Annotated in this window: 65 protein-coding genes and 2 riboswitches (1 of these 67 only partly in view); of the genes, 6 read left to right on the top strand and 59 right to left on the bottom strand. The window is 46.3% G+C overall.

Going from position 1 to position 55,826, the window contains the following annotated elements; all coding sequences use genetic code 11:
• The 6 genes from spoIVA to SB847_RS06620 all read right to left on the bottom strand — a co-directional run.
• Positions 1-576, bottom strand: partial view of a stage IV sporulation protein A gene (gene spoIVA, locus SB847_RS06595; RefSeq protein WP_007409454.1) — the start only. 903 nt of this gene lie to the left of the window's left edge; only the first 576 of its 1,479 coding nucleotides appear in the window; the start codon lies at positions 574-576; its stop codon lies beyond the left edge, outside the window.
• Between the two features lie 185 nt (positions 577-761).
• Positions 762-1,496 carry a hypothetical protein gene (locus tag SB847_RS06600; RefSeq protein ID WP_007612249.1) on the bottom strand — a complete coding sequence of 245 codons (735 nt, stop codon included), beginning with the start codon at positions 1,494-1,496 and terminating at the stop codon, positions 762-764.
• 19 nt (positions 1,497-1,515) lie between these two features.
• On the bottom strand, positions 1,516-1,719 hold the full coding sequence (locus tag SB847_RS06605) for a DUF2768 domain-containing protein (RefSeq protein ID WP_003153435.1): 204 nt from the start codon (positions 1,717-1,719) through the stop codon (positions 1,516-1,518).
• 319 nt (positions 1,720-2,038) lie between these two features.
• Positions 2,039-3,076, bottom strand: coding sequence for an NAD(P)H-dependent glycerol-3-phosphate dehydrogenase (locus SB847_RS06610; RefSeq protein ID WP_003153434.1), 1,038 nt, complete (start codon positions 3,074-3,076; stop codon positions 2,039-2,041).
• 17 nt (positions 3,077-3,093) lie between these two features.
• Positions 3,094-4,404 carry a ribosome biogenesis GTPase Der gene (gene der, locus SB847_RS06615; RefSeq protein ID WP_003153433.1) on the bottom strand — a complete coding sequence of 437 codons (1,311 nt, stop codon included), beginning with the start codon at positions 4,402-4,404 and terminating at the stop codon, positions 3,094-3,096.
• Between the two features lie 192 nt (positions 4,405-4,596).
• Positions 4,597-5,199, bottom strand: a complete 603-nt coding sequence (locus tag SB847_RS06620; RefSeq protein ID WP_410561635.1) for a YphA family membrane protein — start codon at positions 5,197-5,199, stop codon at positions 4,597-4,599.
• A gap of 76 nt (positions 5,200-5,275) precedes the next feature.
• Here SB847_RS06620 and SB847_RS06625 point away from each other — a divergent pair, with 76 nt between their 5' ends.
• Entirely contained in the window at positions 5,276-5,407 is a 132-nt protein-coding gene (locus SB847_RS06625; RefSeq protein WP_003153429.1) for a YpzI family protein, read from the top strand.
• 34 nt (positions 5,408-5,441) lie between these two features.
• Here the strand turns inward: SB847_RS06625 and fni are convergent, their stop codons facing one another.
• From fni to SB847_RS06710, 17 genes are all read right to left on the bottom strand, one after another.
• Complete coding sequence (fni, locus tag SB847_RS06630; protein ID WP_410561633.1) at positions 5,442-6,491, bottom strand: type 2 isopentenyl-diphosphate Delta-isomerase; 1,050 nt, start codon at positions 6,489-6,491, stop codon at positions 5,442-5,444.
• 14 nt (positions 6,492-6,505) lie between these two features.
• Entirely contained in the window at positions 6,506-7,654 is a 1,149-nt protein-coding gene (gene rpsA / locus SB847_RS06635; RefSeq protein ID WP_007612259.1) for a 30S ribosomal protein S1, read from the bottom strand.
• 227 nt (positions 7,655-7,881) lie between these two features.
• Entirely contained in the window at positions 7,882-8,556 is a 675-nt protein-coding gene (gene cmk / locus SB847_RS06640; RefSeq protein WP_038458993.1) for a (d)CMP kinase, read from the bottom strand.
• Between the two features lie 78 nt (positions 8,557-8,634).
• Positions 8,635-8,811, bottom strand: coding sequence for a YpfB family protein (locus SB847_RS06645; protein ID WP_003153420.1), 177 nt, complete (start codon positions 8,809-8,811; stop codon positions 8,635-8,637).
• Positions 8,812-8,857: 46 nt separating this feature from the next.
• On the bottom strand, positions 8,858-9,514 hold the full coding sequence (locus tag SB847_RS06650; protein ID WP_410561630.1) for a flagellar brake protein: 657 nt from the start codon (positions 9,512-9,514) through the stop codon (positions 8,858-8,860).
• Positions 9,515-9,601: 87 nt separating this feature from the next.
• Complete coding sequence (gene ypeB, locus SB847_RS06655; RefSeq protein WP_285979295.1) at positions 9,602-10,951, bottom strand: germination protein YpeB; 1,350 nt, start codon at positions 10,949-10,951, stop codon at positions 9,602-9,604.
• Between the two features lie 24 nt (positions 10,952-10,975).
• Complete coding sequence (sleB, locus tag SB847_RS06660; RefSeq protein WP_285979294.1) at positions 10,976-11,848, bottom strand: spore cortex-lytic enzyme; 873 nt, start codon at positions 11,846-11,848, stop codon at positions 10,976-10,978.
• A 130-nt stretch (positions 11,849-11,978) separates the two neighbouring features.
• Positions 11,979-12,635 carry a glutamic-type intramembrane protease PrsW gene (gene prsW, locus SB847_RS06665; RefSeq protein ID WP_003153415.1) on the bottom strand — a complete coding sequence of 219 codons (657 nt, stop codon included), beginning with the start codon at positions 12,633-12,635 and terminating at the stop codon, positions 11,979-11,981.
• Positions 12,636-12,731: 96 nt separating this feature from the next.
• Complete coding sequence (locus SB847_RS06670; protein WP_014418270.1) at positions 12,732-13,715, bottom strand: YpdA family putative bacillithiol disulfide reductase; 984 nt, start codon at positions 13,713-13,715, stop codon at positions 12,732-12,734.
• A 105-nt stretch (positions 13,716-13,820) separates the two neighbouring features.
• Positions 13,821-15,095, bottom strand: coding sequence for an NAD-specific glutamate dehydrogenase (gene gudB / locus SB847_RS06675; RefSeq protein WP_003153413.1), 1,275 nt, complete (start codon positions 15,093-15,095; stop codon positions 13,821-13,823).
• A gap of 160 nt (positions 15,096-15,255) precedes the next feature.
• Positions 15,256-15,840 carry a genetic competence negative regulator gene (locus SB847_RS06680; protein ID WP_003153412.1) on the bottom strand — a complete coding sequence of 195 codons (585 nt, stop codon included), beginning with the start codon at positions 15,838-15,840 and terminating at the stop codon, positions 15,256-15,258.
• A gap of 151 nt (positions 15,841-15,991) precedes the next feature.
• Positions 15,992-16,780: a metallophosphoesterase gene (locus tag SB847_RS06685; protein WP_082998687.1), complete on the bottom strand. Its 789-nt coding sequence runs from the start codon at positions 16,778-16,780 to the stop codon at positions 15,992-15,994.
• 86 nt (positions 16,781-16,866) lie between these two features.
• Positions 16,867-17,325, bottom strand: coding sequence for a YpbF family protein (locus SB847_RS06690; RefSeq protein WP_007409443.1), 459 nt, complete (start codon positions 17,323-17,325; stop codon positions 16,867-16,869).
• A gap of 68 nt (positions 17,326-17,393) precedes the next feature.
• On the bottom strand, positions 17,394-18,164 hold the full coding sequence (locus SB847_RS06695; RefSeq protein WP_265971413.1) for a LysM peptidoglycan-binding domain-containing protein: 771 nt from the start codon (positions 18,162-18,164) through the stop codon (positions 17,394-17,396).
• Positions 18,142-18,729, bottom strand: coding sequence for a CPBP family intramembrane glutamic endopeptidase (locus tag SB847_RS06700; RefSeq protein ID WP_410577481.1), 588 nt, complete (start codon positions 18,727-18,729; stop codon positions 18,142-18,144). Before SB847_RS06700 ends, SB847_RS06695 begins: the two co-directional genes overlap by 23 nt.
• Positions 18,730-18,743: 14 nt before the next feature.
• Positions 18,744-20,234: a RecQ family ATP-dependent DNA helicase gene (locus SB847_RS06705; protein WP_410577483.1), complete on the bottom strand. Its 1,491-nt coding sequence runs from the start codon at positions 20,232-20,234 to the stop codon at positions 18,744-18,746.
• The gene (locus SB847_RS06710; RefSeq protein ID WP_410577485.1) at positions 20,227-21,285 is read right to left on the bottom strand and encodes a YpbB family protein; all 1,059 of its coding nucleotides are present in this window, start codon (positions 21,283-21,285) and stop codon (positions 20,227-20,229) included. Before SB847_RS06710 ends, SB847_RS06705 begins: the two co-directional genes overlap by 8 nt.
• Before the next feature lie 268 nt (positions 21,286-21,553).
• On the opposite strand from SB847_RS06710, the gene SB847_RS06715 reads away from it, so the two are divergent.
• Entirely contained in the window at positions 21,554-21,802 is a 249-nt protein-coding gene (locus SB847_RS06715; protein ID WP_003153403.1) for a ferredoxin, read from the top strand.
• Between the two features lie 136 nt (positions 21,803-21,938).
• Here SB847_RS06715 and fmnP read toward each other — a convergent pair whose 3' ends face one another.
• A complete protein-coding gene (gene fmnP / locus SB847_RS06720; RefSeq protein ID WP_003153402.1) occupies positions 21,939-22,511 on the bottom strand; it encodes a riboflavin transporter FmnP in 573 nt (190 codons plus the stop codon).
• Between the two features lie 147 nt (positions 22,512-22,658).
• Positions 22,659-22,793, bottom strand: a riboswitch (FMN riboswitch).
• A 206-nt stretch (positions 22,794-22,999) separates the two neighbouring features.
• Between fmnP and serA the strand changes: the two genes are divergently transcribed.
• A complete protein-coding gene (gene serA / locus SB847_RS06725; protein WP_007409437.1) occupies positions 23,000-24,577 on the top strand; it encodes a phosphoglycerate dehydrogenase in 1,578 nt (525 codons plus the stop codon).
• Positions 24,578-24,622: 45 nt separating this feature from the next.
• Here the strand turns inward: serA and SB847_RS06730 are convergent, their stop codons facing one another.
• The 14 genes from SB847_RS06730 to SB847_RS06795 form a co-directional block, all read right to left on the bottom strand.
• Complete coding sequence (locus tag SB847_RS06730) at positions 24,623-25,726, bottom strand: sugar dehydratase (protein WP_486304276.1); 1,104 nt, start codon at positions 25,724-25,726, stop codon at positions 24,623-24,625.
• Positions 25,662-26,246, bottom strand: coding sequence for an RNA polymerase sigma factor SigX (sigX, locus tag SB847_RS06735; RefSeq protein ID WP_003153399.1), 585 nt, complete (start codon positions 26,244-26,246; stop codon positions 25,662-25,664). Before sigX ends, SB847_RS06730 begins: the two co-directional genes overlap by 65 nt.
• Before the next feature lie 190 nt (positions 26,247-26,436).
• Positions 26,437-28,218, bottom strand: coding sequence for an ATP-binding protein (locus tag SB847_RS06740; protein ID WP_007409435.1), 1,782 nt, complete (start codon positions 28,216-28,218; stop codon positions 26,437-26,439).
• A complete protein-coding gene (resD, locus tag SB847_RS06745) occupies positions 28,215-28,937 on the bottom strand; it encodes a DNA-binding response regulator ResD (protein WP_003153397.1) in 723 nt (240 codons plus the stop codon). Before resD ends, SB847_RS06740 begins: the two co-directional genes overlap by 4 nt.
• An 81-nt stretch (positions 28,938-29,018) precedes the next feature.
• On the bottom strand, positions 29,019-30,194 hold the full coding sequence (gene ccsB / locus SB847_RS06750; protein WP_007409434.1) for a c-type cytochrome biogenesis protein CcsB: 1,176 nt from the start codon (positions 30,192-30,194) through the stop codon (positions 29,019-29,021).
• 18 nt (positions 30,195-30,212) lie between these two features.
• A complete protein-coding gene (gene resB / locus SB847_RS06755) occupies positions 30,213-31,841 on the bottom strand; it encodes a cytochrome c biogenesis protein ResB (RefSeq protein WP_227051044.1) in 1,629 nt (542 codons plus the stop codon).
• A complete protein-coding gene (resA, locus tag SB847_RS06760; RefSeq protein WP_003153391.1) occupies positions 31,838-32,377 on the bottom strand; it encodes a thiol-disulfide oxidoreductase ResA in 540 nt (179 codons plus the stop codon). Before resA ends, resB begins: the two co-directional genes overlap by 4 nt.
• Positions 32,378-32,461: 84 nt before the next feature.
• Complete coding sequence (rluB, locus tag SB847_RS06765; RefSeq protein ID WP_007612296.1) at positions 32,462-33,196, bottom strand: 23S rRNA pseudouridine(2605) synthase RluB; 735 nt, start codon at positions 33,194-33,196, stop codon at positions 32,462-32,464.
• Positions 33,197-33,289: 93 nt separating this feature from the next.
• Entirely contained in the window at positions 33,290-33,826 is a 537-nt protein-coding gene (gene spmB / locus SB847_RS06770) for a spore maturation protein SpmB (protein ID WP_003153387.1), read from the bottom strand.
• Positions 33,827-33,830: 4 nt separating this feature from the next.
• A complete protein-coding gene (locus tag SB847_RS06775) occupies positions 33,831-34,421 on the bottom strand; it encodes a nucleoside recognition domain-containing protein (RefSeq protein WP_003153385.1) in 591 nt (196 codons plus the stop codon).
• Positions 34,409-35,560 carry a D-alanyl-D-alanine carboxypeptidase family protein gene (locus SB847_RS06780; RefSeq protein WP_044802131.1) on the bottom strand — a complete coding sequence of 384 codons (1,152 nt, stop codon included), beginning with the start codon at positions 35,558-35,560 and terminating at the stop codon, positions 34,409-34,411. Before SB847_RS06780 ends, SB847_RS06775 begins: the two co-directional genes overlap by 13 nt.
• Before the next feature lie 113 nt (positions 35,561-35,673).
• Entirely contained in the window at positions 35,674-36,159 is a 486-nt protein-coding gene (locus tag SB847_RS06785) for a DUF3907 family protein (RefSeq protein WP_003153380.1), read from the bottom strand.
• An 89-nt stretch (positions 36,160-36,248) separates the two neighbouring features.
• Positions 36,249-36,842: an SMC-Scp complex subunit ScpB gene (gene scpB / locus SB847_RS06790; RefSeq protein ID WP_007409428.1), complete on the bottom strand. Its 594-nt coding sequence runs from the start codon at positions 36,840-36,842 to the stop codon at positions 36,249-36,251.
• Positions 36,832-37,587, bottom strand: a complete 756-nt coding sequence (locus tag SB847_RS06795; protein WP_007409427.1) for a segregation/condensation protein A — start codon at positions 37,585-37,587, stop codon at positions 36,832-36,834. Before SB847_RS06795 ends, scpB begins: the two co-directional genes overlap by 11 nt.
• 207 nt (positions 37,588-37,794) lie before the next feature.
• Between SB847_RS06795 and SB847_RS06800 the strand changes: the two genes are divergently transcribed.
• A complete protein-coding gene (locus SB847_RS06800; RefSeq protein ID WP_003153376.1) occupies positions 37,795-37,884 on the top strand; it encodes a YjcZ family sporulation protein in 90 nt (29 codons plus the stop codon).
• An 87-nt stretch (positions 37,885-37,971) separates the two neighbouring features.
• A complete protein-coding gene (locus SB847_RS06805) occupies positions 37,972-38,493 on the top strand; it encodes a DUF309 domain-containing protein (RefSeq protein WP_410561616.1) in 522 nt (173 codons plus the stop codon).
• A gap of 65 nt (positions 38,494-38,558) precedes the next feature.
• Here the strand turns inward: SB847_RS06805 and ribT are convergent, their stop codons facing one another.
• The 9 genes from ribT to SB847_RS06850 form a co-directional block, all read right to left on the bottom strand.
• Positions 38,559-38,933, bottom strand: a complete 375-nt coding sequence (gene ribT, locus SB847_RS06810; protein ID WP_003153373.1) for a GNAT family N-acetyltransferase RibT — start codon at positions 38,931-38,933, stop codon at positions 38,559-38,561.
• A 116-nt stretch (positions 38,934-39,049) separates the two neighbouring features.
• Entirely contained in the window at positions 39,050-39,514 is a 465-nt protein-coding gene (gene ribH, locus SB847_RS06815) for a 6,7-dimethyl-8-ribityllumazine synthase (protein ID WP_003153372.1), read from the bottom strand.
• Positions 39,515-39,546: 32 nt separating this feature from the next.
• Positions 39,547-40,743: a bifunctional 3,4-dihydroxy-2-butanone-4-phosphate synthase/GTP cyclohydrolase II gene (locus SB847_RS06820; protein ID WP_007612309.1), complete on the bottom strand. Its 1,197-nt coding sequence runs from the start codon at positions 40,741-40,743 to the stop codon at positions 39,547-39,549.
• A 14-nt stretch (positions 40,744-40,757) separates the two neighbouring features.
• Positions 40,758-41,405, bottom strand: coding sequence for a riboflavin synthase (ribE, locus tag SB847_RS06825; RefSeq protein WP_007409425.1), 648 nt, complete (start codon positions 41,403-41,405; stop codon positions 40,758-40,760).
• Complete coding sequence (gene ribD, locus SB847_RS06830) at positions 41,386-42,501, bottom strand: bifunctional diaminohydroxyphosphoribosylaminopyrimidine deaminase/5-amino-6-(5-phosphoribosylamino)uracil reductase RibD (protein WP_032873227.1); 1,116 nt, start codon at positions 42,499-42,501, stop codon at positions 41,386-41,388. Before ribD ends, ribE begins: the two co-directional genes overlap by 20 nt.
• Before the next feature lie 131 nt (positions 42,502-42,632).
• Positions 42,633-42,779, bottom strand: a riboswitch (FMN riboswitch).
• A 119-nt stretch (positions 42,780-42,898) separates the two neighbouring features.
• Positions 42,899-43,243, bottom strand: coding sequence for a hypothetical protein (locus tag SB847_RS06835; protein WP_007409423.1), 345 nt, complete (start codon positions 43,241-43,243; stop codon positions 42,899-42,901).
• A gap of 246 nt (positions 43,244-43,489) precedes the next feature.
• Positions 43,490-44,065 (bottom strand): signal peptidase I, encoded by a 576-nt coding sequence (gene lepB / locus SB847_RS06840; RefSeq protein WP_007612320.1) that lies wholly within the window; start codon positions 44,063-44,065, stop codon positions 43,490-43,492.
• An 80-nt stretch (positions 44,066-44,145) separates the two neighbouring features.
• The gene (locus SB847_RS06845; RefSeq protein ID WP_015240128.1) at positions 44,146-44,637 is read right to left on the bottom strand and encodes a CcdC protein domain-containing protein; all 492 of its coding nucleotides are present in this window, start codon (positions 44,635-44,637) and stop codon (positions 44,146-44,148) included.
• A 149-nt stretch (positions 44,638-44,786) separates the two neighbouring features.
• Complete coding sequence (locus tag SB847_RS06850) at positions 44,787-45,218, bottom strand: peptidylprolyl isomerase (RefSeq protein ID WP_003153363.1); 432 nt, start codon at positions 45,216-45,218, stop codon at positions 44,787-44,789.
• Positions 45,219-45,502: 284 nt separating this feature from the next.
• Between SB847_RS06850 and SB847_RS06855 the strand changes: the two genes are divergently transcribed.
• Positions 45,503-46,402, top strand: coding sequence for a DUF1002 domain-containing protein (locus SB847_RS06855; RefSeq protein ID WP_410561612.1), 900 nt, complete (start codon positions 45,503-45,505; stop codon positions 46,400-46,402).
• A 44-nt stretch (positions 46,403-46,446) separates the two neighbouring features.
• On the opposite strand, the gene lysA is transcribed toward SB847_RS06855, so the two are convergent.
• From lysA to SB847_RS06915, 12 genes are all read right to left on the bottom strand, one after another.
• Positions 46,447-47,766: a diaminopimelate decarboxylase gene (gene lysA / locus SB847_RS06860; RefSeq protein ID WP_012117893.1), complete on the bottom strand. Its 1,320-nt coding sequence runs from the start codon at positions 47,764-47,766 to the stop codon at positions 46,447-46,449.
• A 124-nt stretch (positions 47,767-47,890) separates the two neighbouring features.
• The gene (locus SB847_RS06865) at positions 47,891-49,372 is read right to left on the bottom strand and encodes a spore germination protein (protein WP_007612331.1); all 1,482 of its coding nucleotides are present in this window, start codon (positions 49,370-49,372) and stop codon (positions 47,891-47,893) included.
• Positions 49,326-49,934 carry a stage V sporulation protein SpoVABEA gene (gene spoVAEA, locus SB847_RS06870; protein WP_025284950.1) on the bottom strand — a complete coding sequence of 203 codons (609 nt, stop codon included), beginning with the start codon at positions 49,932-49,934 and terminating at the stop codon, positions 49,326-49,328. Before spoVAEA ends, SB847_RS06865 begins: the two co-directional genes overlap by 47 nt.
• Positions 49,935-49,937: 3 nt before the next feature.
• The gene (gene spoVAE / locus SB847_RS06875) at positions 49,938-50,288 is read right to left on the bottom strand and encodes a stage V sporulation protein AE (protein ID WP_007409415.1); all 351 of its coding nucleotides are present in this window, start codon (positions 50,286-50,288) and stop codon (positions 49,938-49,940) included.
• Positions 50,289-51,305, bottom strand: a complete 1,017-nt coding sequence (gene spoVAD / locus SB847_RS06880; RefSeq protein WP_410577487.1) for a stage V sporulation protein AD — start codon at positions 51,303-51,305, stop codon at positions 50,289-50,291.
• An 11-nt stretch (positions 51,306-51,316) separates the two neighbouring features.
• A complete protein-coding gene (gene spoVAC, locus SB847_RS06885; protein WP_007612334.1) occupies positions 51,317-51,769 on the bottom strand; it encodes a stage V sporulation protein AC in 453 nt (150 codons plus the stop codon).
• 12 nt (positions 51,770-51,781) lie between these two features.
• The gene (locus SB847_RS06890; protein WP_029326122.1) at positions 51,782-52,207 is read right to left on the bottom strand and encodes a stage V sporulation protein AB; all 426 of its coding nucleotides are present in this window, start codon (positions 52,205-52,207) and stop codon (positions 51,782-51,784) included.
• Entirely contained in the window at positions 52,197-52,817 is a 621-nt protein-coding gene (locus SB847_RS06895) for a stage V sporulation protein AA (protein ID WP_410561608.1), read from the bottom strand. Before SB847_RS06895 ends, SB847_RS06890 begins: the two co-directional genes overlap by 11 nt.
• A gap of 126 nt (positions 52,818-52,943) precedes the next feature.
• Positions 52,944-53,711, bottom strand: a complete 768-nt coding sequence (gene sigF / locus SB847_RS06900) for an RNA polymerase sporulation sigma factor SigF (protein WP_003153348.1) — start codon at positions 53,709-53,711, stop codon at positions 52,944-52,946.
• An 11-nt stretch (positions 53,712-53,722) separates the two neighbouring features.
• Positions 53,723-54,163 (bottom strand): anti-sigma F factor, encoded by a 441-nt coding sequence (spoIIAB, locus tag SB847_RS06905; protein WP_003153347.1) that lies wholly within the window; start codon positions 54,161-54,163, stop codon positions 53,723-53,725.
• Positions 54,160-54,513: an anti-sigma F factor antagonist gene (gene spoIIAA, locus SB847_RS06910; protein WP_007409411.1), complete on the bottom strand. Its 354-nt coding sequence runs from the start codon at positions 54,511-54,513 to the stop codon at positions 54,160-54,162. Before spoIIAA ends, spoIIAB begins: the two co-directional genes overlap by 4 nt.
• A 95-nt stretch (positions 54,514-54,608) precedes the next feature.
• Positions 54,609-55,778, bottom strand: coding sequence for a D-alanyl-D-alanine carboxypeptidase family protein (locus tag SB847_RS06915; RefSeq protein ID WP_029973633.1), 1,170 nt, complete (start codon positions 55,776-55,778; stop codon positions 54,609-54,611).
• Positions 55,779-55,826: the final 48 nt, after the last annotated feature.

Consider the following 55,826-nt stretch of genomic DNA (forward strand, 5'->3'; position numbering starts at 1 on the left):
CGGTTTTACCGAGTTGATGACCATAATAAACGGTTTACCGACTTCCTTCAGCTCGTCGATGACTCTTTCTTCCGCTTCCACGTAATCGCCCCGCGCAATATCGCCGATTGAGCCGTCTGTCGTAATGACGACCCCGATTGTGGAGTGTTCCTGGATGACTTTTCTCGTACCGATTTCCGCTGCCTCATGAAAGGGAATCGGTTCTTCGTACCAAGGTGTATTGATCATTCTCGGTCCGTTTTCATCCTCATATCCCTTCGCCCCGGGAACCGTATATCCCACACAATCCACAAGACGGATGTTGACATCAAGTCCTTCCGCGACATGAACGGACATGGCTTGATTCGGGACAAATTTTGGTTCTGTGGTCATTATCGTTTTTCCTGCTGCGCTTTGCGGAAGCTCATCCTGCGCCCGCGCTCGATCGGCCTCATTGCTGATATTCGGGAGCACCACGAGCTCCATAAATTTTTTAATGAATGTAGATTTCCCTGTACGGACAGCGCCAACGACTCCTAAGTATATATCGCCCCCTGTTCGTTCAGCGATATCCTTGAAAATATCGACCTTTTCCAAGTGATCCCCTCCCGGACTTCCTATCCTTATCATTTTTCATTCACCATTCTCCAATCAAATACAGGACACTATATGTGTATGACGTTGTCCTATTTCAATATGACATCTTTAGAAAATTTTCAGGCAGTCTTTTCTATCAAAATCAAAAAAACCTTTCTCCCTATTTGTATGCGCGGGAAAAAGGTTCATTCCTGTTTCGTTTGACTTTCTAAAAAAACGGGTTCCTGTTTTTCATTTACGGTGTATGTGACTGAAAAGGCCGGGACGAAAGGAGTCTCTTTCCATAAAATATCTTGAATTTCCGCGCCCGGTTTGATTTTCTTTTTGTTTTCCTTCAGGCAGCGGGCGAGATCGACGCGATAGTCGGCATAGATTTCTCCGTCAGCGCCGATTAAAAGCGGCAGAGACGTGCCTGAAACCGGACTTTTGACTGAAGGAGAGTCTTTCATGCCGAGCTTTTTTTTATTTAAAGTGAACAGCCCTTTTGAAACGGCGTCCTCATAGGGAGGATATGTATGCTTTTCCTGATACATTTTGACACGCAACTTCATGTCACGGATTGCTTCCGCCATTTGGAGATCGACCAGCTTGACGGTCGGCTTATGTTCCACATCGACAAGCACGTATTGGTACATTCCCCCGCTTTCATAAGCTGAGGCCGGCGGCTCCTCTATGTATCTGGGCGCGAGCCGCTTAAAATCTATCGGATATTTTTGATAGAGCGGTGTTTTCATATCTTTTGTCTGAATCGGCAGAAGTCCGCCGTTCGCCTTTTTAAATTCATCCACTGCCGCTTGCACCTGCTGAAGCTGATGTTTGTAAGATACTTTATTTTCAGTTTTTTTTGCTTCAGGGTACAGACAGCCGGACAGCAGAAGCACCGCCATTGCCGTTATGACGGCCATTTTTAACTTATGCATTCCGCGCCCCCTTTCGGCTTTATTCATTGACAGGCCCGCTGAAAACGACCATTAACACGATCAATCCCGAGATGACCATGCAGGCATAAGCGAGTGAAGAAACCGCTGCTTTTATCAGTTTGTTTTTCACTTTGTACCTGCTGACATAAATAGAGGCCACTGCAACAAACATTAATCCCATAGCACCAAGCGCAAACCACATTTTCATCAATGCCACACTCACGTTCGTGCCCCCCCGTCCCATCATTGTAAGCGTTATATTTCATTTTAATATACAAATGTTGAAAAGATCAACAGGTTTTCCATCTATTGAAAAAACAAAAAAACTGAAGCAAAGAGGGGGACTTTGCTTCAGTCAAGTTGACTATATTCACCTGTACGTCTGAGATACACTCTCTTGGACTTCGATGCTATAGTATGCGTAGATGCGTACGTCTGCATCCTCTTCTGCCTAAATCAGCAAATGTTTTAAGCGATTTCAGCCGGAGAGTTCTGCGTTTTGGACTTTCGTCACTTCAGAATATGCTGACGGCATGGTATTGTCACTTCACCCGGTTTTCGAATGTGTTGACCAAGTCTTCCATCTCATGGGTTTTCACTCTGGCCATTAAGGATTCTACGGCTGTTTCTACCTTCTGCCCGTTAAATAATACTTGGTGAAGCGCCTCTGTGATCGGCATTTTCACTTGGTATTTTTGAGACAGCTGATACGCAGCTTTCGTCGTCCGCACGCCTTCAACAACCATCCCCATCTTATCCAGGACAGCTTCCAGCTTATATCCTTTGCCGAGCAGGTTGCCGGCGCGCCAGTTTCGGGAATGAACGCTTGTACACGTCACGATTAAATCGCCTACGCCGGTCAGGCCGGAAAAGGTGAGCGGATTTCCGCCCATCTTTGTGCCGAGTCTGGCGATTTCAGCAAGACCTCGGGTGATTAAGGCCGCTTTTGCATTATCTCCGTATCCCAATCCGTCTGTAATCCCCGCTGCAAGAGCGATGATATTCTTTAACGCTCCCCCTATTTCAACACCGATCATATCCGGATTGGTATAGACGCGGAAATGCTGGTTCATGAATAAATCCTGAACCGCTTCTGCAGCCTTGATATTTTTTGAAGATGATGTAACAGTCGTCGGGTGTCTTAATCCGACTTCCTCAGCGTGGCTCGGCCCTGAAAGCACGACGATGTCTTTTCTGTACTCCTCAGGCAGCTCCTCTTCCATTAATTCTGAAATGCGGAGAAGCGAATCCGGCTCAATTCCCTTGCTGACATGAACAAAAATCGATTGTTTCGGGATGTACGGCAGAGCCTTTTTCAGCACTTCCCGAATGGCTTTTGTCGGAACTGCCACAATGATGAAGTCAGCTCCTTTTAAAGCCTCGCTTAAATCAGCTGTACCGATGATAGAACTTGATAGCTCCACCCCCGGCAGGTAATCTTTGTTTTCATGCAGTTCGTTGATTTGATCGATCAATTCGGCACGGTGTCCCCACATCATGACTTGATGTCCGTTATCAGCCAGCACTAAAGAAAGTGCAGTGCCCCAGCTTCCCGCTCCAAGCATTGCCACTTTTTTCATCTCTGTATCACACCTTTTTATTTTCTTGCTCTTGCAAATATTTTAATTGGCGTACCTTCAAATCCGAAAGCATCCCGGATTCGGTTTTCTAAAAAGCGTTCATAAGAAAAATGCATCAGTTCCGGATCGTTGACAAAAACAACGAAGCTCGGCGGCTTAACAGCGACTTGAGTCGCATAGTAAATTTTCAGACGGGAGCCGTTGTGCGTCGGAGTCGGATTCATGGCGACCGCATCCATGATGACATCATTTAAGACATTTGTCTGCACGCGGAGAGAGTGGTTTTCACTCGCTTTAATAATCGCAGGCATGAGTGTATGAATCCGCTTTGTCGTCAGTGCCGACATAAACAGCACCGGCGCGTAATCGAGAAATTGGAAATGCTCCCGAATATTCTGTTCAAATTCTTTCATCGTGCGCTCGTCTTTATCAACGGCATCCCATTTGTTTACGATAATGACGACGGCTTTCCCGGCTTCATGGGCGTATCCGGCGATCCGCTTGTCCTGCTCAAGGATGCCTTCTTCTGCATTCAGCACAACGCCGACGACGTCTGAGCGGTCAATGGCTTTTAACGCCCGAAGCACACTGTATTTTTCTGTTGTTTCATATACTTTACCCTTTTTTCTCATTCCCGCCGTGTCAACGATTACAAATTCCTGCTGATTGTAGGTGAACGCCGTATCCACAGCGTCTCTAGTCGTTCCGGCTACGTTGCTCACGATAACCCGCTCTTCGCCGAGCATCGCATTGACAAGGGATGATTTTCCGACATTCGGGCGGCCGATCAGGCAGAATTGAACGACATCATCACTGTACTTCGTCTCCGGAATGTTTTTAAAATGCTCGGCACAAGCATCGAGCAAATCTCCCAATCCTAAACCGTGTGTGCCCGAAATCGGATACGGTTCTCCAAAGCCGAGCGCATAAAAGTCATAGATGTTCGCTCTCATTTCGGTATTATCTAATTTATTAACGGCTAATACGACCGGTTTTTTCGTCCGGTACAGTATTTTTGCCACTTCTTCATCCGCAGACGTCACACCTTCGCGGCCGTTCACCATAAAGATGATCACATCAGCCTCGTCCATGGCGATTTCAGCCTGCTGGCGGATCTGTGTCAGAAACGGTTCGTCTCCGATATCAATTCCGCCCGTATCAATCAGGTTAAAATCATAATTCAGCCATTCCGCCGAACTGTATATCCGGTCCCGCGTCACTCCGGGGGTATCTTCTACTATTGAAATTCTTTCACCCGCAATCCGGTTAAAGATTGTGGATTTTCCCACATTCGGTCTTCCGACAATGGCTACGACAGGTTTACCCATAGTACCCTTCCTTTCAATCCAGCCGCTTACATTTTCACAAAAAATTGTTCAACCGGTTATTAAAAATCATCTTCGCTATGAAAAGAACCCTTCAAACAGAAGGGCTTAACTCATTTATTATATCAGTTTTCACTGAGATCACAATGTATTCTTCAAAATGTTTCGCATTCATGTAACAGTCTCCGTCTGTTTTCAAGACATTTTTGTCGCTCCTTTGCCCTGCTTTTTGCTTTTTTGGCTGATGTGCGCCACAAGCTGTTCATATGTAGTCAGCCCGACGAGCAGAATCACTCCCGCCGAACAGCCTGAAAGCCATTTATAATCCCCGACGGCTGCCGCACCCGCAATATTGCGGATGACCGCAGCATACAATAGCTCCCCCTGGCACATGCCGAGAACAAAAAGACAAAGCCTCTCAGGGAACCGCCCCTCAACGGAAAGCGTAATAACGGTAAGCAGTATAACCGCCGCCCATTCAGGTTTTATGATAAACCAAACAGGATCATATAATGCAAAAAGAAAAATAAAGCTGTACGCCGCAGCCGCCGTCAGATGAATCACAATATTACGGAGCCGTTTATGCATGCCGAGGCTTCCCGCATAAACAAATGCCGCAGCAAAAAACATGACATATGCCGCGTTCAGCGTAAAATAAGCCGTAATCTGATGTATGCTTGCCATCATATTAGTCAAAATAAAGACTGATACGTAAAAACGGCTTTTTGTTTTAGCAAAAATAAAAGTCGCAAGTATCCATAAAAACCACATTGACCAGTAATAATAAAACGGTTCCATAATCGCTCCTCCTCTGATCAGTATGGAGCGGGAACGCATTTTTTAAACCAATTATACCTGAAAGGAGCGGATAAGGATGGGAAAAGACAGACAGGAGAAAAAACTGAAAGCCTCCCGCCGGGTGGAATCTGATCGCGATGATTCGATTCACCATAAAGGAGCGACAAGCCTTGAGCAAAACGGGGAATTCCGAAAAAGAAAATCGTAAAAAACAGAAAAAGGCATGCGGGTCCGCATGCCTTTTAACGTCTGCTGAAACGGGATGTGTCAATTCCCCGTTCAGAAAGCCAGTGATGTGTGTCACCTTTTATGACCAAAGGCGCCTTTTGCAGTTGGGCAACCGATTGGCATCCGAGGGCGGTCATAATCATTTTCAGCTCTTGTAAAAGCGCCGTCATCTCGTCAAACAGGCCCTCTTCTCCTTTAGAGGTGAGAGCTTTCAGGAAAGTGCCCGCCATTCCCGCGCTGGAAGCACCGAGGGCAATCGATTTGGCGACATCCAGGGCGCTTTGCAGCCCGCCGGATGCGATAATTGATTGATCAGCGGAGAGCGAATGGATTTCCGCTAAGCTTGCAGCAGTGGAAATTCCCCACGTATTAAAAAATTGAAGCGCCTTCTCTCTGCGCATATTTTCGATCTTAGAGAAATTTGTACCGCCGTATCCGCCGGCATCAACTGCTGCTGCGCCGGCATCAAATAACTGCCGTGCCGATTCCTTGCTCATTCCGAAGCCGACTTCTTTGACAAAAACGGGCACTCCCGCTTCCGCCGCAATCCGCTCAATACGGCCGAGAGCACCAGCAAAGCTTCTGTCACCCTCTGGCATGACGATCTCCTGAATCACATTTAAATGTATCTGGAGGGCATCTGCTTGAATCATATCAACTGCCCTTTTCGCCTGCTCGGCATCCGCCTCGCTGCCTAAATTGGCAAATATCAGCCCGTCCGGATTCTCTTTTCTGACGATCTCGTAAGAACACCGTTCGGAGGGATCTTTTAAAGCTGACATTTGCGAACCGACAGCCAGCGGCATGCCGGCTTTGCGCGCGGCTCTTGCCAGCGATCTGTTAATTTCGTATGTAAGCTGTCCGCCGCCGCCTGTCATCGCATTGATAAAAATCGGCGAACTGCTAGTGAGTCCGCCGATTTTCGTTGATATATCCACTTTTTCCAATGCTAGGTTCGGTAGGCTGACATGAACAAACGTAATATCATCAAGCCCCGTTTCCCGGTTTTGGCCGGTAGACAGCGCATGATTTATATGTTCTCTTTTTCGTTCTGCTCGTGTCACGTTTTATCACCAATTTATTTTAATTTATTAAGCTTGTCTCCGATTAAATCGCCAAGCTGGAAGCCGGTGCTCGGCTCTTCTTTCGCCTGGTATTGGCGGAAGTCCTCCTGATCGGCTTTCGGCGCTTCTTCAAGCTCACGCATGCTTAAGGAAATGCGCTCTTCGCTTTCGTTTACGTCAAGCACTTTCACTTTAACAGTCTGTCCTTCTTCAAGCACTTCATGCGGCGTTCCGATATGTTTATTGGAAATTTGCGAAATGTGCACAAGTCCTTCCACGCCCGGAAGAATTTCAACGAAGGCGCCGAAGCTTACAAGGCGCTGCACTTTTCCTTCAAGCACATCTCCCTGTTTTACCTTTTCGCCGACCTGGCTCCAAGGTCCCGGCAGCGTTTCTTTAATAGATAAAGAAATACGCTCGTTATCGCGGTCTACGGACAGTACTTTCACTTTTACGTCCTGACCTTCTTCCACCACGTCAGACGGTTTTTCGACGTGTGAATGAGACAGCTGCGAAATATGAACAAGCCCGTCAATTCCGCCGATGTCGACAAATGCGCCGAAATCAGTCAGACGCTGCACTTTTCCTTCAAGCACGCTTCCAACCTCAAGCGTTTGGAGAAAATCATGCTTTTTGGCTGTCTGTTCTTTTTCCACTACAGCCCGGTGTGACAGAATCACCCGGTTTTTATCACGGTCGAGTTCAACGACGATAAGAGAGAGGGTTTTCCCTTTATAGTCAGTGAAATCCTCGACGAAATGAGCTTCGACAAGTGATGCGGGAATGAAGCCGCGAACGCCGATATCAACGACGAGACCGCCTTTCACCACATCTTTCACTTCAGCTTCAAACACTTCTTTTGTGTCGAATTTTTTTTCAAGGTCTTCCCAAGCGCGGTCAGCATCAACGGCACGTTTAGATAAAATCAAAGCATCGTCTTCCACTTTTGTTACTTTCAGGTCAAGCTCGTCGTCAACTTTTACGACATCCGATGCTTTCTCTACATGAAGACTTGATAATTCACTGATTGGAATGATTCCGGACTGTTTGACATTGACAATTTCGACATCTACATGCTTGTCCTCTACCTTTGTCACAATCCCTTTTACTACATCTCCAACCTCTGGCACTTGAACATCAATTTGATTCATTTCCTCTGTCATTTGAATAACCTCCTTGGTCCAAACCTACACAGCTTAATTAATACGGTTTGAAAGCTGAACATGTGAATGTCCGCTTTTCAGCCGAATATGTATTAAAGAATCATCCAAAAAAGATTTTGAATGATCAATAAAAAGTTTTATTAGTATTAACTTCTAATAAATGGACTGGTTTGTCAAGCAATAACATCTTGTCTTTCGAAAAAAATTATAAAGCGCTCCGCCCGAAGTTAACGTGATTTCTGTTCGACGATCTCCAGAATTTTTCCCGCGACTTCGGCAATGCTGAGTGACGTCGTATCGATTTCAATCGCGTCTTCCGCTTTGCGTAACGGGGAAACTTCCCTCTCTGAATCGAGTTTGTCGCGTCTGGCAATTTCTTCAATGAGCGTCTCGTAATTCACGTCATAGCCTTTTTTCTTATTCTCTTCATATCGGCGCTTCGCTCTTTCCTCTACGGACGCGAGCAGAAAAATTTTCACTTCGGCATCAGGCAGCACGTGAGTACCGATATCACGGCCGTCCATGACGACACCGCCTTTTTGTCCGAGCTGCTGCTGTCTTTTGACCATTTCTTCTCTGACGCCTTTATGCTTGGCGGCGATTGATACTTGGTTGCTGACTTCGTCTTTTCGGATTTCTTCTGTCACATCTTCTCCGTTTACCAGAACGATTTGTCCTTCCGGAGCGGATACAAGCTCAATTTCCGTACGCTTCAGCAGCTCTGTAAGCGCGGCTTCATCAGTTAAATCGGCATTCTGCTTGAGCGCCGTATATGTAATGGCACGATACATCGCTCCTGTATCAATGTACACATATGATTTTCTCTCAGCCACTATTTTAGCAACGGTGCTTTTTCCGGCAGCGGCCGGCCCGTCGATCGCAATTGATAATTTCTTGTCCATAATCTCTCTCCTTGCTCTTTACTCCTCTATGGATTGTATCATGAACTGCCGGAAAAGGGGCGAAAAAATTGAGCTGATTTACCGCTTTACCGTTTCAATCCATTCTTTTTTCTCCATTTTATCAACTCCCTCATATTTCACAGCTTTCGAAATATAAGGTTCAATAGGCTGATAATGAAGCAAAAACTGCACCGCGCCCAAAATGATAAGCTGAATGCAGACCAATTTGACCAGCAGACGTTCAAACGTTTTCATACACGCGCACCTCCATTAGGATTAGTATGGAAAAGTGCGCTGCTGTTTATTCCGACAGACTGTTTCTTCTCTGCTGCAGCTGCGCGCGCATGCAATATTGGAGTAACAGCTGCTGCGCTGCAGGGCCGATTTCTGTAAATTCAAGCGTCATTTTTTGTTTATCCGCCTTTTCATCATAAAAAATCCGCTGGGTAACAGCCTCAGCCGTTATATCCGCCGTATTATCCTTGCCGGGAAGAGAAAATGAGACATACAGCTTTTCACCTGGTTCCGCGGAAATATGCTCAGGCATCACAACAGCGATTCCGCCGGCGCTGATATTAGAGGAAACCGTTTGGAAAGCGGTTTTTTTCGCTTCCATTTTGACGGATACATCCAATACTGCGTCTGCACGAACGTATCGGCGTCTTTGAATCCGCTTCATTTCCTCCTGAGGGGGGATGTCCAATCCGATCATCGGGATGGGGTCTTTTTTCTTTCCTTTGATTATGCTTTTAAATTGATACGGCACTTGGCCATTCCCCATAAATTCCGCTGTTATTTCCAATCCTTTATGCAAAAAGACCGTCCGTCCCGAATCCAGATCGACGGGATATGAGATGTGCAGTTCGCCGTTTTCAACGCTTACTGCTTTGCTCCTCGCTTTTTTGGGCTCATTGTTCTCTATGTATTCAATCCAAATATAATCTCCGACAGCTATCATGGGCCTTCACTCTTTCATTATTTATGCTTTTATTAAAGCATGTAACGAAAAAAAGGAAAAGACTTTTAGTCCTTTCCTCCTTTATTTTTATAGGTCTTTATATATAGGCTCTGCACTTTTTAACTTTTCTATTTTTTCCTCTTTTCCGTCGTCCGCATTAATGAACATTTGATACGTGTCTTTCCCGATCGTCCCGAGCATTTCGTAGCAAAGCACTTCCTGACCGAGCTCATTCGTGATCAGCGCCTGCCGCGTCTCCCGCACTTCAACATTTTTATTCAGCTTCGCTTTCGCTTCATCAGCTGACAAAGCGGGAGCCGGAATCGTTCTCGTGCGGTGCGCCGCCAGGTAATCACGCGCGGAAAAACCGACGACTTCACCATCATCCAGCGCCACTTTCATTCGGATGGCTTCCGGATAAATGCGGACATTTTTCTCCACGGGGATAAAAGAAAAGACGCCGATGTTATTATATTGCGCGCTTTCATCAATTTCGAGGCCTTTTGTTTCATATCCATTTTTCTTTAAAAACGCGACGGCCCGGTTAGATGCTTCATTGAGGCTGATCTTTTGTTTCTTCACGGCCCGTTTTTGAATCAAATAGACCGGATGTCCGCCTTTTTGGGTAATATCCATATAGATAAAAGACTTGTTGTCGGCGTCTTTCATGCGGATGCTGTATACGTCCCGATTCGTCTTCCTGCCGCTTTTGACCACTTTAATTGAATAATTATGATCAGGCGCAAACCGTTGCGCGATTTTGACCGCTTCTTTTTCCGTAATTTGTTTTCCTTTCAGATGCGTAAAACCTTTTCGTTCTGTATTTGCGCTTGTAAACGTAGGGCTGGTACTGTCTTCAGAAAAAGCGCCTACATTTTTTTCGACTGTTTTAAAGCTGTCGACGATCGTATTATCGCTTTGTTTTTTGTCAGAAGCGAGCGCCATCTCAACATCCATCCACCGTAAATTTTTGCTCATGACGAGATGCTGAACGCTGCGGAGCTGGTTTTGAATGTTCTCCGCCTGTTTGTACAGGCTGTTCAGTGTTGTATATTCTTTCTTATCAAGCGGTTTTTGGTCTAAATCCCGGACGGATGTTTTATAGCTGAAATCTCCTATGTTGGATAAAAACTCCTCCGTCTTATTAAAAGGCATAAGAGTCAAGGGCAGCTGGCTCACATTGTTATGAGCTTCAGAAGTTATTCTCCATACATCAATAAGCGCCGGAGACAGAGATTTTTTACTGTTCATCGCAAGCGTCGTCCCGATTTTGTCGTGAAGCTGATCTACATGGTACGTCAATTCATGAAAAGCTCTCTGATAATTATTTTCCGCATGCAGAAGGACCGCATCTTTTTCCTGATGCTCTTTATATCCCCAATATCCGGTTGCGGCGATCACGACACCGAGAACAGCGATAATGATTCCTCTAATCATGTTAACACCTCATTTTTCGTACTTTTACTCACAGAAAATGTGTTTTCCGATTTGTTTGATCTGCGGACGTCCCCAAATCCATTTGCTTGTCGCCGTATCAGGATTGAAATAATAAATCGCGTTTTCAGAAGGATCCCAGCCGTTGATCGCATCAAGAACCGCTTCTTTTGCTCTTTCATTCGGCTGCATGTATATTTGGCCGTCGGCAACGGCGGTAAACGCGAGCGGTTCGAAAATGACGCCGGCCACCGTATTCGGAAATAACGGGCTTTTAATACGGTTTAAAATAACCGCGGCGATGGCAACCTGTCCTTCAAACGGCTCACCGCGTGCTTCCCCGTACACAGCCTGCGCCAAAAGGTTGATGTCGTTGTTTGAGAAACCGCCAGGCATATTGGCCGCTGTCGTATTTTGCTTTTGATTTGACTGACCGCCTGTATTGTTTTGCGGCTTTTGAGCAGGCTTATTCGTTCCCGCAGCCGGCTTCTGCGTTCCGGCTCTCGGTTTTGTTTGGTTTTCCAATGGGACATTGCCATAATGAGTGAACGTATTCCCTTTTTGGATCTGCTCCATTACATATTCACGGTAATATTTTGATTTTGAAATCAGCACCTGTTTGGTTTTCGCGCCGACGAGGCCGTCAACCGGCTTCATGCCGAATTTCTCCTGAAAATTCCTCACGGCCCAGTATGTGGTCCAGCCGTAAACACCATCGATTTTCCCGTTATAAAATCCGTTATATTGAAGACGGGCCTGCAATTCTATAACATCATCACCCGTCGCGCCTCTTTGAATCACTTGATTTGAAAACGCATGAACCGTTTCATGATGATCGAAGAAAGCGGCGGCGAAAGAAATTAGAATGAGACATGCCATAAAGGCTCCTTTACACTTCATCTCTTCAAGCCTCCTACTGCAAAATTTAAAGTGTACCCGTATTGTCTGTCACGAGGTTATTTTTATGCACGTTTCCTTCTTATCCCCTGTCAAGGCATAAAAAAGAAACCGCACGCGACGCGCGGTTTCTTCACACTTGGATCATATTAACAGAGCGTGCTTTTTTTGCCTTTCGCAGCCCGAACCACCATAAAAACAGCATAAACGGCAGCATATAATATACCCAATGATTGAGGGCGGTAAGAATAAAATCGTAAGAACCGTGCAGACATGAAGGCACAGCCAGCGAAATCACAAGCCATTTGACACGGGCTTTTTTCTGCGAAAAGCGGGCTTTTCCGAGATAAAATCCCATAATCACTCCGATCAGCGCGTGGCAGGAGACCGGCAGAAGCGCCCTTATGAAAGCATGCTCAACGCCGTGGCCGAACAAATACAGAATATTTTCAAGCGTGGCAAATCCTAAAGACACACTGGCCCCGTAAACGATTCCGTCATAATGCTCATCAAAATGAGCATGCGGATACACACTGATCATCAGAACGAACCATTTCACCGATTCTTCCAGAAATCCCGAAGACAAAAACGAAACGAAAAAGCTTCCTCCCCCCACATGCTCTTTTTCAAGAACATATTGGATAAACATGGTCGGAAACACAAGGACAACCCCGAGAAAAAAAGACCTCAGCACCATATGTACGGGTTCATTGTCATACTGATCTTTTAAATAAAAATAGCTTAACAGCGCAATGCCGGGAGCAATTCCTGCAGAGATGATTGCAAACATCAGGCAACCTCTTTCCTTTATATTCCTATATCTATGGTACCATGTTGTTCATATTTTTACATCTTTCAATTTTTTAAAAAAAGAGCATATGAATGATCATATGCTCTCTCTACCCAGCCGTTTTGATATTTCATTTGCGATCAAGCCGCCGTGAAAACGGCCGTTCTCGATAAAAATTTCGTTGGCGTTATTTCCAGCCGCAATGACTCCGGCGATAAAAACACCGTCAACATTTGTTTCCATCGTTTCTTCCCGGAAAAACGGCCGGCCTGATTCAGCATCAATCCGCACACCGATTTTTTCGAGGAAACCGTGATCGGGATGGTATCCCGTCATGGCAAATACGAAATCGTTTTTCAGCCGGACCGTCTCATTTCGGCCGGAGCGGAAAATGATTTCATCTTCCGTCACTTCTTCAAGACAAGCGCCGAATTCCATCCGGATTGTGCCGTTTCTGACGAGGGCCTCAAACTCAGGCAGAATCCACGGCTTGATGCTCGGGGAGTACTCATGTCCTCTGTAGAGCACCGTGACGCGGGCACCGGACTTCACCAGTTCCAAAGCCGCGTCCACACTTGAGTTTTTCCCGCCGATCACAGCAACATCTTTATCAAAATAAGGATGGCCTTCTTTAAAGTAATGAAATACCTTAGGAAGCCCTTCACCCGGTATGTTCATATAATTCGGATGATCGTAATATCCTGTCGCAATGATACAAAACGGAGTGAGATAGCGGTCTTTTGATGTCTCTACAAGAAAACGGCCGTCTTCCTGTTTCGTTACGCGCTCCACCGTTTCAAAGGCGTTTACGCGCAGCTCTTTTCTTCTGACAACCTCTCTGTAGTAAGAGAGAGCCTGTATTCGGACCGGTTTTCTGTTTTCCGTAATAAAGGCGACATCGCCGATCTCCAATTTTTCACTTGAACTGAAAAAAGTTTGGTGGGTCGGATAGTTATAAATGCTGTTTACGACATTCCCTTTTTCGATCACAAGCGCGTTCACGCCAATTTGCTTCAGATGTATAGCCGCCGATAATCCGCAAGGACCTCCGCCTATTATAATTGCTTTTTCTTCTGTCATGTCCTTCAACTCCTGCGATTGGCATTTCCATCATAAGTTTCCACTCATATAAAAAATCTCCTATATTATCATAGGAGATTTTTTTTGTTTATGCAAACGATTGGTTTATATCCAGCCTCTGAAACGCGAAGCCTCCGCCATTTTCCGCACGCCGACCATGTAAGCCGCAAGCCTCATGTCAATCCGGCGGTTTTGGGACATTTCATAAATATTATTAAACGATTTTATCATCATATTTTCCAGTTTTTCCTCGACTTCCTCTTCACTCCAGTAGAAGCCCTGGTTATTTTGAACCCATTCGAAATAAGAAACCGTTACACCGCCGGCGCTCGCCAGAACATCGGGAACCAGCAGCGTTCCTTTGTCTGTCAGGATTTTCGTTCCTTCCAGTGTCGTCGGTCCGTTTGCCGCTTCTACAACGATTTTCGCTTTGATGCGGTCAGCGTTTTCTTCTGTAATTTGGTTTTCAATCGCCGCCGGGACAAGTATATCACAGTCCAGCTCAAGCAGCTCCTGATTCGTAATGGTGTCATTGAAAAGTTTCGTCACCGTTCCGAAGCTGTCTCTGCGGTCAAGCAGATAATCAATATCAAGACCGTCCGGATCGTAAAGACCTCCGTACGCGTCAGAAATTCCGACAACTTTCGCGCCGGCGTCATGCATAAACTTGGCCAGATAGCTGCCCGCGTTTCCGAATCCTTGTACGACGACACGCGCGTTCTGAATATCGAGACCTTTTTTCTTGGCCGCTTCTTTTATGCAGATGGTGACGCCTTTTGCCGTCGCTGATTCCCTGCCGTGGGATCCGCCGAGTACAAGCGGTTTTCCCGTAATAAAGCCGGGTGAGTTAAATTCATCAATTCTTGAATATTCATCCATCATCCAAGCCATAATCTGTGAGTTTGTAAATACGTCAGGTGCCGGGACGTCTTTAGTCGGTCCGACAATCTGACTGATTGCTCTGACATATCCCCTGCTCAGCCTTTCAAGCTCTCTGAATGACATATTTCTCGGATCACAAACAATTCCGCCTTTACCACCGCCATAAGGAAGATCAATAATTCCGCATTTTAAACTCATCCAGATGGAAAGTGCTTTCACCTCTTTTTCAGTTACATTCGGGTGAAAACGAATGCCGCCTTTTGTCGGACCTACGGAATCATTGTGCTGCGCACGATAGCCTGTAAATATTTTCACAGACCCGTCATCCATCCGAACAGGAATTTTAACCGTTAATAATCTGAGCGGCTCTTTCAGCAGTTCATACACTTCTTCTGGATACCCCAATTTTTCCAGAGCTTTATGTATTACGGTTTGGGTTGATTTTAATACATCATGTTTGTCTTCTTCATTATGACCGGTGAATCGATCGGCTGCCATTTGAGTTAACCTCCTAAAATCTTCTGTTTCTCTCATGCTCCCTTTCAGTGACTAGTATACACCTTCAATATCTCCGTGCATAGAAGAAAGACAATGATTTTTCCATTATTTCGCTTAAAAAAAGACGGCCGCTGAAAACAGCTGCCGTTTCAAATCTTCTTTATGAAAAATGTTTCTGGATGGTCTCCACAGCATTGCCGTCCATGATGAGTTTTCCGTACTCATGGAGCCTGTAAATCGTAATTGTCGCCGGGTGTCCGTATTCAGCCAGCACCGCGATGACGCCTTCGGCGGAACGGGAGCCGAGGTCTTCAAGGCTTACATAGTATTGGTTCTCATAGTGGTAGACGGTGCCGCCGGTAATCCCGATTCGGTGAAGGCTTCCGGCAAGCTGAATGATATCTTCAAACGAATGAAACTGATAAATAATATCCGGGCTTTCGTCAAGTTTGACCTGCATCTCGATATAATCATCGTCATATTCGTCATCTTCTGCGTCCGCGTCATGATTTTTCGTTACAATCACAACCATGCCTTGTGCCTGAAGAGAATATACTTCCACCGCGATCGGACCATTCGCTTCAAAGCCGAGCTCTGTATTTGCTTCATTCATCATATCTTTAAATAACTGGTGGACTTTAAACGAGTCCTTCCAGAGGTCTTCTTTTGTCAGTCCCCGATCAGTCAGATCGTCGAGGGTTAAAAAGATTTTAATCTTATTATAGTTCAGACGCTCAAGCCGCATAATGTTCCCTCCTGCCTCTTCTTGCACACAAATCATATAACACAGTATATGAATAAATGAGTCATAGGTTCTTAATTTGTTATCAGTTTACACCGTGTACAGCGGGAAGACAAGCAGAATGCCGTTTTTTATCACAGCGGCCGGGTTTGTTTCAGGAAGACGGCTCATCCGGTCCGCACAGCGTAATCATATGCGTCTCCGGTTTCGCCCCGAGCCTCAGCGGAACTTTTGTCGTCCCGTAGCCGTTGCTGATCAGGTAATGCGCTTTTTTTACCGTTCCCGTCCCGCCCAATTCGTACGGCCCGAACCGGCCGAAACGGATTTGGCCGCCATGCGTATGGCCGCTGAACACAGCGTCAATCCCGTCTGACTCCCTCATCTGCTCATGGATGTCGGGGTTATGGCAAAGCAGGAGGTTTACTTTGTCGGCATCCGTATATCTGATTGCAGAATCGTAATCATCCATCATCATCCTGATATCATCCACGCCGCATATTGTAACGGTTTCCCCTTTATAAGCAAACTGAACCGATTCATTTCTCAGCGGGATCACTTTGTATGCCCGTAAAAGAGAGAGCAGTTTTTGCTGGCTGACCTCGTAATCGTTATTCCCCCACACATACATGACAGGCGCGAGAGCCGTCAAACGTTTGATGTTTTCTTCAATTCTGGCGTAAGGAACTCCGCCCTCCGCCAAATCACCGCCGAGCAAAACGGCATCCGGCTTATAACCTGCCGCTTCGCGGAGAAGCTTTTCATCAATTAAACGGCGGTGCACGTCAGATATAAAGAAGATGGTGAGCGGCTTCATCCCCTTCATTTTATCAAGCGTAAATGTATGTGTTTTCAGATGGCTGCCGCTTGCCGTTTTGTACATAACGGCCGCCATAACCGCAGCCGCTCCCGCCAATGAGCCGAGAATTCCCGCTGTAAGCTTCATAAACGCACTCTCCATTCTGTCATTGTCTTACATTAGACGGACAAACAAAAAAAGACGTTTCTATCCTTTCCGGAAAACGCCTCATTTTATTTGCTTTCAAAATAAAGATTGATATCATACCGATGTTTCATCAAGTGAAAAACAGATTCTCTCGCCCTCCATTTTTCGGGCTGGGGCCATAAATCCGTGCTTTTTTGGATAATTTCACATCTCAGTTTATGAAATTCACCCTCAGCTTTTTCTTCCTTTTTTTTAAAATAATAAGAAGTGCAATACGCAAAAGCGGAAGCCATAATCCAGCACAAGTAAACCGTATGGCCTAATATTTCCTGCAGAATCAGCTGCGGAGAGGCTTGGGGGGCATTAAAGCTTTTAAACATCAGCAGTATGCACATCAGGGAAAAACAAACGAGGGACGCCCACTGCCATCTTCGGCATTGTGCGGCATAATTTTCGTATTTTAATTTCCGTTTCACCAGCGCCTGAAGCATTTGTTTCGTCGGTCCGTCAGCAAATCGGTCTAATTGCTTCCATAAAGAATCCATGCGCTTCACACCTTGTCCGTTTTCATTGGTACACTATATGAAAAACGCGGTGAAAACATGCATTTATTTTAATCAGACAGCGGAATGTTCAGAACCTGGCCGGTGTACACGTCGTTTCCGTTTAATCCGTTGTAGCTGCGGATTTTTTCTTCGCCCGCCCGGCTTTTATAATATTTCATTGAAATGCGGTAAAGTGTTTCTTTCGGCTGTACAGTATGCTGTACGGTCCGCACATTTTTCGGGACAGTCCCGGCTTGATCACTCGCGGCAGCCGGAGCCGCTTTTTCACGGACAGCCGGCGGAGACTGCTGTTTTGTCTCCGCGTATTCGGTGTCTGTCGGCTTTACTTGTTTTTCTGAGGGCGTTTCCGTTTTTTCAGGTGTTTTTTCACTTGGTTTTTCTTTCGTTTTTTCAGGTGCAGCCGCTTCTTTCTTATCTTTGTCGTCAGACTTTTTTTTCGGTTGTTCTAAAAGAGCGGTTTCTGACGTTTCTTTCTGAGCGCCTTTCGGAATAACGGCAGGCGCGCTTTCACTGTGGTCTATGAAGACATCTTCATAGTCCTTCGGGTCAAATCTGCTGCTGTTCGTCATATAAAGAAGACCGAAAAAGACACCGATTGTTACGATAATGAACAGGACGGTCAGAAAAGTGAACAGCGGCGTTTTTGTTTTGGTTTTTTCCTTTACCTGCTCTTCCTTTTTTTTACGCTCCTCTTTTACAGATTGTCTTGTCGGGAGGCTGTCTTCAAGATATTCAATTTGTTCATCCGCGGCCGCGGCAACCTGCTGCTCGGCACGCAGCTGAGCTTTTCTTCTTTCAACTCTTGACATTTCCGTCATGCAAACCCCTCCTAACATATTGAAAACGGATCTGACAGGCAAATACCGCATCAATAATAAAATGCGCTGTAACCGGAACGAATAAATTGCCGGTCCATTCATAGATAAGCCCCAGCAAAAGACTGATGCCCGCAACCATCATAAACAGAAGCCACTTCGCCAAGTATCTGAAATGAAGCACCGTAAAAATGAAGCTGGCGGCCCATAAGCCGATATGTGTCTGCAGAACGCCTCTGAACAAAATCTCTTCGCTGAACGAAATGAGAAGCGTCAAAATCAAAATGTGCAAAACCGGCCTGTTCTTAAAAAGCAATACATTAATGCCGCCGTCATCATATAAATGCGAAGGACACCATTTCATCACCGCAAGATCGGCAAAAATGACAAGGACAGCAAGAGTTACACCGTACCATATGATATTATCGTCACGTATATGCCACAGCTTTAAAAAATCGTGAATGTCAGTAAAAAAGAAAAAGCCGATAACAGCTGAAACCGCCAATATGAGCAATTGGGTGGCATACAGCTGCATCACAATCTCCCGGTCTGAGAGCTGCCGGATCAATTCGCTTTGCCGTCTCAGCTGAACTCACCCGCAGACTCTGAACCGAAAATCCGGCCTAATTCCAGCTTCCAATCTTCAAACCGTTCCATATTTTTACGTTCTCCTTTTTGCTCGTACGGAGCCAGATCAAGTCCGCAGCTGCTGCAGCATTGTCCGGTTTGACCTTCAGGCTCATACGATTCATCAAAATAAGACAGCAGCGCTTCTCTTATACATTCTTTCCGCTCTAATAACGCCGAAAAACGATTCATTTTACGCAGCTTCTTTTCCACGCGGTATGTCAGTTCTTCCTGCAGCTGCTCTTTTGTGGTTTTTCCTTGCAGATACAGATGGACGGCCGTTCGCGCCTGTGTTTCCTGGACGCCCTTATTGATCAGAACGTCCCGAAGCTTTCGTTCATCACCCGTACCGGCATCCCGTATGACGGCCAGAATACCTTCCAGGTCATAATCAGACAGGCTTTCTGTCTGAATAATCTGCTGCTGAAGCTCGGTATCGCCGGGCGCCCTCAGCAAAATACTGACACTCGGGCTGCCGTCGCGTCCCGCTCTGCCGATTTCCTGCATAAAGGCCTCAGCCGTTTGGGGAGGATAAAAGTGAATGACAAAGCGGATATCTGACTTATCCACACCCATGCCGAACGCATTGGTACAGCAGATGCAATCAAGCTGGTTATGGATAAATTGCTGCTGGATCAAGATTCTGTCCCCTGTATCCATTCCGCCGTGATAATAATCCGTCCGCTTTCCCGTTTTTTCATTCAGCTCAGCCGCAAGCTCTTCCGCCCATTTCCTGGTCGGACAATATATGATACCCGGGCCTTCAAGCTTTTCGGCAAGCTCCGTGAGCCTGCTTATTTTCTCGGCATTATCCGCCAAATGTTCTGCCGCCAGGAGAATATTCGGCCGGTTGACTGAATAAAGATGACGCACCGCATGCTCAAGTCCGAGCACATCCGTCACGTCTCTGAGTGTTTCTTTTGTCGCTGTTGCGGTCAGCGCCAATACAGGCGGCTTTCCGAGTGCCTGCCTGAAAGGCCCGAGCTTCGAGTAATCAGGCCTGAAATCATGTCCCCATTCTGATATGCAATGAGCCTCATCAATAACAAATAAACTGACCGGAACGTTTTTCAAACGGTTCAGTACATAAGGTGAAGAAAGGGCTTCAGGGGACATATAGAGAAATTTATACCTGCTGATGTTGCTGAGAATAAAATGCCGCTCTGCGGAATTCAGCATGCTGTTTAATGCAGCAACCCGCTTTTCTCCTTTCGCTTTCAGCTGCTGCACCTGATCTTCCATTAATGATAGGAGCGGCGAAATAATCAGCACCAGCCCGTCCATCATGTAACCCGGGAGCTGATAGCATAATGATTTTCCCCCGCCGGTCGGAAGCATGGCGATCGTATCTTTTTTTTGGAGCACGCTAGTCATAATCTCTTCCTGCCCTTTTTTAAAGGAATGCAAACCAAAATACTTGGATAAAGCTTTATGCAGCTCAGTCATGCTGATTCACCGTCTTTGCCAGCGCCAGCCTGATCTGGAAATAGCTGAAGCGCATCTGCATTCCTTCGCGAATCCGTTTAATTTTATTCGTTTGATGCTGTTTTGCAAATGCCGTTATCATACGCTGTTCCTCTTCAGAAAGATACTGTTCTATAAAAAATGCAGGCTGATGCAATGATATTTCTACGATATGATCTTCGATTGTGGCAGTTTTTAAATTTCTGACCGCGGCGATCCGTTCAATCGGAAACCCTTTTTCCAACAGCTCAAAGGTTTTTCTGGCAGACTGTGTCAGCGCGCTTTCCGCCTGCAGATCGGACAACAGCTCGCGCAGAGCGGGATATGCACATTGCGGAAGCGATTGAATAACATAATGTACCGCTCCCCAAAACTGGACGGACACATACCATTCATCTTCGTTCAGCTGGAGAGCGAGCTGCTTATTCGTTTTGCCGATTCTGTTGAATGAAGTTAAAGAATAGACAAAAATAAGCGCCTGCCGTTCACTTACGCCTTGCAGAAGCTGAAACAGCGCGTCATGCATTTGGACGGAAAGCTGTTTAGCATCTCTGTTTTTCCGCATGAACCGTTTGACCCATCTCAGCGTCTGCACATCGTTGGTAACCGGGATATATTGACTGCATTGATGCTCTTTGTTTGACAGGACTTGAATGAGCAGGGAAAGCCGCCTCCACAGGGTGACGGCAGGCGTTTGATAATTCGCGCCGTGGCAGTGCTTCGGCCAAGGCCGCTCGGCAAACGCCCGTTCAAGCCTTTGAACGCCGCGCGCAGTCACTTTCCACGTTCCCTCTTCTTTTCCGGCTGTGATGTATGAGCTTTCGGTGAATTTATGCAAAGAAGCCGCAATATCGCCGCGTTCACACTGTGAAGCCATGCCGAAATATTTAGCGATCTGAAATAAGCCGGCATCCTGAATGGTTTGAGACGACTTTTTTCCTTTTAATAAATGAAACACAGCACTCGGAGTCCGTTCGCCGTCTATTTTGTCCAGACAGTCGAGAACCACGGTATCAAAGTAGTTTATCGCCAATCTAAACACACCTACATTTCTTCTGTGACAAGTTTCGTTTTTTGGTTCTTTTTATTTTAACAGATTTTCATATAAATTTGACGTTTAAAGTCATCTTTTAGGGGGAAGTGCTAAAGAGAATCCCTTATGTGATAAGCATTCTCAATCATTTTTCTGTTGAAATTTGACACTAACATCATTACAATAAGTAAGAGGAATAGGTGTTATATTTAAAAATATATAAGGTAAACCATTTGTTCCAACACGAACAATCTGGGAGGTTTTATTCATGGCAAAGTACACAATTGTAGATAAAGATACGTGTATTGCATGCGGCGCCTGCGGAGCTGCGGCACCAGACATTTATGATTATGATGATGAAGGCATTGCGTTCGTTACGCTTGACGAAAATAAAGGCGTCGTCGAAGTTCCGGAAGTTCTGGAAGAAGATATGATTGACGCATTTGAAGGATGCCCTACTGATTCAATCAAAGTTGCGGATGAACCGTTCGAAGGCGACCCGCTGAAATACGAATAAAAAAGCCCTCCCCGTGAGAGGAGCTTTTTCGTCCTGAATAAGACTCCGGCTGTTATCGGCCGGAGTCTTATTTTTTGCCGATCAGCACAAACAAAAAAGCGTCCGGCTGTTTTCACAGAGCGGACGCTTTCAATCCTTATTGTGTTTGGATGCTGCGTTTTTGTTCAATCCAAGGTTTCAGCTTCGTAAAGATGAACGTAAAGACGATGGTGATGATAATGCCTTTTACAATGTTAAACGGCAGAATTCCTGCGACAACCGCCGTTTTTAACTGGCTGTTTGACAGTGCCGGTGAATGTAAAAACCAAGTATACGCGGGCAGGATAAGAATATAGTTCAAAATACTCATCAGCACGGTCATCGCCGCGGTTCCGGCCAGCAGGCTCACCGCAAGACCTTTTGCAGAATTAAGCTTTTTAAACATAAACGCCGTCGGCAGAATAAACAGCGTTCCCGCGATAAAATTGGCTGCCTGCCCGACAGGCACGCCGGCCATGCTTCCTTGAATGATATACTGCAGAATATTTTTAATCGCTTCAACCGCAATTCCCGCCGCAGGCCCGTAAACCAAAATGGCGATAATTGCAGGAACGTCACTGAAATCAATTTTCAAATAATCCGGCAGACCCGGAAACGGGAAATTTAACAGCATAAGCACAAAAGCAATACTGCTAAGCATACTGATGACAACTAATTTTTTTACTTTCACAATGCTCTCTCCTTTTCGATCAAATCTCTCGAAAAGAGGAAAGGTTCTTTTGCGCCCCAATAAAAAAACCGCTTTTGTTAAAAAGCGGGAGCTTACTAAGGCTTGGCAAAGAAACGTTTGATATAAGCATCAAAACGTCTGCTGAACCTCCATCTTCTCCCATCCAGACTATACTGTCGGCTCCGGAATCTCACCGGATCCTGCCGCCGAAGCAGCTCGCGGGCTTAGAGCATGATGCTCATCACCGCCGGTAGGGAATTTCACCCTGCCCCGAAGATTGATCTTATGAATTTATTCACATTATATATGATCAAATTGCAATTGTATAGAGAACTGCTCAAATTTAAATAAAATATTGGGGAAGCCCAATTTAAGCTGATTCAGCGGTTTCCTTTTCTCCTTTACTGCGTCAATACACATTGACACTCTATTGAGAATATGATAAATTATCAGATATTTAGTCAGCTAAACTAGGAGGAAATCTAACAATGTTTCGAGTTTTGGTCTCAGATAAGATGAGCAATGACGGCTTAAAGCCGCTGATGGAATCAGACTTTATAGAAATTGTTCAAAAAAACGTCGCGGATGCAGAAGATGAATTACATACTTTTGATGCCCTGTTAGTCCGCAGTGCCACGAAAGTAACCGAAGAATTGTTTAAAAAAATGACCTCTTTAAAAATCGTCGGCAGAGCCGGTGTCGGCGTAGACAACATCGACATTGATGAGGCCACAAAACATGGGGTTATCGTGATAAACGCGCCGAATGGAAACACCATTTCAACGGCAGAGCATACATTCGCGATGATTTCTTCATTAATGAGACATATTCCGCAAGCCAATATCTCAGTAAAATCTAGAGAATGGAACCGGACGGCTTTTGTCGGGGCGGAGCTCTACGGAAAGACTTTAGGCATTGTCGGTCTGGGCCGGATCGGAAGCGAGATTGCCCAGCGCGCCAGAGCGTTCGGTATGACGGTTCATGTATTCGATCCTTTCTTAACCGAAGAGAGAGCCGGCAAAATCGGCGTAAACAGCCGGACATTCGAAGAAGTGCTTGAAAGCGCGGATATCATTACCGTCCACACGCCTTTAACAAAGGAAACAAAAGGACTGCTTAACAGAGAAACCATTGCCAAAACGAAAAAAGGCGTCCGTCTTATCAACTGCGCAAGAGGCGGTATTATTGATGAAGCGGCGCTTTTGGAAGCGCTGGAAAGCGGCCATGTCGCAGGCGCTGCCCTTGACGTGTTTGAAGTGGAACCGCCAGTTGAATCAAAGCTTCCCGACCATCCGCTGGTGATCGCCACACCTCACTTAGGCGCTTCAACGAAAGAAGCACAGCTGAATGTCGCGGCACAGGTTTCTGAAGAAGTGCTGCAGTTTGCAAAAGGTCTGCCTGTCATGTCAGCGATCAACCTGCCTGCGATGACGAAAGATGAATTCAAAAAAATCCAGCCTTATCACCAAATTGCTGATAAAATCGGAAGTCTCGTATCACAATGTATGAAGGAACCCGTCAAAGATGTTGCGATTCAATATGAAGGCACCATCGCCAAACTTGAAACATCATTTATTACAAAAAGCCTGCTGTCCGGTTTCTTAAAACCGCGTGTAGACTCAACGGTCAATGAAGTGAACGCCGGCGGTGTAGCAAAAGAACGCGGAATCAGCTTCAGCGAGAAGATTTCCTCCAATGAATCAGGATATGATAACTGCATCAGCGTAAAAGTAACCGGAGACCGGAGCACATTTACGTTAACGGCTACGTATATCCCTCACTTCGGTGAACGAATCGTTGAACTGAACGGCTTTAATATTGACTTAAATCCTGCCGGCCACCTCGTTTATATCCAGCACCAGGATACGACTGGTGTAATCGGACGCGTAGGACGCATCCTCGGCGATAACGATATCAATATCGCTACCATGCAGGTAGGCCGTAAAGAAAAAGGCGGAGAAGCCATTATGATGCTTTCTTTTGATAAACATTTAGATGATAAAGTCGTCAATGAGCTGACTTCAATTCAGGATATTGTTTCCGTTAAACTGATTGACCTTCCGTAACCAACAAAAAACCCAAAACATTCATATGTTTTGGGTTTTTTACGTTTAATGGCTTGGAAGCGGATTAGGCGCGGCAGGCACAGCGATAGGTTTTGTCACATCATAATTACCGATTTTCTTTGTATGCGCATGTGTGAACAGCACCTCAGAATAACCGAATTCCTTCGCAGTTAACAGAAGCCCTTCGATCATTAAAATCCCTTCCAGCGAATCTTCAACCGTATGTTTTTCGGACAATTGAATCCGCAGCTGCTCACCGTCTTCCCTTTCCGATACCGATGCAATCGCATCTGCTTCTATAATGCTCGCGGTCTGTGAGCCTCCGTCTGTTGTCTTCATCCCGTCAATAGCCTGATATACTGAATAATAGGTTTGTTCAGACGGGATGAGATACTCTTGTCCCAGACTGTCGCTGTAAGAAAAATACGCCCGGTTTGTCTGTTTATGTACGGACATCTCAGCGGAAATGCCGTAAGATTTATAAAAATCCTGTCCGGCTCCGTTTTGAACCTTTTTCAATTTAATCCGCTCGTAAGGACTCCATGTCAAAGTCTCTTTCAGCATCTTTTTCAATAAGTCAGCATCGGCAACTGATTCGATAGAGAACCGTCCGTTTACCTGCACAAGCAAGTCCTTCTTATCCGCCGTTACCTGCACACCGTCCAAAAGGTTCGGCACAGACAGGAAGGATTCGGGCACTTCTAGGTTTTCCGCTTCGGATAAAGCCTCTGAAACCGATTCATCCGGCTTCTTTTTTTCAAAACTGACCGGAATGACGGCAGATGTTTCTGAATCGGCAAATGCCAAAGTAATGTAATTGTTTTTGTTTTGGTTTGAGACGACGAACGTCTTCTGATCCGGCGGCTTGACAGAAGCTGACTGACTGGCTTTTTCAGTCTGGCGGCTGTCAGCGGTAAGATCACCGGAAGATTTGTTTGTCATCAGGTGAGGAGATATAATCAGAGCGATGCACAATGCGCAGACGCCGGCTGAGGCGGGGCCGATCCAGCTTCGGGCCGGTTTTTTCCTGTACGGTTTACCTGTTTCAATATTCAGGTAAATGGCCTCGGGTGAACGATGATCTCTAACCGCCGGAAGTTGTCTTAACAACTCCTCTACTCTTTCTTCGTTCCAATATGACTTCATCATCCATTAGCTCCTCCCTCAAAAGCTCCATCTGTTTCCGAAGTATTTTGAGCCCTCTGTGTTGGGTCGTTTTGACTTTGCTTTCCGAGAAGCGGAGAGCGGCGGCTGTTTCCTGAATGGAATATCCCTGAATAAATCTCAAGATAATAACAGCTCTTTGATCAATGGTGCAATGATCAAGCGCGGTATAAATTTCCCGGACGTTTTCATGCTGTACGGCGAGTTCGTCCGGAAGCAAATGCTGATCTCTGACATCTTGTGTATCCCAATCAAACGTACCCATAATACGCTGTCTGATCGTCTGCTGCTTGCGGAACCAGTCAATCGCCACATGGCGTGCGATGGATAACAGCCATGTTTTTTCACTGCTTCTTCCTTCAAATGTATGATAGGAATTCAAGACGCGGATATACACTTCCTGCGTCAAATCTTCAGCCTGCGACTTATCTTTTACCATATAAAATAAAAATTGATATAAATCTTGATGGTATGCATCATATAATATCTGAAAGGTTTCTTCCATGGGAAACCCCTCCGTTCACTTTTTTGTCGTAAAAATGCGTTGAAAAGTTACATTACAACTATATTACGAGAAACTGGAATTTGGAAGGGAATTTATATTAACATATTCTTAAATTTTTAAAGGAGAAACAAATAAAAAACACCCGCAGAACATGCGGGTGTTTCGTATGGAACAAGATTGTTCGTCAATTTCAGACGTCATCCTGCACTTTTGTCGGAATATAAAATGTAAACGTCGTCCCTTTGTCGATGCTGCTGTGAACCGCAATTGAGCCGCCGTGGGCTTCCACGATATTTTTTACGATGGCGAGTCCGAGTCCGGTCCCCGCCCTGCCTCTTGTTCTTGCTTTGTCCGCTTTATAAAAACGTTCAAAAATAAAAGGCAGGTCCTCTTCCGGTATTCCCGAGCCGGAATCTTTGATATCGATTTTCAGCCCGTCTTTTACGGTCTGAGCCGCGATATGAACGCTTCCGCCTGACTCCGTATGGCGCAGCGCATTATCTATAAGGTTGGTAAACACCTGTTCCATTTTATCTTCGTCAAAGACACACTCCGGCTGAGACACCGAGATGTCTTCTGTGAGCGAAACGCCTTTTTCCTTCGCTACCCCGGAAAATTTGCGGGAGATCTTCTCCAGAAATTCATGCAGATTTACCGTTTCATAGTGCAGGCCCGTATGTCCGGATTCCATTCTGGCCAAATCCAGCAAATCATTGACGAGCCGGCCCATGCGAAGAGATTCATCATAAATGATCTGCGCGATTTCTTTTTTCTCCTCTTCAGTGCTTGCAATGTCGTCCACTATTGCTTCGCTGTATCCCTGCAGCATAGAAATCGGGGTTCTGAGCTCATGACTGACATTGGCAATGAAGTCTTCACGCAATTTATCCAGCCTGCGCTCTTCGGTCATATCACGGAGCACGGCCACGGCGCCGCGGACGTGTGATTCCGCATAAAGAGGCGACATCAATAAAACCCATGACCTTCCTTGAAGCGTCATTTCAATCATTTGCTCTTTTTCCGTGTTCACTGCATTTTGAAATAGCTCTTTTGCTTCAGGGGGAAGGTTGTCTCCTTCTTTAATGTTCATGTTCTGCTCATAATACCATGCCTGCAGAAAACGTTCGGCCGGCGGGTTGGTCACCAAAATGGTGCCGTCAATATTTATGGTGATGACTCCGTCTGCCATACTGCTTAAAATATTGGACAGCTGTTCTTTTTCCTGATTCAGCGCGTTAATATGAAAATTGAGCTGCCGTCCCATCTGATTAAAGGCAATGGCCAGTTCCCCGATTTCATCTTGGGTCAGAATCGGAATTTTTGTATCAAACTTTCCTTTCGCCAAGTCTTGGGCGCCTTCCCGCATTTTCCGAAGGGGATATGTCACCCTGCTGGATAAAAAGAACGCGAAAAACGTTGTCAAGACGATGGCAATGCCCGCCGCAAGAAAAATATAGCGTGTTGTATGTTTCGTCGTATCTTTGACGGCAAGCAGCGATTGGGATAAAAAGACCATGCCTTTTTTGCCGTCTTTTTCATACGGCACTCCGACGATCAGCCGTTCGTTATCCGAACCGGCATTGTTGGGGACCGCGCGTTTGCTTACTTTTTTGCGGTCTGTCAGCGCCTTGTGCAGATCCCGGTCATGTTTGATCTGCTCTAATGTAATAGAGGATAAATGATTATCGTCATTGGGCGAATACCAGACATGCTTATCATCCTGAATGATCGCGATGCTCGTTAAATTGTCCGCCAGTTCCCACGTGATGGATCTGGCAAGCGGCTGGTCTTCATGATTTTCTATTATGACCGCAATTTTATCGGCAAGCTGCGTTAAATCTTTTTCCGCTTCTTCAACGTGGTAGTTTTCTATAAATTCCAGAAGCAACACCGTTAAAATAAATAAAACAATTAACACGAGTGAAAGAATGGTAAACCAAAGCTTTCCTACTACGCTTTTCCAAAACTTCATTCAGCGCCTACCTCAAATTTGTATCCGACTCCCCATACGGTGACGATTTTTTTCGCCGCTCCCGGGGACACTTTATTTAATTTTTCACGGAGCCGTTTGACATGGGTGTCCACCGTTCTGAGGTCTCCGAAAAATTCATACTGCCACACTTCTTTTAAAAGCTTTTCCCTGTCGTACACTTTGTCCGGTGTTTTCGCCAGGAAGTACAACAGTTCATATTCCTTCGGCGTCAGGCTCACCTCCGTGCCGTCCGCAGTCACCCTGTGAGCATCGTGATCAATGGATAGATGCGAAAAGACGAGCACATTTTTTGTCGGGGTATTGGCTGTCAGATAAGATGTTTGGGAAGCCCTTCTTAAAAGCGCCTTTACCCGAAGCACCACTTCTCTCGGGCTGAAAGGCTTGACGATATAATCGTCCGTACCCGCTTCAAACCCCTGGACGCGGTTGGCTTCTTCCCCTTTTGCCGTCAGCATGATAATCGGCGTCGCTTTTTTTTCTCTGAGCTGCCGGCATACTTCGATTCCGTCCGTTCCCGGCATCATTAAATCCAAGAGCACCAGATCATAATCTGATGCCAGCCCCATTTTAATGGCCTCGTCGCCGTTTTCCGCTTCTTCAATCACATAGTTTTCCCGTTCAAGGTACATTCTTAAAAGGCGTCGAATTCTGGCTTCATCATCTACTACTAATATTTTAGTTTCATTTGTTTGATCCATCGTTTTCCCCCTGCTTTCCTTCTGTTACTTTCATTTTAACAAACTGTGCGGCAGCTTGAGAACTGTATCGGCTTTTTGCATCTATGCGTACGAATGAAGTCCGGCAAGCACGAGATTCACAAAAATTAAGTTAAACATAATAATGGCGAAGCCGATGACGGCAAGCCACGCGGACTTTTCGCCATGCCAGCCTCTTGACAGCCGCAAGTGCAAATACGCTGCGTAAAATAAAAAGGTGATCAGCGCCCATACTTCCTTCGGGTCCCAGCCCCAAAAACGCGTCCATGCAAGCTGCGCCCAAATCATCGCAAACACAAGCGCGCCGAGTGTGAATACCGGAAAACCGATGGAAACAGCGCGGTAGCCGACTTCATCGACCAAGTCCAGATTCACATTTTTGACGAGCGGGCTGATAAGAGCGCTGATTCTCTTTCTGAATATCAGCCTGAGCGCACCGTATAAAACGAGACCTGCGCCAAACGACCAGATCACCGTATTGACCTTTCTGCCTGAAAAAATGGCCGGAAGCTCAATAAGCGGCTTCATTGCGCCTTCCGTAAGCAGTTCTCCCTCATGCGGGCCGACAAGCGCAGGCATATCATATATCATGACGCTTTTGGCTTCTTTTTTATCCACCCAATTAAATTCAGCTTTGTAGTCCGCCAGCCGGAATGCCGACGTGACGGCGATAAATGCCACGGTCGTCACGAGTATAAACATGATGACTTCAAGCCAGAACGTTTTTTTGCCCGGTCTGGATTGGTCGACATGCTTTAACAGGAAAATGACGCCGGCTACAAAACTGATCGCAAGAATCGCCTGCCCGAGCGCCGCCGTCGTGACGTGAATGTACAGCCAATTGCTCTGCAGTGACGGAATAAGCGGCGTGATGTCTGTCGGAAACATGCTTGCATATGCGATAAGCAAAAGCGCGATAGACAATGTGAACATGCCTAATGAAGGCAGTCTGTAAATAAAGTAAATAATAATAAAAGCGAGAACAAGCATCATGCCGAATGACGTCGTAAATTCAAACATATTGCTGACAGGCGCATGTCCGCTTGCCGACCATCTCGCAATGAAGTAGCCGAGATGACAAAGAAATCCGAAAATGGTTAACGTGATTCCGATAGCCGACCAGCGGCCCTTACCGTCCTTAGCACCTTTTGTTCCCCGGATGGCGCCGCCGAAAACCGGGACGGCAATTAAATAAATCAAAAAGGCAGCATAAAGAAAATTTGCGCTCAGCTCCGCCATGACACCACTCCTTTTTCACTAGGCCTGATTTTTGGCCAATTCTTTTTGATCGGCCGGCTCTTGAATCCCGGTCCCGCTAAGAACAAATTCGATATCTTTTTTCAGACCGAACCAGTTTTTGTTCGTATGTCCCGCCACAAGCACTTCATGATCACCTGTTTTGATCCAGATCCTTCTGTGCTGCCAGTACATTCCTTGAATGACGCCGATCATAAAGATCGCTCCGCCGACGGCAAGCACCCATAAGGTTAAGTCTTTTCTGACGGTGAGTCCTGTAATGTTTTTCGTTTCCACATGGTCGAATTTTAATTTGTACTTGTTACTTTCGGAACCTTCAACAGTCTGCTGAATCGCAACAAAACTTTTCTCCCCTTTCGGCTTGTCAGGAGCCGTGATTTTAAAGACAAAAGCCGGATTGTTAGGAACCTTCGTTTTCGTGCTCGGTTCTCCGTCCTTGTTAAAATAAAAATCAGGAAGATAACTGGCGATCTGCACTTTGTAACCGTTACCAAGATCATAGTCCGTGTCGGGATCAAGAAGATTGATCTTCAGTTTGCCGAATGACTGTTTTGTTTTTTGGTCGATCAGCTGAAATACCATCTGATCGAGCTGGTTTTCTTTATAGTCCACCTGATACACAGAATAGGAGTCAAAGCGAAGCGGTTCATTGACGCGGATATTGTTTTCTTTGACTCTTTTAAGCTTCGGCTTTTCGCCGAATACAATGTCGCCTTCCCTCTTGTACAAAACCGCGTCCGTTGTGAAGGATTTGGCGACTTTGCCGTTTCCGGCTCTGTCAATGGCGTCGGCGAATACTTTTTTCTCAGTGTCTTTGTTATATGTCTGCATCGTGAACCGGTTGTTTTTTAAGTAATACTTGCCATCAGTACCGGGGATCTGAGCGGTTTCGCCTTCACGGACCCAGAGCGTTTCATCGACATACATACCGGGTACAAATCTCAGCATGGCTCCGATCAGAAAAATGATCAGACCGATATGATTGACGTAGGGCCCCCACCTTGAAAAACGGCCTTTTTCCGCCAGAATGCTTCCCTCTTGTTCTCGCACTCTATAATGCTTTTTTTTCAATCGTGTTCTGAGGCTATCAGCCGCATCCCCGCTCAGCTCGGTTTCTGTCCGGCTGTATAGACGCTGCCTCTTCAAAAAGATCGGATTCCGCCGAACTCCTTGATTTTTCAGCGCCCTGTACAAAGGAATCACCCGATCCAGGCTGCAGATGACCAGTGATATGCCAATGGATGCGATCAGGAGCATATACCACCATGAGCCGTACAGGTGATGAAATCCCAGCAGATAATACATTTGGCCGATTATGCCGTACTGCTGTTCATAATATGTATCCGGCTGGGCGCCCGGCGGCAGATAAGCTTCCTGCGGAAAAACCGTGCCGAAAGCAGACGCCGCCAGAGTAATGACGATCAGCCATATTCCGACTTTTACGGAAGAAAAGAAGTTCCATACCTTATCTACGATTGTTTTGTTATATGTTTGCGAACGCCTTGCGCTGCCGTCGTACCGCATATCGGCAAGCGGCGATTTTTGATCATCAAGCGGCTTCCCGCACGACTCGCATAAAACCGTCCCGGCTGGATTCACGTGCCCGCATTCACATTTGACCTTTTTCATGAAGACGCCTCCGGCTTAATTAAATTCATATAGTCATGAACCATGCGTTCTGTCATCGTGCCGGTCACCACTTTCACGACTTTTCCGTCGGGATTGATCAAAAATGTCGTCGGAATAGGTGATACGCCGTACGCGTCCAGCACTTGCCGGTCAGTATCGAGCGCAACCGGGAAATTGACGCCGTATGTTTTCATAAAGTTATGTACTGCAATTTTTGATTCGCCGACATTTACCGCAACCACCTCGACACCGAGGTCTTTAAAATGCTTGTATTGATTCTCCATGTAGGGAAATTCCTGCTTGCACGGCTCGCACCACGTTCCCCAGAAATTCAGAAAAACGCCTTTTCCTTTTAACTGACTCAGTTCTATGAGTCTGCCCTCTGTATCTTTCAGCGCGAAATTCGGGGCTTTGGACCCCTCAGATATACGCTCGCCGTTTGTGTAAACAGCATTATAGATGGTATATCCGAGCGCGCAGAGTAAGATGAGAAGGATGCCGGTCCGAATGAATAAACGCCGCCGTTTTTTGTTCATTGTACACTGCTCCCCTCCCCTGCCTGCAAATCCATTCAATTATATCATCAACACGTTTTGTAATTTTTGAAGGTTATGTGAAAATTAGAAAGCGTTTTTACCGTGTTCAGCTAAAGCCCGCAGCCTTTTCACCTCATGCGGCGACAATTCTCTTGCGTCTCCTGTGCGCAGGCCTCTTAAATCTAAAAATGCATATTCTTCACGTTTTAGTTTCAACACGTCATGACCGATCGCCTCGAACATGCGGCGGACCTGTCTGTTCCGTCCTTCATGAATCGTCAGCTGAATGATGCTCGTCTGCTTTCTTTTGTCCAGGGAAAGCATTTTCGCTCTGGCCGGCGCCGTCTTGCCTTCTTCAAGCTGAATGCCGCGCTCAAGCTTTCTCAGAAGTTCCTTGGAAGGAATCCCCTTCACTTTGGCGACGTACGTCTTATCAATTTCGTATTTCGGATGCATGAGTTTGTTGGCAAACTCGCCGTCATTTGTCAGCAATAAAAGTCCGCTCGTATCATAATCAAGCCTGCCGATCGGATAAATGCGCTGCGGCACTTCTTTGAAGAAGTCGGTCACCACTTTCCGCCCTTTGTCGTCATCAGCTGCTGAGATCACTCCTCTCGGTTTATAAAGCAGAAAGTACACGGGTTCTTCCCGCTCCACCTTTAATCCGTTTACTTCAATCTGATCAGAACCGGTCACTTTTACGCCAAGCTCTGTTATTACTTTTCCATTCACCTTTACTTTTCCTTCTTTTATCAGCTCTTCCGCCTTTCTGCGTGATGCCACGCCGGCATGAGCAATAACTTTTTGCAGTCTTTCCATGTCGTTCACCTCAAGTATAATCTTACTTTTTTCCCCTTGAACAAACAAGCTTTTTCAAGGAGAGTTATTTTGATATATAAAAAGCGCCTGATTTCAGGCGCTTCCAAATAATAACGTAACTATGATGATTGATGCAACCACCCCGATCAAATCAGCGAGAAGACCAACCTTTAAAGCATCCCCCATTTTTTTGATGCCGACCGCCCCGAAATACACCGTCAGGACATACAGCGTCGTGTCAGTCGATCCCTGCATGACCGAAGCCAGCCTGCCGATAAATGAATCAGGCCCGTACACGGCGATCAGATCTGTCGTCATGCCGAGCGCCGCCGTCCCCGAAATCGGGCGGATCAGAGCAAGCGGCACGACTTCTGCGGGAATGCCGAGCGCTGTAAAGAAAGGCTTGCACAGCCCCATGACAAAATCCAGCGCGCCCGAGGCCCGGAATACGGTAATCGCCACCAGCATCCCGACCAAATACGGAATGATGGAAAACGCAATCTCAATTCCTTCTTTACCGCCTTCAACGAATGATTCATACGTCGGCACTTTTTTGATCGTGCCGTATATCAATATACCGGCGATAATAATCGGAATCATGGCTAAAGACAGCCAATTCACCATTTCCATTCGCTTACCTCCCTTTTCTTTTGCGGCGGTACCAGAAGTAGCGGTCAATGAAAATCGCGCCGATTCCCGAAATTAAAGTCGCTAAGATGGTCGGCCCGACGATATCGGTCGGTGATTTCGCCGAGTAAGCCATGCGCACGGCAATGACGGTTGTCGGTATCAATGTAATACTCGAAGTATTTACCGCCAAAAAGGTAATCATGGAACGGCTGGCCTCAGACTTACCTCCATTCAGCTTTTTCATCTGCTCCATGGCTTTAATGCCGAGCGGTGTCGCCGCATTTCCCAGTCCGAAAAAGTTTGCCATGAGATTTGATAAGATGTATCCCATCGCCGGATGATCAGGGGGAATATCAGGAAACAGCTTAGAAATAAACGGGCGGCACATTCTGCTGAATATATCCAAAAGGCCGGACTGCTCGGCTATTTTCATCAGGCCGAGCCAGAACACGAGAACGCTCATTAATCCGAACGAGATCGTAACCGCTTCTTTCGCTCCTTTAAAAACGGCTTCATTCACATCCTGCAAGGTACCGTTAAACATCGCAAAGACAAGTCCGATTACCGTCAGACATACCCAGATTAAATTGACCATGACGAACCGCCCGCCGCGCTCATAAACAGGCTCGTAAACGTCTCAATGAAATGCTTTTTCGGTTTTTTATGGCGCTCATTTTCATAATAGACGGGGATCTTGGCGATCACTTTCCCATCATGCATAACAGTCATCCGGCCGACGACATCAGGAATGAGAGAGGCGTCCTTTTTCCAGGCTTTTTTCGGTTTTATTAAGGTTGTGCGGATTTTTACATCGTCGATTTCATCCTCTTTTAACAAATATTTGACATCCCGGGCAATAAAAGCGCGCTTTCCGTAAAACGTCTTTTTCAGCTTCGGAATGCCGCCTTTTTTAGCGACGACATAGGTTTTATAGTGATCAAAGACATAATTAAACATATTCATATGATCATCCCAATCATCCGGATCATTTATGGTGACCGCGATGAGATCCGTACCGTCTTTTGAGGCCGTCGAGACGAGCGTCCGTTTCGCGATTTTTGTATAACCTGTTTTTCCGCCTGTGCTGTAACGGTAGAGCCCTGTGAGAAGCTTGTTTTTATTTTTCCATACCCGGTCCATCGTTTCCGCCTTATACACTTTTGTGCCTGAAACGGTCCGGTATTCCTTGATTTTCATCGCGTATTTAGTCAAAAGCGCCATGTCATACGCCGTTGAATATAAATTTTCATGGTCGTCCAGTCCGTGCGGATTTTGAAATTTTGTATTTTCCATCCCGATTTGCTCGGCTTTTTTGTTCATCATAAATACAAAACCGTCAAGGCTTCCGCCGACATATTCCGCTATTGCTGCAGCGGCGTCATTTCCTGATCTCAGCATAAGCCCGTATACGAGATCTTTCAGCTTCACTTTTTGTCCCGGCTGAAGATAAATGGCTGAGCCTTCCGTTTTTACGGCATTCGGGGAAACCGTCACGGTCTCTTCCATCTTCCCTGATTCAATCGCCAGCACCGCCGTCATGATTTTCGTAATGCTTGCAATCCGCCGCTTATGATGTTCATCCTTGGCGAATAACACCCTGCCAGATGCTCCGTCGATTATAATCGCGCTTTTTGCGCTGACATGTATTTGGGCATGTGCCGTATTGCCGTCTGTAATGGAAAAAAGAATAACAAAAGTCAAAAGAAATACGGCAGCTTTTTTGAAAAAGCGCATGAATGCTCACGTCCTTGTTGTGGGTTTGTACAAGTTTATGCGCATGTCCATGACTTATGAATACCAATTGCGTCACTTTCACATAAAAAAACTCTCCCAAAAGGAAGAGTTTTTTATCTGACTGATGCCATATTTGAGCCTGATGCTTCATATTGCGCCAATTCTTCCCGCATGCGCAGAAATTCACTGCTGAGCGAAAGCAGAAGGCTCCGCAGCGAATCCGGCACTTGCTGGTAGAATTCAATCGCGCTTTGGCCTGTATAAGCGGCGCGGCTGTTTTCGTACCATGTATCCTTTTTCGGCATGAAAAACTCTTCCACGCACTGATGATACACTTTATACAGCGTTTTTTCCGCTCTCACCTCATGAAACGGCTCCTGCATTAAAAGCCGCCTGCAGGCTTCCTGGGCGCCTTCGCAAAAGACGGTCATCCTCCTCAGCACACTGAGCACGTCGCGGCAGTATGCCTCATCCGCCTCTCCTTGAGCCCGCATCTCCGGCAATGTTGTATGATTTAAATAGCTGCTGACCATCGTGACAACCTCGGCTAAAAATTCACCAGTTTCTTCAGTATGGGCCCTCACAATCGAATTTCCCATTTCCGTCCGTTTCCTTCCTCTCTTGTACGTCGTCATTTGCGTCATTCATCAATGGCCTTTCCCTACTATCGTATGATGAAAAACGATTATTATTTAATATCCTCAAAAGTTTGGTTGAAGTTTTCAAAGAATAAATCGGCTTCCTCCTGGAGAACGTCTTCCTCCGCATTTTCAGGGAGCGGCGGGAGCTCCTCCAATGTTTTTAAGCCGAATTGTTCAAGAAATACCGGTGTCGTGCCGTATAAAATCGCCCGGCCGGGACCGTCGGCGCGGCCCACCTCACACAGCAGCGCTTTTGACACGAGGCTGTGCAGAATCCGTTCAGACTTCACGCCCCGGATATCTTCAATTTCCGCCCGTGTGATCGGCTGCTTGTACGAAACGATCGCCAGCACTTCCAAAGAAGCCTGTGACAGCCCTTTTGACGGCACTTCGATTAGTTTTTTCAAATAAGGCACGAATTCTTTTTTCGTTCCAAGCATATACGTATCCGCATATTCGGTAAGCTCGATGCCTCTGTCGTCTTCCTTGTACTGAGCGGCCACTTCTTCCATGATTCCGGCCAGTTCCGCTTCTTCTATTTCAAGCACCGTCACCAATTGCTTTTTGGTCAGCCCTTCATCACCCGCCGCATACAGCAGGGCTTCCACAATCGCTTTCCAATTCACGATATCAAGCGCCATGAATGGATTCACTCCCCGTAATGTATATATCTGAAAAGTTTTCTTCCTGTTCAATGATAATCTGCTGATTTTTCATCAGTTCCAGGACTGCTAAAAACGTCACGACGAGATGGTCCTTTTGCCGAGAAGGAAAAAGCTCCGTGAAGTTTATTCTTCTCCCCGCCGTTTTTAAGCTTTTTACGATTTCGTTCATTCTGTCTTCAATCGGTATTTCCTGTCTTGTAATGGTCGTTTCTTTCGGCCGCGTGATTTTTTTACGCTGCAGCACCTTTTGAAACGCGCCGATCATGTCATAAACGGTCACCGACAGTTTCTGCTCGGTCTGTTTGATTTCTTTTGCATACTCACTTAAATCACTCGGCGGCTTTGTAAATGACTTTTGTCTTTCTTCTTCCCGCTCTTTTAAATCCTTCGCAGCGGTTTTATACTTTCTATACTCAATCAGCTTTTCAATCAGCTCGTCCCGAGGGTCTTCTTCTTCAAGCATTTCGTCTTCAAACAGCTCTTCCTCTTGTTTCGGAAGCAGCATTCTGCTTTTAATGCTGAGAAGAGTCGCCGCCATGACCAGATATTCACTGGCGACATCAAGTTCAAGCTCTTGCATTGTATGTACATATAATAAATATTGTTCAGTAATGGTTGCCACGGGTATGTCGTATATATCGATTTCAAGACGGTTAATCAGATGAAGCAGCAGGTCCAATGGGCCTTCAAACGTATCAATTTTCACTTGATATTCTACCATTATCTCACCATTTTCAATATCACTCTCATTGCCGGAAAAACTGGCTACCCTTTAGTATAATCCACCGAAATGCTCTCGTCCAATACTTTTATACACGTCCTCCGTTATTTAGAAAATACTGAAAAAGAAGATATACGCCTATACCTTTAAAGGCGGATGCACATATGATAGCCGTGTAAACTTGAAACAAAGGGAGGCTGATTTCACATGAGCGGAGCTTGTTTCGGCGGAGGTTTTGCATTAATTGTCGTTCTGTTTATTTTGCTCGTTGTCGTAGGAGCATCTTACATCTGCTAGTTCCTCAGGCTTCAGGCACCAAGCCGCTCTTTTTTCCTTTTCATAGCGCTGTGGTACACTGGTTTTAGCATAAAAGGAGGAAGCGGCTTGTATCCTAAAGCTTATATCGGCTTTTTGGCCGAATTTCACGCATCAAGAGATTATTTTGAGTGTCATGAACTGTTAGAGGAATATTGGAAAGAAAGCACGGCTGAAAAGCGGAGCATTCATTGGGTCGGCCTGATTCAGCTTGCCGTCGCTCTGTATCACCAGCGCAGGGGAAATGAAGCCGGGGCGAAACGGCTGATTGCCAACAGCTTACGTATTCTGCGGTCTGAAAAGCAGGCGGTCTGTTCTCTCGGTCTCAGCCATCCGAAACTGATTGAGCTGATAGAAACGCTGTCAGACGATATAGAAGCGGGCCTGCCTTATAAAAGTGTTATGCTGCCGATTACAGATGAAGCCCTGAAAGAAGCATGTCTTGCCGAGTGCCGCCGAAAGGGCTATACATGGGGGCAAGACGGCGTATCAGATACCTTTCTTATTCATAAACACCGCCTGCGGGACAGGACGGATGTCATTAAGGAACGCGAACGGGAAATTGAGAGAAGAAAAAAAAGCAGAGGCTGACGGTCAGCCCTGCTTTTTCTATATCAAAACAGCTCCCGAAACCGTGAAGATTCCGGGAGCATTTGTCAGTTATTATATGAGATATCCTGATCTTTTTGATGTTGACAGCGTTCAAAAAAGCTTTGCGTTAATTCATTCGGAACGAGTGCCTCCGTTTTGAACAGACGTTTTAAGGCGTCCATCATTTGCTTTCCGATTCCTTGATGGCGGTGAGAAGGATTCACGCTGATATGCCGGATTTCAACTTCTGAGTCCTTTTTTTCGACTCCGATCGCTCCGACGATATCTTCATCCTCTTTCCAAAGAAAGAGCTGGCGGCCAGTATCCGTTTCATAGTCCTTTATTGTCTGCTGAAGCTGCTTGAGATCTTTTTCATTCGGCATAAATGACAGAAGACCCATCGCAATCTTTTCAAACGATTTTTTATAACGAATTAACATAAAAACCCCTCTATATCCAAAATGTCCATTCATGTCCTATCAAACGGATACATAAAGGCGATCCGTTTCCTCACATTATATCATTTTCGCCGCTGTTTTAAACGCTTTTCAACAAATTATTCAAATGAACGGTTTAAGTTTGCCATTTCAATGGCAGATACTGCGCAATCCGCTCCCTTATTTCCGGCTTTTGTTCCGGCTCGTTCGATGGCCTGCTCAATGGTTTCAGTCGTCACGATGCCGAAGATAACCGGGACGCCCGTCGCCGTTCCCGCCTGGGCAATGCCTTTTGCCGCTTCATTGCAGACATAGTCATAATGCGTTGTCGCTCCTCTGATAACCGTGCCGAGCGTAATGACGGCATCGTATTTTTTCGTTTCCGCCATTTTCTTTGCCGCAAACGGGATTTCAAACGCTCCCGGCACCCAAGCGACGTCAATGTCGTTTGATTCTACACCGTGGCGAAGCAACGTGTCTTCCGCTCCGCTTAACAGCTTGCTCGTTATAAATTCATTAAATCTGCCGACGACGATTCCGATTTTAAGACCTGTTCCTACTAGGTTTCCTTGTATGATATTCATATGTTATCCATCCTTTTTTGTGAGATTTGTTTTTAGAAATGAAGCAGATGTCCAAGTTTTTTCATTTTGGTCTGTAAATATTGCTTGTTATGCTCACTCGCTTCCATTTGAAGCGGCACCCGTTCTGAAATGCTGAGACCGTATCCTTCAAGGCCGGCGATTTTCCGGGGGTTATTGGTTAAAAGTTTCATATGCTGAACCCCTAAGTCGCGGAGAATCTGGGCGCCGATGCCGTAGTTGCGCAGATCAGGCAGAAAGCCGAGCGCTTCGTTCGCTTCAACCGTGTCATACCCTTGTTCCTGCAATCGGTACGCCTTCAGCTTATTGATTAAACCGATTCCTCTGCCTTCCTGGCGCAAATACAATAGAACGCCGCGGCCTTCTTCAGCAATTTGCGCAAGCGCGGCATGAAGCTGAGGTCCGCAATCACAGCGATGGGATGCAAACACATCGCCCGTCAGGCATTCTGAGTGCACTCTGACAAGAACGGGTTCGCTGTTAAACGGGACATCCCCCATGACAAAGGCGAGATGTTCTTTTCCGTCAACCTCGTTTGTATATCCGTAAACTCTAAACGTGCCGAAGTCAGTCGGCAGCGTAATATCAACTTCTCTGTTCACAAGTGCCGTAATGTTGTAACGGTACTCTATTAAGTCTTTTATCGTAATCATTTTCAGCTGGTGGCGTTCGGCGATTTCGGCTAACTCCGGCACTCTGGCCATTGTGCCGTCTTCATTCATAATTTCACAAATGACGCCCGCTCCCTGAGATCCGCAGGCTTTTGCAAGATCAACGGCTGCTTCCGTATGGCCGGCCCGCTTCAGGACGCCTCCTTTTTTTGCGATTAAGGGGAAAATGTGGCCCGGACGCTGAAAATCGTCAGACACAGATTCTTCGTTCAACAGCGCCTGAATGGTAAAGGATCGTTCCTGCGCGCTGATGCCCGTTTTTGTCAGCCTGTGGTCAATACTGACCGTAAACGCGGTCTCATGTGAGTCCGTATTATGATCGACCATCGGGTGAAGATCCAGCCGGCCGGCGATGTCTTCAGACAGCGGCGTGCAGATCAGGCCTCTCCCATGGGTCGCCATAAAATTAACCACTTCCGGCGTGGCATGCTCAGCCAGCGCTACGAAATCTCCTTCGTTTTCTCTGTCTTCATCATCGACAACAATGATGACTTCACCTTTTTTCAGCGCCTCTAACGCCTCTTCTATCGGATGAAACATATCGATCTTCCTTTCTAAAAGCCGTTCTCGCTTAAAAAGGCTTCCGTGATAGTTTGATTGCTTTTCGTTTGTTCTGTTTTGTGCAAAAAGCGGTATAAGTATTTGCCGATCATGTCACACTCAATATTTACGGTCGATCCGACTGTTTTCGTCTGAAAAATCGTTTCTGAGATGGTATGCGGAATGATGGATACCGTTACGCTTTCGTCTGATAAACCGAAAATCGTCAGGCTCACGCCGTCTACCGTAATTGAACCTTTCAATACGAGCGTTTTTGTCAATTCCGGCGAAAGTTTTAAATCGTAATAGACCGCGTTGCTTTTTTTCTCGATCCGCGTAATTTCCGCCGTTCCGTCCACATGCCCTGATACAAAGTGGCCGCCGAACCGTCCGTTGGCGGACATCGCTCTTTCCAGGTTTACTTTACTGCCTTTTGACAAGCCGTTCAGCGAAGTGGCTTTCACTGTTTCCGGCATGACATCAACCGTAAATTGATTGTCAGAAAATCCGGTTACGGTCAGGCAGATGCCGTTTACCGCAATGCTGTCGCCAAGCTTCACATCACTTGTCACTTTTGAAGCGGCGATGGTTAATGCCATGGAAAGGCCTGTCTTTTTGATTGCTTGGATCGTGCCTGTTTCTTCAACGATTCCTGTAAACATCGTCACCATCCTTTCCATCTTTAGGTATGGCCGTCAGTTTTATATCCGGCCCGATTTGGGTGATTTGTGTGAATTGTAAATGGGGGACATCTTTCATTGATTGAAAACCTTCACCGGAGATCAAGCTGGGAGCAAGCGTTCCTCCGATTAATTTAGGGGCGAAATAGAAATGAAGCTCTTGGAAACAGCCTTCCTTGACAAAACTTCCGTGTACGGATGCTCCGCCTTCCACATAAACGGACATTATGCCGTTTTCAGCGAGAATACTGAGCACCTCAGGGACGTGAATGCGGTCTGTTTCCAGCGGAATAACTTTTATTCCGAGTGCGGTCAGCCGGTCTTTCTTTTGCACGTCTGCACCTTTGGCCGTAAATATCCATGTCGGCGCAGCGCCGTCAGTGAGCACATTTGCCGTTTCAGGAATGGTCAGCTTTGTATCGAGAATCACTCTGACCGGCTGCTTCACCGTATCAGGAAGCCTGCATGTCAGGCTCGGATTATCGGCTTTGACTGTGCCTGCTCCGACAAGAATGCTTTGATGCGATTTCCTGTATTGCTGGGCATCAAGCCTTGCCGCCTCTGATGTAATCCATTTGCTGTCACCGGTTTCGGTCGCTGTTTTCCCGTCAAGGCTCGCAGCCGCTTTCAAGGTGACATACGGAAGTCCGGTCCGCATGAAGTGAAGAAACATTTTATTCAGCTCTTCTGCCTGCTGCCTGAGAAGTCCGGTTTTCACTTCGATGCCCGCTGCTTCCAGCATTCCGATGCCTTTTCCGGCTACAAGCGGATTCGGATCTTTCACCGCGATGAACACCCTTTTTATCCCCGACTTTATTATCAGTTCGGCGCATGGCGGTGTTTTTCCGTAATGGCTGCAAGGCTCCAGCGTCACATACAAATCGGCGCCTTTTGCGTGTCTGCCGGCCATATTAATCGCGTGAACCTCGGCATGCGCTTCTCCGTATTGCAAATGGGCGCCCATTCCGACGATCTGTCCGTTTTTGACGACGACAGCGCCGACAAGAGGATTGGACTGTGTCTGTCCTTCACCGCGTCTGGCAAGTTCTATTGCCGTATTCATATAATATTCTTCCATCGTTATCCCTCCCTTCTTCCACGCAATTTGGCGTCAAAAAAGCCCCGAATGTTTACACAGTTCGGGGCTTTGCCAGTTTTAATCCATAGGAAATAAGACTATACAGTAAGTTTATTTTTTGCATAGCTTCTCTCATCCTTCTCCCATCCAGACTTTCACTGTCGGCTTCAGCTTTTCACTGAATCCACCGTATACAGATGCATACGGGTCACGGGCTGTAAAGCGCAAAGCGCCTTATTACCGCCGGTCGGGATTTTCACCCAGCCCCGAAGGATACAATCAATATTTTTTTGTCCTTATCCGCTATTATAACATCCTTTGCGGCAGGCGCAATGAATTTGCACCTAATTATTCAGAAAAATAAAAAGCGCCCTTTTCCCATAAAAGGCGCCTTTATTTATTCGTTCACTTTGACGACCTTCAATAAGCCGTCAATCCGGTTTGATTTGCTGAAATACGCTTTAATCTTATCTCCCTTTTTCACATCGGAGAGATCCTGCTTCAGCTTGTCGCCGTTAAAAATAATTTTTGTGCCGTTTTCTGCCGTACCGTGGTACTCAGTTCCTTCGATTTTCGTAATTTTATATGTTTTGACTGTATATTCTTCTTTTTCCTGGGACAGGGTTTGTCCGATTGCAGTCGGCACGTCTTTCAGTTCAATATCGTTTATGACCATATAACCGCCCGCTAATAACAGCAGCAGTACAAGTAAAATGGCTGCTTTTGTTTTAATTCTTCCCATTTTTCTACCTCCAGCCCGTATCAATCTATTCATTACTATGTCATATTCCTTTTGTTCATGAATAGAAAACCGTTCTTCCCTGCGTGAGTTACTCATATAACGTTTCATAAAGGGAAGATGTTTCATGTATCTGTAAAACTTTCTATCTATTAAATAGATATACGAATTTATGTTCTGTTTTTGAGGGTGGAAAGATAAATTTATATAAAAAAAGCAGTTTTCTTATAAGAAAACTGCCTGTACGGTTTATTTCGTCTTGCGAATTTCGTTAAACGGGAAGAAGACGAATTTTGATGTGCCCGCTATTTGTTTTTTCGTAAAAAGACCGAGGCCGTTGCGGCTGTCCATAGATTCTCTGCGGTTATCACCCATGACGAAATATTTGTCGTCCGGCACCTTCACCGGGCCGAAGTCTTCTGTCAGCCGGTCATAGCCGCCTTGCTTCGCCTTGTGCTTGTTTGCCGCTAAATACGGTTCGGACACTTTTTTGCCGTTGATATACAGCTGATCGTTTTTCATTTGCACCGTGTCGCCGGGAAGTCCGATAATCCGTTTGACATAGTGCTCATTTTCTCCGTTCAGAACGACGATCTGGCCGCGTTTGAAGTCGCTTATGTATTTGACCGTCATATTGACAAAGATTCTCTCGCGGTCATGCAGCGTCGGATCCATTGATCTTCCATCAACGAGATAAGGGGCAAATAAAAAGTTTCGGATGAGCAGTGCCAGAACGACAGCGATGATAATGGCTTTCGCCCAATCAAGTACGGCGCTTTTTTTAGAAGTTTTTTCTTTTTCTGATTTCAAGTGATTTCCTCCCATTAGCCATGGTCGTTTTTATTTTACCATGAATCCCTGCACAGAGGGCAAATAAGCCCCGCACCTCATCCATTTTTTTCATTTTATAAGCCGGATCTGCTGATTTTACGGTATTTCACGAAGCTTCCGATCCGCCAAATGCACAAATACACAAAAGCAAGTTCCATCGTTAAAACGGCGAATTCCGCCGCGTCAATGTTTTTGAAATATTGGCTGAGCACGATACGGATCGCAATAATCGCGATAATGACATATTTAAAGTTTTTATTCCGCTTGGAGTAGACAAAGCCGTCTTCCCGGATTTCATAGGCGGTTTGCGACAACATGATGACGCCGAATACCGCGCCTAACAGTCCGGCGATGGCGAGCTCCCAAAGAGCGGGAAAATGAAACGGCTTTCCCGGGATATTCATGAGCTGGCTGATGCTGAATGTGAAAATGACGGCGATAATCAAAAGCGGGAGAATGATGCCGAAGCCGCCGCCTTTAATCGGCCTGTTTCCCTTTTTCACCCTGAACCAAATAATAAGTGCGAGAATAATAATGACAAATAAAACGGTTGCCAATTGAACCAACGTTTCTACCTCTTTTCATTGTTGTAATCGGTCTTTTTCACTATACCAGAGGAACTGCTATCGTTCATATATGTATTTCTTCATGATTTACACATGAGAATTTTCATATACATAAAAAAACCCGCCTGAAAAAGGCGGGTTTTCCGTCATTATCCTTCTACACGGATTTCTTTCATTTTGTCTCCGTTAGACATGTTTTTCGCATGCTCTAAACCGCTTGTCACTTTTCCGAATACAGTATGAACGCCGTTTAAATGCGGCTGCGGCTCATGTACGATGAAGAATTGGCTTGAACCCGTGTCTTTACCGGCATGTGCCATTGATAAAGAACCGGCTTCGTGCTTATGCGGATTGCCTTCTGTTTCACATTTGATCGTTTTTCCGCTTCCGCCCATGCCTGTCCCAGTCGGATCTCCGCCTTGGCTGACAAAGCCCGGAATCACGCGGTGGAAAATAACGCCGTCATAAAAGCCCGTATTCGCCAGGTTTTCAAAGTTAGCGACTGTATTAGGCGCTTCATTCGGATAAAGTTCAAATTCGATTCTGCTGCCGTTTTCCATTTCGATGTAACCAGTTTTCATTCTCATTCCTACTTCCGTATTGTTTTTTGTCAAAGCCTTCTTCAATATGAATTTCAATTGTAAGCCGGCTTTCTTTTTGATATTCTTTTGAAGGAAGAGGCCTCTGCTCTTCTTTTCGCGGCTATTATACCACACCTTCAGCCGGAAAACGAATCTCCCCGCTTCCGCAGAAAGAAAATGAAACCAGAACAGCTTCACAGCCGTCTATGTATCGGAACTGCTTCACGCAGGCCCTCACAAACCGCTTCAAAACGGCATTTGTGAAAAGAAGGAGGTTAACCGCTTTGAAAAAAATGTGGATTGGATTGCTGGCGGCGGCCGTTGCATTGTGCACAATACCGAAAATCAGCCTGGCCGATGCCGCAGTCGGAGATGTCATCGTCACACTGGGGGCGGATCTGTCAAACGAAAACCGTCAGAAAGTGCTTGACGAATTAAATGTCCCTGATAACGCGACAAAAGTGACGGTCACGAATAAAGAAGAACATGAATATCTGGGAAAATATATATCGAATGCCCAAATCGGCACAAGAGCCATCTCTTCATCATCCATCACGGTGGCAAAGAAAGGGTCCGGGCTTGACGTTAAGACCCATAATATCGATTCCATCACGGATGAAATGTACTTAAACGCCCTGATGACAGCAGGAGTGAAAGATGCGAAAGTATACGTGACGGCGCCGTTTGAGGTATCAGGCACCGCAGCATTAACGGGAATCATCAAGGCATATGAAGTCTCATCAGACAAAGCGATTTCAGAAGATGTAAAACAGGTCGCCAACCAAGAGCTTGTCACCACTTCAAATCTCGGGGATAAAATCGGAGATAAAAACGCCTCCGCGCTGATCGCAAACATTAAAGATGATTTCGCGAAAAACGGTGTGCCCGATACAAAAGAAGGAATCGAGAAAAAGGTCGATGATGCGGCTTCAACCCTTAACATTACACTGACTGACGCTCAAAAAGACCAGCTCGTTTCATTGTTTAATAAAATGAAAAATGCCAAGATTGATTGGGGCCAAGTCGGCAGCCAGCTCGATAAGGCAAAAGACAAAATCACGAAGTTCATTCAATCCGATGAAGGCAAAAGCTTTGTTCAAAAAGTCATTGATTTCTTCGCTTCGATTTGGAATGCGATCGTGTCTGTATTCACAGGAGACAGCGGATCAAGTTCTAACAGCTGAATGCAAAAAGAGACCGGACGCCATTGTTCCGGTCTCTTTTTTATTTATTGTTTGACGCCCGTCTTAAACGGCAGATCCAGTTTTACAATGTCTTCATAAGTTTCCCTTCTAATGACAAGATGCGCTTCGCCGTCTTCCACAAAAACGACGGCGGGACGCGGAATGCGGTTGTAGTTGTTAGCCATGCTGTATCCGTACGCTCCCGTGCAGAAAACGGCGAGAAGATCGCCTTCTTTCACTTCCGGAAGATCTATATCCCAAATGAGCATATCACCGCTTTCACAGCACTTACCCGCGATGGATACCGTTTTGTCGTGGTGTTCTCCGATTCTGTTTGCCGATACGGCTTCATATTTCGCCTGATACAGCGCAGGACGGATATTATCGCTCATGCCCCCGTCAACCGCTGCATATTTACGGGTGCCGGGCACTTCTTTTTGCGAACCGATGGTATAAAGCGTCGTTCCGGCGTCTCCGACGAGCGAGCGTCCCGGTTCAATCCAGATCTCCGGAATGTCAAAAGCGTGCAGCGCTGCGTTTTCTTTTACCGCTTCGATAATTTTTTCCACATAAACGGCGGGATGAAGAGGTTCATCCTCCTCCGTGTAGCGGATCCCGAAGCCGCCCCCTAAATTCAGCACTTCAGAGACAAAGCCGAATGATTCTCTCCATTCATTCAGTTTTGCGAAGATTTTTTCTGCGGCCAGCACAAAGCCCGCCGTATCAAAAATTTGTGATCCGATGTGGCAGTGAACACCGAGAAGGCGGATATGGTCTGACTGTAATACTTGTTCAATCGCCTTTTCTATTTGCCCGTTATGCAGATCAAAACCGAATTTGGAATCTTCCTGTCCCGTCGTAATATAATCATGCGTATGCGCCTCTACCCCCGGAGTGATGCGCAGAAGCACATCCATTGTGCGCCCTGATTTGCGGCACAGTTCCGCGAGTAAGGATATTTCATAAAAATTATCAACGACGATGCAGCCGATTTGATGATCGAGCGCCATTTTCAACTCTTCTTCGCTTTTGTTATTGCCGTGAAAATGAATCCTGTCAGCCGGAAAACCAGCCGCAACCGCCGTAAACAGCTCTCCGCCGGATACAACGTCCAATGAGAGCCCCTCCTGCTCAGCGAGCTGTATCATCGCAACAGAAGAAAACGCCTTGCTCGCGTACGCGACCTGCGCCTTTAAATCCGCGTCAATGAATGCCTGTTTAAAGCTTTTAGCGCGCTCACGTATTAAAGCCACATCGTAAACATAAAGAGGCGTGCCGTAATGCTCCGCTAAATACAGCGCGTCCACACCCCCGATTTCCAAATGACCTAGTTTGTTTTGTCTGCTTGTGCCATGTAAGAACAATGCTCATTCCCTCTTTCTGATCCGCATATGGGTGAAAAGGACAGCTTCTTTTGAGCTGTCCTTATACAAGTCCCGTATAAGTTAAGACATACAATATCATAATCTTCTGTCGGTTTCAATGCGATTATGAACCGCTTGGCTGCCTTTGACGGTCTTTCGGGTGAACAATGCTCGGCCTGACTTTGGCTCCCGGCACTGTCGTCCGGACGAGCACCTGCCACAGCGCCTTGCCGTTAAACGGTAAAAACGGCCATAAATACGGCGTGTGAAACGAGCGTATATTCGCCATTATGATCAGCAGCAATGTAAAGCCTATCACAAAGCCTTTCACTTGGAAAATGGCCACGAGAACCATTAAGATGAGGCGTATCATTTTATTGGCGAGGCTGAGCTCATAGCTCGGCGTGGTAAATGATCCGATGGCGGCGATCGATACGTACAGAATCACTTCTGCTGAAAACAGCCCCACCGCTATGGCGATTTGACCGATCAGCACCGCCGCAATCAGACCCATGGCGGTGGATAAAGCGGTCGGCGTATGGATCGCGGCCATCCTGAGAAACTCAATCCCCAAATCGGCCAAAAAGATTTGCAGAATGATCGGGATATGCGTATTTTTATTTAAACCGATAAAATCCAATCTTTCAGGCAGAAGAGACGGTTCAAGAACAAAGAGGAACCAGATCGGTAGCAAGACCGTTGAAGCGATAATACCGAAGAACCTGATCCATCTTAAAAATGTTCCCACTGAAGGCGCCTGCCTGTATTCTTCCGCATGCTGAACATGGTGAAAGATCGTTGTCGGCGTTATGATCACGCTCGGTGACGTATCAACGACGATGATGACGTGCCCTTCCAAAATGTGATTGGCGGCCACATCCGGCCGCTCCGTGTATCTGACCATCGGAAACGGGTTGTAGCCCTGTTTGACGATGAATTCTTCCACCGTTTTATCAGCCATCGTCAATCCGTCAATGTCAATCGCATTCACTTCGTTTTCGACGATGCTGACAAGGTCCGGGTCCGCGATGTCCTCTATATACACAATCGCAAGATCGGTCTTAGAGCGCTCGCCGACTTTCGTAATTTTGACGCGGAGCCTTTCGTCCCTGATTCGTCTTCTGATCAATGCTGTATTAATGACGATATTTTCGATAAAACCGTCTCTTGCTCCGCGGACGACCTTTTCCGTATCCGGTTCTTCAGGTGTGCGTCCGGGGTAACTTCTGACGTCAACGATAAAGGCGAAGCCCGCGTCTTCAACGATAACGGCGACAAGTCCGGAAAGCACCTGATCCGTTACTTCGTCGAGCGTTTTGACTTTTTGGACCTGCTGATTGACAAGCCTGTTTTCAACAACGTCAATCGCTTCATCCGCATTCTCGTCATAATTATTGATGTCGACGAGCTGTTCCATTAAATGAACGATAAACAAAGTATCGGTTAATCCGTTGACAAAGTAAATCTGGACTTCCCGGTCTAATACTCGAACTTTGCGGACGCCGACATCATAGCTCGTTCCCATACCGACGCGGTCTTTAAAAAATTGTTCATTTTTTCTAGGATCCCGGTACACCTTGATCATGTTTTCCGGTTTTTCCGGCATGGCTTTCGCTCCTTTCTAAAATGAATTCGACCGCCTTCATCGTGATCGGCGAGCCTTTGGATATGTCATCTTTTCTCCCCATCTTTCCTATGTCGCCGATGCCCACAATGAGGGGAACGTCCAATTTATCCAGACAATACACCGTATCTCCGTTCATTCTGTGCTCGTCCATTTCTCTCATTCCGGTTTTATCGACGCCAAACTCCGTCACTTCTCCATCACGGTCAATGGAGACATCGACTTTCGTCCATTCAGCCTGATGGGTCTTAGAAGCGACCGCAATCACCCCCAGCACTTCAATGTCCTGATGTGAGGCGACATATTTCAGCGCCGTTTCGCCCGGCCCTTCCCCTTGCAGGCCTGAATCGTCAAACATGACAAACACCGGGTCATTCGGCGCGGCTTTAATCAGCTGAACAAGTTCGGGCCCGCTTCTCGTTGACGGATTGCCCTTTGATTGGGAAATACACCGTCCGCCTGCTTTTTCCGCGGCATATTCAATTGTTTTGGCGGCGTATACGTCCCCGTCTGTCACAAGAATGACCTTCCGTTTCGTCATCAGGCATTATCCTTTCGGTTTAAAAATAACGGCTACAAGAAATGCGAATAAAATCGCTGAAGATATACCGGCGGAAGTAAGTTCAAAAATCCCCATGGCGATCCCGATAAATCCATGCTCGTGAGCTTGATGCATGGCGCCGTGCAATAAGCTGTGACCGAAGCTGACGATGGGAACCGTCGCGCCCGCACCCGCGAATTCGATAAATTTGTCATATATTCCGAACCCATCTAACAAGGCGCCGATGACGACAAAAGTTGTCATCACATGGGCGGGTGTCAGTTTAAAAATGTCAAGCAGCAGCTGACCGATAATGCATATGATTCCCCCGCAAACAAAAGCCAACAGATATTCCATTTATGATGCACCTCCCGCCCGCTCAAATACCACACCGTGCGCGATGGTCGGAATGGTTTCCTTCTGCTGGATCATTGTCGGACTTAAAAGCGCTCCTGTCGCGACAACGAGTACCCTGTTTAGAGTCCCTGCTTTTAATTGATTAAAAAAATGTGTGTACGTAACAAGCGCAGAGCAGGCGCAGCCGCTTCCGCCCGCAAACACCTGCTGGTCCGGCGTATAGATGAGAAGACCGCAGTCATCGTGTTTCGTTCCCACAGGATAGCCTTCTTCTTTGAGCAAATCTTTCACGATCGGCGAGCCGACGCCTGAAAGGTCACCCGTTAAAATCAGATCATAATCATCCGCCGTGCGGTTTAAGTCCTGCAGGTGCTGTTTGATTGTGTCGGCGGCAGCGGGCGCCATGGCGGATCCCATATCGAACGGATCTGTTATTCCGAGGTCGCTTACTTTTCCCACTGTTGCGCTTGTAATCTTGATATCAGAAGGGTTTTGGCTGATGATGACCGCCCCGCCCCCCGTGACCGTTGAAGTGGCGGTATCCGGTTTTTGCCCGCCATACTCCGTCGGATTGCGGAATTGCCGTTCTGCCGTCGCGTTATGGCTGCTCGTGGCTGCGACCGCCCGGTTCGCAAAACCGCCGTCAATGAGCGCGGATGCGACGGCAATCGTTTCCATTGAAGTCGAACAGGCGCCGAACAGACAGAGGAACGGAATTTTCAGATGTCTGGCGACGTAGTTGGCGGTCACATTTTGATTTAAAAGGTCCCCCGCGAGTAACAAATCAATATCGCTCTTTTTCAAATTCTGTTTTTGCAAAGCGGAGTTGATAGCATCTTCCATTAACTGACGTTCCGCCATTTCCCAGTTTTTCTGATTGCAGTGCATTTCATCGTATGTCTTATCAAACAGCGAACCGAGCGGGCCGTCTTTTTCTTTCGGTCCGGCGGCCGTCCCCGCCGAATTTACAAATAACGGGTTTTCAAACACCCAGGTTTGCTTTCCGGTCAATTTCATTTTTTCTCCTCCTACGAAAACAGTTTTTCACAAGCAAACCGTATCAGACCTACGATATAGGCTGCCACGACGCCGAATACAATGACGTTTCCCGCCAATTTAAACATGTTTGTCGCTACCCCGAGCACGAGTCCTTCACTTCTGTGTTCCAGAGCGGCGCTTGTCATACTGTTTGCAAAACCCGTCACCGGCACGGCTGAACCCGCTCCGGCAAACTGCCCGAGTCTGTCATAAATACCGAATCCGGTCAAAAGGGCGGAAATTAAAATAAGAGTGGCGGACGTCGGGTTGCCCGCTGTTTTTTCATTGAAATTAAAAAAGTGGATGTAAAAGTCTTGAAGAGCCTGCCCGATCAGACAGATCAAACCGCCGATCAGAAAGGCTTTGACGCAATTCCAAACATATGGCGGTTTCGGCTGATAGTCTTTCACTTTTGTTTTGTAATTTTCTTTTAAGTTTGTCACATCGGTTCCTCCTTATGAATGATGGATAAAATACAGCCAATGAAATAAAGAGCCGGCTATTTTGCCGAACACAATGGCCATCAGCAATATGATGATTTTGCTGCCGAAGCCGATCCGTTTGGCAAGAATGGGAAGCACATTCAGCACTTCTGTAAGCGCGGCGGCCAGCATGCCGACAAACATGCCGGCCAAAAGCCCGACCGGAACGGCCAGCCATTCAGATAAAAAAAAATGATTCATATTTAAGGTTTCCCAGCCGCCGAACACAGCTCCTGAAATAACAGCTCCTTCGTAGGCCTGTACAAAGCGCATTGTTTTTGTCAGCTGCATAAGGCGGGGGACGATTCCCATAACGGTTAAAAAAGCCACAAAGCCCGCACCCACGGTCAGCCCTCCGCCAAGCCCGACAAATATAACGAAAAGAATGCTAACGATCATGCAGATCTTTCATCGTCTCTTCATTTTCGTGCATTGCGACATAGTGATCGAGATCAAGCTGATAATTAAACATCTCGACTTCCAGCGGGCTTGGCTCTTCATTCAGGCGTTTTTTGAAGATGTGATTAAAAAAGACGATCATACCGAGACCGAGGCCGATGCTGTATGGAATCTGAAGCAGATACGGGTATTCATTCCGTTCGCCCGTTATGATTTCATATAAGGCGATATGAACTTCTCTCATACTGACATCTTCATGAAAATTCATAATGGCAAGACATGAACCGATAAAGAGCAGGAGCCAGACACCGACGAACAAAACGGCTGACAGCTGCTTTTTTTGGTAATGGATTTCCACTATCGTTTCAGCGCCGCCGACGGTCTGTACATCAAGCGCGGGAAAAACGGTATGAATGGTTTTCAGCACTTTTATGATGTCCAGCACGACGATATTTTTGTCTTTTTTCGTGACCTTATACAGCGGCAGTGCCGACAGTTTTTTTTTCAGCTTTTGCTGTCCCGCGATCTGTGCGGCGTCGCCGACTGTGATGATATCTCCGGTATGAGCCTTCACGCGGTGGCGAAGTCTGAGAAATATTCGTCTTTCCATCTTGCATCACCATCTTTCGGGTGGTTATATATGTAGTATGTGGTTCACTTTTGTTCTCATTCATCAGCGGCAAAAGACCATAAATTACCACCGATGCACAAATAAAAAAAGCCGGCCCGTAAAAGGTCAGCTTTCCGTATGATCCATCTGCACTTTAATCTGCTTTAATATTTTTTTCTCCAGCCTCGATACCTGGACTTGGGAAATCCCGAGCCGTTCGGCTACTTCCGACTGTGTCTGATCTTTATAATATCTCAGATAGACAATGAGTTTTTCCCGTTCTTCCAAATCACTGATCGCTTCCTTGAGGGCGATTTTGTCAAACCACTTCTCTTCTGAATGATCGGCGATCTGATCAAGCAGGGTGATCGGGTCTCCGTCATTTTCATACACGGTCTCATGAATGGATGAAGGCGCCCGCACCGCTTCCTGCGCAAGCACCACATCCTCCGCATCAATTTCTAAATGGTCCGCGATTTCCTGAACGGTCGGCACTCTTCCGTATGTTTTTGAGAGTTCATCTTTCGCCCGGCGTATTTTATTGCCGAGCTCTTTTAAAGATCTTGATACTTTGACGGTTCCGTCATCGCGGATGAAGCGCTGGATTTCTCCGATAATCATCGGCACGGCATAAGTTGAAAAACGAACATCATAGGACAAATCGAATTTATCAACGGATTTTAACAATCCGATACAGCCGATCTGAAACAGATCGTCCGGCTCATAGCCTCTGTTTAAGAACCTTTGAACGACGGACCACACAAGACGCATGTTTTTTTCTATGAGGAGGTCTCTTGCCTGCTGGTCGCCCTCTTGGCTCTTTTTGATTAATTCTTTGACTTCATGGTCCTTGAGCTGCGCGTTTTTGCTGTTTTTCTTAACCTCCACATCCATAACAAATCTCCTTAATTACAAAGCGCTTTGCTTTTTGATAGGTGTTTTGTTAAGCGTATCGTCGTTCCCATCTCCGGCGAGGAATCAATCGTGACATCATCCATGAAGTTTTCCATAATGGTAAAGCCCATTCCGGAGCGCTCAAGCTCGGGTTTTGTCGTAAAGAGCGGCTGGCGCGCTTCCTCAAGATCCGTGATCCCGAGGCCTTCATCACGTATGGTCAGATAGACGACATGATCCTCCAGCGTAACGGAGATGTACACCTTTCCGTCGCAGTTTTCTTCATAGCCGTGGATGATTGCGTTTGTTACCGCTTCTGATACGACGGTCTTGATTTCCGTCAGCTCATCCATCGTCGGGTCGAGCTGTGCGATAAAAGAAGCAACTGTTACGCGCGCAAACGATTCGTTCTGACTGAGGGCTGAAAATTCAAGATGCATCTCGTTTTTCATGATGCCACCCCCAACGTTAAAAGCGCTTTTTGTTCTGATTGTTCGAACCTGATGATTTTAAACAGGCCGGACATGTCAAACAGACGTCTCACCGCGGGCGAAATCGCGCACACGACCATTTCTCCGCCGAGCTGTTTAATTTGTTTATAACGCCCTAAAATCACGCCGAGGCCGGAGCTGTCCATGAAGGTAAGATCTTCAAGGTTCAGCACGATGTGACGGATGCCGTCAGCCTCCAGCGATTCAGTAACCTTTTGTTTTAATGATTCTGCCGTATGATGGTCGAGTTCACCTGTTAATCGAATACAAAGCACGGATTCTTTGACATGAAAGTCAATTCCAAGGCTCATGCTCATTCCTCCTTGATATGATCGGATAATGAGTGTTTCGATTTTCGGGAAAGCAATTCCTTCACTATGACAAAACTAGTGTCCGTTCGCCACGATTATTTAAATTTTGTCCAATCTCCCATCGTCCGCTTCAGAAAAGTGAGAAAACCCGCTTTTTCCATGTCGTCTTTTGCCGTGACCGGGCTTTCAACGAGCACCTTTCCGTCTTTTTTCAGAACGAGGCTGCCGAGCACCTCTCCTTTTTTAACCGGAGCCGTTACATTGCCGTTGATTTTCACTTCTTTTTTTACTTTGTCCATGTTCTCTCCCTTTTTGGCCAGAAGAGAAATCGGCTCAGATGTGGTCAGCTTGATCAGTTTCTTTTTTCCTTTTATCACTTTTACCGTTCCGACGATTTGATCCCGTTTGTACAGCGGGTGTGTTTTGAACTGGCTGAAGGCGTAATCAAGCATTTTGGTCACTTGGGCATTTCTTTCTTTCGGGGTGCTGGCTCCGAAAACGACAGCAATGACCCTCATATTTCCTTTTTTAGCGGTGGCGGTTAAACAATACTTCGCTTCGCCTGTAAAGCCCGTCTTCACGCCGTCTACACCCGGATAAAATTTGATCAGCCGGTTTGTATTGACGAGCCAGAACTTTTTGTCTGTATTTTCTCTTAAATAATCCTCATACGTTCCCGTAAATTGAGTGATTTTATCATACTTTAATAATTCCTTCGCCATTTTCGCCATGTCATAAGCAGAGCTGTAATGGTCTTTTTCAGGCAGTCCCGTCGGGTTTTTGAAGGAGGTATCTTTCAATCCCAATTCTTTTGCTTTTTTGTTCATCCGGCTGACGAAATCCTCTTCTGAACCGGCGATATACTCCGCCATTGCGACGGATGCGTCATTTCCGGAAGCTATCGCAATTCCTTTGAGCATTTCTTTTACCGTCATTTCTTCTCCGGGTTCAAGGAAAATCTGTGATCCGCCCATGGACGCGGCATGTTCACTCGTCCTGACTTTATCGCTCATCTTTATTTTCCCTTTGTCAAGCGCTTCCATGATTAAAAGCATGGTCATGATTTTTGTCATGCTTGCCGGCGCCAGACGCTCCCGGCTGTTCTTGTTATAAAGAATGCTTCCCGTATCGCGTTCAATCAGCACGGCGCTTTTGGCTTCATGAGCGAGCTCCGATGTATGTTTTCCGTCCGGCTTTGCAAAAGCGGACGGTGCTGATGCCGTTAATAAAATGCCAATCAACAAAGTGGATATAAGACGTTTCATCTCCAAAGCCCTCCATTTCATAATCCTTTTTATTTTTTCCAAATCCGG

Source organism: Bacillus sp. SIMBA_026 (assembly GCF_046535335.1).
In the GTDB taxonomy this organism is placed as follows: Bacteria; Bacillota; Bacilli; order Bacillales; family Bacillaceae; genus Bacillus; species Bacillus velezensis.

What these genes read in the sequence shown, in the direction of transcription:
- SB847_RS06600 (WP_007612249.1), bottom strand. Translation starts at nt 1,496, where the DNA reads ATGCATAAGTTAAAAATGGCCGTCATAACGGCAATGGCGGTGCTTCTG.
- SB847_RS06610 (WP_003153434.1), bottom strand. Translation starts at nt 3,076, where the DNA reads ATGAAAAAAGTGGCAATGCTTGGAGCGGGAAGCTGGGGCACTGCACTT.
- der (WP_003153433.1), bottom strand. Translation starts at nt 4,404, where the DNA reads ATGGGTAAACCTGTCGTAGCCATTGTCGGAAGACCGAATGTGGGAAAA.
- SB847_RS06620 (WP_410561635.1), bottom strand. Translation starts at nt 5,199, where the DNA reads ATGGAACCGTTTTATTATTACTGGTCAATGTGGTTTTTATGGATACTT.
- SB847_RS06625 (WP_003153429.1), top strand. Translation starts at nt 5,276, where the DNA reads ATGGGAAAAGACAGACAGGAGAAAAAACTGAAAGCCTCCCGCCGGGTG.
- rpsA (WP_007612259.1), bottom strand. Translation starts at nt 7,654, where the DNA reads ATGACAGAGGAAATGAATCAAATTGATGTTCAAGTGCCAGAGGTTGGA.
- cmk (WP_038458993.1), bottom strand. Translation starts at nt 8,556, where the DNA reads ATGGACAAGAAATTATCAATTGCGATCGACGGGCCGGCCGCTGCCGGA.
- SB847_RS06645 (WP_003153420.1), bottom strand. Translation starts at nt 8,811, where the DNA reads ATGAAAACGTTTGAACGTCTGCTGGTCAAATTGGTCTGCATTCAGCTT.
- SB847_RS06650 (WP_410561630.1), bottom strand. Translation starts at nt 9,514, where the DNA reads ATGATAGCTGTCGGAGATTATATTTGGATTGAATACATAGAGAACAAT.
- ypeB (WP_285979295.1), bottom strand. Translation starts at nt 10,951, where the DNA reads ATGATTAGAGGAATCATTATCGCTGTTCTCGGTGTCGTGATCGCCGCA.
- sleB (WP_285979294.1), bottom strand. Translation starts at nt 11,848, where the DNA reads ATGAAGTGTAAAGGAGCCTTTATGGCATGTCTCATTCTAATTTCTTTC.
- prsW (WP_003153415.1), bottom strand. Translation starts at nt 12,635, where the DNA reads ATGTTTGCAATCATCTCTGCAGGAATTGCTCCCGGCATTGCGCTGTTA.
- SB847_RS06670 (WP_014418270.1), bottom strand. Translation starts at nt 13,715, where the DNA reads ATGACAGAAGAAAAAGCAATTATAATAGGCGGAGGTCCTTGCGGATTA.
- gudB (WP_003153413.1), bottom strand. Translation starts at nt 15,095, where the DNA reads ATGGCAGCCGATCGATTCACCGGTCATAATGAAGAAGACAAACATGAT.
- SB847_RS06680 (WP_003153412.1), bottom strand. Translation starts at nt 15,840, where the DNA reads ATGCGGCTTGAGCGTCTGAACTATAATAAGATTAAAATCTTTTTAACC.
- SB847_RS06685 (WP_082998687.1), bottom strand. Translation starts at nt 16,780, where the DNA reads ATGAAGCTTACAGCGGGAATTCTCGGCTCATTGGCGGGAGCGGCTGCG.
- SB847_RS06690 (WP_007409443.1), bottom strand. Translation starts at nt 17,325, where the DNA reads ATGGATTCTTTATGGAAGCAATTAGACCGATTTGCTGACGGACCGACG.
- SB847_RS06695 (WP_265971413.1), bottom strand. Translation starts at nt 18,164, where the DNA reads ATGACGGAAATGTCAAGAGTTGAAAGAAGAAAAGCTCAGCTGCGTGCC.
- SB847_RS06705 (WP_410577483.1), bottom strand. Translation starts at nt 20,234, where the DNA reads ATGACTGAGCTGCATAAAGCTTTATCCAAGTATTTTGGTTTGCATTCC.
- SB847_RS06715 (WP_003153403.1), top strand. Translation starts at nt 21,554, where the DNA reads ATGGCAAAGTACACAATTGTAGATAAAGATACGTGTATTGCATGCGGC.
- serA (WP_007409437.1), top strand. Translation starts at nt 23,000, where the DNA reads ATGTTTCGAGTTTTGGTCTCAGATAAGATGAGCAATGACGGCTTAAAG.
- SB847_RS06730 (WP_486304276.1), bottom strand. Translation starts at nt 25,726, where the DNA reads ATGATGAAGTCATATTGGAACGAAGAAAGAGTAGAGGAGTTGTTAAGA.
- sigX (WP_003153399.1), bottom strand. Translation starts at nt 26,246, where the DNA reads ATGGAAGAAACCTTTCAGATATTATATGATGCATACCATCAAGATTTA.
- SB847_RS06740 (WP_007409435.1), bottom strand. Translation starts at nt 28,218, where the DNA reads ATGAAGTTTTGGAAAAGCGTAGTAGGAAAGCTTTGGTTTACCATTCTT.
- resD (WP_003153397.1), bottom strand. Translation starts at nt 28,937, where the DNA reads ATGGATCAAACAAATGAAACTAAAATATTAGTAGTAGATGATGAAGCC.
- ccsB (WP_007409434.1), bottom strand. Translation starts at nt 30,194, where the DNA reads ATGGCGGAGCTGAGCGCAAATTTTCTTTATGCTGCCTTTTTGATTTAT.
- resB (WP_227051044.1), bottom strand. Translation starts at nt 31,841, where the DNA reads ATGAAAAAGGTCAAATGTGAATGCGGGCACGTGAATCCAGCCGGGACG.
- resA (WP_003153391.1), bottom strand. Translation starts at nt 32,377, where the DNA reads ATGAACAAAAAACGGCGGCGTTTATTCATTCGGACCGGCATCCTTCTC.
- rluB (WP_007612296.1), bottom strand. Translation starts at nt 33,196, where the DNA reads ATGGAAAGACTGCAAAAAGTTATTGCTCATGCCGGCGTGGCATCACGC.
- spmB (WP_003153387.1), bottom strand. Translation starts at nt 33,826, where the DNA reads ATGGAAATGGTGAATTGGCTGTCTTTAGCCATGATTCCGATTATTATC.
- SB847_RS06775 (WP_003153385.1), bottom strand. Translation starts at nt 34,421, where the DNA reads ATGGTCAATTTAATCTGGGTATGTCTGACGGTAATCGGACTTGTCTTT.
- SB847_RS06780 (WP_044802131.1), bottom strand. Translation starts at nt 35,560, where the DNA reads ATGCGCTTTTTCAAAAAAGCTGCCGTATTTCTTTTGACTTTTGTTATT.
- SB847_RS06785 (WP_003153380.1), bottom strand. Translation starts at nt 36,159, where the DNA reads ATGGGAAATTCGATTGTGAGGGCCCATACTGAAGAAACTGGTGAATTT.
- scpB (WP_007409428.1), bottom strand. Translation starts at nt 36,842, where the DNA reads ATGGCGCTTGATATCGTGAATTGGAAAGCGATTGTGGAAGCCCTGCTG.
- SB847_RS06795 (WP_007409427.1), bottom strand. Translation starts at nt 37,587, where the DNA reads ATGGTAGAATATCAAGTGAAAATTGATACGTTTGAAGGCCCATTGGAC.
- SB847_RS06800 (WP_003153376.1), top strand. Translation starts at nt 37,795, where the DNA reads ATGAGCGGAGCTTGTTTCGGCGGAGGTTTTGCATTAATTGTCGTTCTG.
- ribT (WP_003153373.1), bottom strand. Translation starts at nt 38,933, where the DNA reads ATGTTAATTCGTTATAAAAAATCGTTTGAAAAGATTGCGATGGGTCTT.
- ribH (WP_003153372.1), bottom strand. Translation starts at nt 39,514, where the DNA reads ATGAATATCATACAAGGAAACCTAGTAGGAACAGGTCTTAAAATCGGA.
- SB847_RS06820 (WP_007612309.1), bottom strand. Translation starts at nt 40,743, where the DNA reads ATGTTTCATCCGATAGAAGAGGCGTTAGAGGCGCTGAAAAAAGGTGAA.
- ribE (WP_007409425.1), bottom strand. Translation starts at nt 41,405, where the DNA reads ATGTTTACAGGAATCGTTGAAGAAACAGGCACGATCCAAGCAATCAAA.
- ribD (WP_032873227.1), bottom strand. Translation starts at nt 42,501, where the DNA reads ATGGAAGAATATTATATGAATACGGCAATAGAACTTGCCAGACGCGGT.
- SB847_RS06835 (WP_007409423.1), bottom strand. Translation starts at nt 43,243, where the DNA reads ATGGGAAGAATTAAAACAAAAGCAGCCATTTTACTTGTACTGCTGCTG.
- lepB (WP_007612320.1), bottom strand. Translation starts at nt 44,065, where the DNA reads ATGGGAGGAAATCACTTGAAATCAGAAAAAGAAAAAACTTCTAAAAAA.
- SB847_RS06850 (WP_003153363.1), bottom strand. Translation starts at nt 45,218, where the DNA reads ATGAAAACTGGTTACATCGAAATGGAAAACGGCAGCAGAATCGAATTT.
- SB847_RS06865 (WP_007612331.1), bottom strand. Translation starts at nt 49,372, where the DNA reads ATGCCGGAAAAACCGGAAAACATGATCAAGGTGTACCGGGATCCTAGA.
- spoVAE (WP_007409415.1), bottom strand. Translation starts at nt 50,288, where the DNA reads ATGGAATATCTGTTGGCTTTTGTTTGCGGGGGAATCATATGCATTATC.
- spoVAD (WP_410577487.1), bottom strand. Translation starts at nt 51,305, where the DNA reads ATGAAATTGACCGGAAAGCAAACCTGGGTGTTTGAAAACCCGTTATTT.
- SB847_RS06890 (WP_029326122.1), bottom strand. Translation starts at nt 52,207, where the DNA reads ATGATCGTTAGCATTCTTTTCGTTATATTTGTCGGGCTTGGCGGAGGG.
- SB847_RS06895 (WP_410561608.1), bottom strand. Translation starts at nt 52,817, where the DNA reads ATGGAAAGACGAATATTTCTCAGACTTCGCCACCGCGTGAAGGCTCAT.
- sigF (WP_003153348.1), bottom strand. Translation starts at nt 53,711, where the DNA reads ATGGATGTGGAGGTTAAGAAAAACAGCAAAAACGCGCAGCTCAAGGAC.
- spoIIAB (WP_003153347.1), bottom strand. Translation starts at nt 54,163, where the DNA reads ATGAAAAACGAGATGCATCTTGAATTTTCAGCCCTCAGTCAGAACGAA.
- spoIIAA (WP_007409411.1), bottom strand. Translation starts at nt 54,513, where the DNA reads ATGAGCCTTGGAATTGACTTTCATGTCAAAGAATCCGTGCTTTGTATT.
- SB847_RS06915 (WP_029973633.1), bottom strand. Translation starts at nt 55,778, where the DNA reads ATGAAACGTCTTATATCCACTTTGTTGATTGGCATTTTATTAACGGCA.